General features: G+C 39.0%; 43 protein-coding genes. 22 read left to right on the top strand and 21 right to left on the bottom strand.

Annotation, left to right across the window (positions count from 1 at the left end; translation table 11 throughout):
- Nucleotides 1-913 precede the first annotated feature (913 nt).
- The 11 genes from ACFO3G_RS09345 to ACFO3G_RS09295 all read right to left on the bottom strand — a co-directional run bounded on the left by ACFO3G_RS09345 (nt 914) and on the right by ACFO3G_RS09295 (nt 14,583).
- Nucleotides 914-1,582 (bottom strand): methylated-DNA--[protein]-cysteine S-methyltransferase, encoded by a 669-nt coding sequence (locus tag ACFO3G_RS09345; RefSeq protein WP_380080211.1) that lies wholly within the window; start codon nt 1,580-1,582, stop codon nt 914-916.
- A gap of 42 nt (nt 1,583-1,624) precedes the next feature.
- Nucleotides 1,625-2,326 carry a MarR family winged helix-turn-helix transcriptional regulator gene (locus ACFO3G_RS09340; RefSeq protein WP_380080209.1) on the bottom strand — a complete coding sequence of 234 codons (702 nt, stop codon included), beginning with the start codon at nt 2,324-2,326 and terminating at the stop codon, nt 1,625-1,627.
- Between the two features lie 27 nt (nt 2,327-2,353).
- A complete protein-coding gene (gene pdxH / locus ACFO3G_RS09335) occupies nt 2,354-3,004 on the bottom strand; it encodes a pyridoxamine 5'-phosphate oxidase (RefSeq protein ID WP_380080207.1) in 651 nt (216 codons plus the stop codon).
- A 251-nt stretch (nt 3,005-3,255) separates the two neighbouring features.
- Entirely contained in the window at nt 3,256-4,122 is an 867-nt protein-coding gene (prmA, locus tag ACFO3G_RS09330) for a 50S ribosomal protein L11 methyltransferase (protein ID WP_380080205.1), read from the bottom strand.
- 151 nt (nt 4,123-4,273) lie between these two features.
- Complete coding sequence (rodA, locus tag ACFO3G_RS09325) at nt 4,274-5,725, bottom strand: rod shape-determining protein RodA (RefSeq protein WP_380080203.1); 1,452 nt, start codon at nt 5,723-5,725, stop codon at nt 4,274-4,276.
- A complete protein-coding gene (locus ACFO3G_RS09320; RefSeq protein ID WP_380080201.1) occupies nt 5,709-7,709 on the bottom strand; it encodes a penicillin-binding transpeptidase domain-containing protein in 2,001 nt (666 codons plus the stop codon). Before ACFO3G_RS09320 ends, rodA begins: the two co-directional genes overlap by 17 nt.
- Nucleotide 7,710: 1 nt before the next feature.
- Nucleotides 7,711-8,235 carry a rod shape-determining protein MreD gene (locus tag ACFO3G_RS09315; protein WP_380080199.1) on the bottom strand — a complete coding sequence of 175 codons (525 nt, stop codon included), beginning with the start codon at nt 8,233-8,235 and terminating at the stop codon, nt 7,711-7,713.
- Nucleotides 8,225-9,133, bottom strand: coding sequence for a rod shape-determining protein MreC (gene mreC, locus ACFO3G_RS09310; RefSeq protein WP_380080197.1), 909 nt, complete (start codon nt 9,131-9,133; stop codon nt 8,225-8,227). Before mreC ends, ACFO3G_RS09315 begins: the two co-directional genes overlap by 11 nt.
- A 464-nt stretch (nt 9,134-9,597) precedes the next feature.
- Nucleotides 9,598-10,617, bottom strand: coding sequence for a rod shape-determining protein (mreB, locus tag ACFO3G_RS09305; RefSeq protein ID WP_380080195.1), 1,020 nt, complete (start codon nt 10,615-10,617; stop codon nt 9,598-9,600).
- 189 nt (nt 10,618-10,806) lie between these two features.
- Nucleotides 10,807-12,324 (bottom strand): bifunctional phosphoribosylaminoimidazolecarboxamide formyltransferase/IMP cyclohydrolase, encoded by a 1,518-nt coding sequence (gene purH, locus ACFO3G_RS09300; protein WP_380080193.1) that lies wholly within the window; start codon nt 12,322-12,324, stop codon nt 10,807-10,809.
- Between the two features lie 294 nt (nt 12,325-12,618).
- The gene (locus tag ACFO3G_RS09295; protein WP_417390153.1) at nt 12,619-14,583 is read right to left on the bottom strand and encodes a heavy metal translocating P-type ATPase; all 1,965 of its coding nucleotides are present in this window, start codon (nt 14,581-14,583) and stop codon (nt 12,619-12,621) included.
- A gap of 191 nt (nt 14,584-14,774) precedes the next feature.
- On the opposite strand from ACFO3G_RS09295, the gene ACFO3G_RS09290 reads away from it, so the two are divergent.
- The 4 genes from ACFO3G_RS09290 to cobO all read left to right on the top strand — a co-directional run bounded on the left by ACFO3G_RS09290 (nt 14,775) and on the right by cobO (nt 17,932).
- Nucleotides 14,775-15,044 (top strand): hypothetical protein, encoded by a 270-nt coding sequence (locus tag ACFO3G_RS09290; protein WP_380080191.1) that lies wholly within the window; start codon nt 14,775-14,777, stop codon nt 15,042-15,044.
- 767 nt (nt 15,045-15,811) lie between these two features.
- Complete coding sequence (locus tag ACFO3G_RS09285; RefSeq protein WP_380080189.1) at nt 15,812-16,897, top strand: linear amide C-N hydrolase; 1,086 nt, start codon at nt 15,812-15,814, stop codon at nt 16,895-16,897.
- A 78-nt stretch (nt 16,898-16,975) separates the two neighbouring features.
- Nucleotides 16,976-17,410 (top strand): Fur family transcriptional regulator, encoded by a 435-nt coding sequence (locus ACFO3G_RS09280; protein ID WP_380080187.1) that lies wholly within the window; start codon nt 16,976-16,978, stop codon nt 17,408-17,410.
- Nucleotides 17,411-17,413: 3 nt separating this feature from the next.
- Nucleotides 17,414-17,932 carry a cob(I)yrinic acid a,c-diamide adenosyltransferase gene (gene cobO / locus ACFO3G_RS09275; RefSeq protein ID WP_380080185.1) on the top strand — a complete coding sequence of 173 codons (519 nt, stop codon included), beginning with the start codon at nt 17,414-17,416 and terminating at the stop codon, nt 17,930-17,932.
- A gap of 40 nt (nt 17,933-17,972) precedes the next feature.
- On the opposite strand, the gene ACFO3G_RS09270 is transcribed toward cobO, so the two are convergent.
- Together ACFO3G_RS09270 and ACFO3G_RS09265 are read right to left on the bottom strand one after the other, a co-directional pair.
- The gene (locus ACFO3G_RS09270; RefSeq protein ID WP_380080183.1) at nt 17,973-18,464 is read right to left on the bottom strand and encodes a pyridoxamine 5'-phosphate oxidase family protein; all 492 of its coding nucleotides are present in this window, start codon (nt 18,462-18,464) and stop codon (nt 17,973-17,975) included.
- Between the two features lie 129 nt (nt 18,465-18,593).
- Nucleotides 18,594-21,524, bottom strand: coding sequence for a M16 family metallopeptidase (locus ACFO3G_RS09265; protein WP_380080181.1), 2,931 nt, complete (start codon nt 21,522-21,524; stop codon nt 18,594-18,596).
- Nucleotides 21,525-21,846: 322 nt separating this feature from the next.
- Between ACFO3G_RS09265 and ACFO3G_RS09260 the strand changes: the two genes are divergently transcribed.
- The 15 genes from ACFO3G_RS09260 to ACFO3G_RS09190 all read left to right on the top strand — a co-directional run bounded on the left by ACFO3G_RS09260 (nt 21,847) and on the right by ACFO3G_RS09190 (nt 44,615).
- A complete protein-coding gene (locus tag ACFO3G_RS09260; RefSeq protein ID WP_380080179.1) occupies nt 21,847-22,308 on the top strand; it encodes a hypothetical protein in 462 nt (153 codons plus the stop codon).
- Between the two features lie 2 nt (nt 22,309-22,310).
- Nucleotides 22,311-23,819: an oligosaccharide flippase family protein gene (locus tag ACFO3G_RS09255; protein WP_380080177.1), complete on the top strand. Its 1,509-nt coding sequence runs from the start codon at nt 22,311-22,313 to the stop codon at nt 23,817-23,819.
- Between the two features lie 235 nt (nt 23,820-24,054).
- On the top strand, nt 24,055-25,266 hold the full coding sequence (locus ACFO3G_RS09250; RefSeq protein WP_380080175.1) for a lipoprotein N-acyltransferase Lnb domain-containing protein: 1,212 nt from the start codon (nt 24,055-24,057) through the stop codon (nt 25,264-25,266).
- The gene (locus ACFO3G_RS09245; protein ID WP_380080173.1) at nt 25,238-26,896 is read left to right on the top strand and encodes an alkaline phosphatase family protein; all 1,659 of its coding nucleotides are present in this window, start codon (nt 25,238-25,240) and stop codon (nt 26,894-26,896) included. Before ACFO3G_RS09250 ends, ACFO3G_RS09245 begins: the two co-directional genes overlap by 29 nt.
- Nucleotides 26,897-26,907: 11 nt before the next feature.
- Nucleotides 26,908-30,234, top strand: coding sequence for a preprotein translocase subunit SecA (gene secA, locus ACFO3G_RS09240; RefSeq protein ID WP_380080171.1), 3,327 nt, complete (start codon nt 26,908-26,910; stop codon nt 30,232-30,234).
- 345 nt (nt 30,235-30,579) lie between these two features.
- Nucleotides 30,580-31,470: a YicC/YloC family endoribonuclease gene (locus ACFO3G_RS09235; protein ID WP_380080169.1), complete on the top strand. Its 891-nt coding sequence runs from the start codon at nt 30,580-30,582 to the stop codon at nt 31,468-31,470.
- A gap of 409 nt (nt 31,471-31,879) precedes the next feature.
- Nucleotides 31,880-32,791 (top strand): dimethylarginine dimethylaminohydrolase family protein, encoded by a 912-nt coding sequence (locus ACFO3G_RS09230; protein WP_380080167.1) that lies wholly within the window; start codon nt 31,880-31,882, stop codon nt 32,789-32,791.
- A 72-nt stretch (nt 32,792-32,863) separates the two neighbouring features.
- Nucleotides 32,864-34,243: a DNA repair protein RadA gene (radA, locus tag ACFO3G_RS09225; protein ID WP_380080165.1), complete on the top strand. Its 1,380-nt coding sequence runs from the start codon at nt 32,864-32,866 to the stop codon at nt 34,241-34,243.
- A gap of 175 nt (nt 34,244-34,418) precedes the next feature.
- On the top strand, nt 34,419-38,045 hold the full coding sequence (locus ACFO3G_RS09220) for a C10 family peptidase (RefSeq protein ID WP_380080163.1): 3,627 nt from the start codon (nt 34,419-34,421) through the stop codon (nt 38,043-38,045).
- Between the two features lie 144 nt (nt 38,046-38,189).
- Entirely contained in the window at nt 38,190-38,459 is a 270-nt protein-coding gene (locus tag ACFO3G_RS09215; RefSeq protein ID WP_380080161.1) for a hypothetical protein, read from the top strand.
- Between the two features lie 696 nt (nt 38,460-39,155).
- On the top strand, nt 39,156-40,049 hold the full coding sequence (locus ACFO3G_RS09210; protein ID WP_380080159.1) for a M48 family metallopeptidase: 894 nt from the start codon (nt 39,156-39,158) through the stop codon (nt 40,047-40,049).
- Nucleotides 40,050-40,328: 279 nt separating this feature from the next.
- The gene (locus ACFO3G_RS09205; RefSeq protein WP_380080157.1) at nt 40,329-40,601 is read left to right on the top strand and encodes a YtxH domain-containing protein; all 273 of its coding nucleotides are present in this window, start codon (nt 40,329-40,331) and stop codon (nt 40,599-40,601) included.
- 243 nt (nt 40,602-40,844) lie between these two features.
- Nucleotides 40,845-41,276 carry a hypothetical protein gene (locus ACFO3G_RS09200; RefSeq protein ID WP_380080155.1) on the top strand — a complete coding sequence of 144 codons (432 nt, stop codon included), beginning with the start codon at nt 40,845-40,847 and terminating at the stop codon, nt 41,274-41,276.
- On the top strand, nt 41,273-41,623 hold the full coding sequence (locus ACFO3G_RS09195) for a hypothetical protein (RefSeq protein WP_380080153.1): 351 nt from the start codon (nt 41,273-41,275) through the stop codon (nt 41,621-41,623). The genes ACFO3G_RS09200 and ACFO3G_RS09195 overlap by 4 nt, the downstream gene beginning before the upstream one ends.
- Nucleotides 41,624-41,702: 79 nt before the next feature.
- A complete protein-coding gene (locus tag ACFO3G_RS09190) occupies nt 41,703-44,615 on the top strand; it encodes a putative LPS assembly protein LptD (RefSeq protein WP_380080151.1) in 2,913 nt (970 codons plus the stop codon).
- Nucleotides 44,616-44,785: 170 nt separating this feature from the next.
- On the opposite strand, the gene ACFO3G_RS09185 is transcribed toward ACFO3G_RS09190, so the two are convergent.
- The 6 genes from ACFO3G_RS09185 to ACFO3G_RS09160 are packed head-to-tail and all read right to left on the bottom strand — an operon-like array spanning nt 44,786 to nt 52,683.
- The gene (locus ACFO3G_RS09185; protein WP_380080149.1) at nt 44,786-45,877 is read right to left on the bottom strand and encodes a S41 family peptidase; all 1,092 of its coding nucleotides are present in this window, start codon (nt 45,875-45,877) and stop codon (nt 44,786-44,788) included.
- A complete protein-coding gene (locus tag ACFO3G_RS09180; RefSeq protein ID WP_380080147.1) occupies nt 45,874-46,815 on the bottom strand; it encodes a glycosyltransferase family 2 protein in 942 nt (313 codons plus the stop codon). The genes ACFO3G_RS09185 and ACFO3G_RS09180 overlap by 4 nt, the downstream gene beginning before the upstream one ends.
- Nucleotides 46,805-47,314, bottom strand: a complete 510-nt coding sequence (ispF, locus tag ACFO3G_RS09175; RefSeq protein WP_380080145.1) for a 2-C-methyl-D-erythritol 2,4-cyclodiphosphate synthase — start codon at nt 47,312-47,314, stop codon at nt 46,805-46,807. The genes ACFO3G_RS09180 and ispF overlap by 11 nt, the downstream gene beginning before the upstream one ends.
- Before the next feature lie 23 nt (nt 47,315-47,337).
- Entirely contained in the window at nt 47,338-48,501 is a 1,164-nt protein-coding gene (gene porV / locus ACFO3G_RS09170) for a type IX secretion system outer membrane channel protein PorV (RefSeq protein WP_380080143.1), read from the bottom strand.
- Nucleotides 48,502-48,559: 58 nt separating this feature from the next.
- A complete protein-coding gene (gene porU, locus ACFO3G_RS09165) occupies nt 48,560-52,030 on the bottom strand; it encodes a type IX secretion system sortase PorU (RefSeq protein WP_380080141.1) in 3,471 nt (1,156 codons plus the stop codon).
- Nucleotides 52,031-52,056: 26 nt separating this feature from the next.
- Nucleotides 52,057-52,683 carry a fumarylacetoacetate hydrolase family protein gene (locus tag ACFO3G_RS09160; RefSeq protein WP_380080139.1) on the bottom strand — a complete coding sequence of 209 codons (627 nt, stop codon included), beginning with the start codon at nt 52,681-52,683 and terminating at the stop codon, nt 52,057-52,059.
- Between the two features lie 241 nt (nt 52,684-52,924).
- Between ACFO3G_RS09160 and ACFO3G_RS09155 the strand changes: the two genes are divergently transcribed.
- On the top strand, nt 52,925-53,194 hold the full coding sequence (locus ACFO3G_RS09155; protein ID WP_380080137.1) for a hypothetical protein: 270 nt from the start codon (nt 52,925-52,927) through the stop codon (nt 53,192-53,194).
- 603 nt (nt 53,195-53,797) lie between these two features.
- Here the strand turns inward: ACFO3G_RS09155 and ACFO3G_RS09150 are convergent.
- The gene (locus ACFO3G_RS09150; protein ID WP_380080135.1) at nt 53,798-54,379 is read right to left on the bottom strand and encodes a superoxide dismutase; all 582 of its coding nucleotides are present in this window, start codon (nt 54,377-54,379) and stop codon (nt 53,798-53,800) included.
- 211 nt (nt 54,380-54,590) lie between these two features.
- Here ACFO3G_RS09150 and mnmL point away from each other — a divergent pair, with 211 nt between their 5' ends.
- Both mnmL and ACFO3G_RS09140 read left to right on the top strand, forming a co-directional pair.
- Entirely contained in the window at nt 54,591-55,493 is a 903-nt protein-coding gene (gene mnmL, locus ACFO3G_RS09145; protein ID WP_380080133.1) for a tRNA modification radical SAM protein MnmL/YtqA, read from the top strand.
- An 89-nt stretch (nt 55,494-55,582) separates the two neighbouring features.
- Complete coding sequence (locus ACFO3G_RS09140) at nt 55,583-57,043, top strand: DUF3078 domain-containing protein (protein ID WP_380080131.1); 1,461 nt, start codon at nt 55,583-55,585, stop codon at nt 57,041-57,043.
- A 28-nt stretch (nt 57,044-57,071) separates the two neighbouring features.
- On the opposite strand, the gene ACFO3G_RS09135 is transcribed toward ACFO3G_RS09140, so the two are convergent.
- A complete protein-coding gene (locus ACFO3G_RS09135) occupies nt 57,072-57,374 on the bottom strand; it encodes a DUF1294 domain-containing protein (protein WP_380080215.1) in 303 nt (100 codons plus the stop codon).
- Between the last annotated feature and the right edge of the window lie 297 nt (nt 57,375-57,671).

The raw sequence follows: 57,671 nt of genomic DNA, 5'->3' as shown, positions 1-57,671 counted from the left end.
TTCTATAATCATTACCTATGTCGGTGCAAGGTCTCATCTTTTTCATAGTAGTTTTTTATAGAGGTAGAACTCGACCTTAAGAGATTTTCGATTGTGGAAACTTGATATTGAAATGTTGTTGATTTTTAGTATCTTAGCCATATAATTGAATATAAACCATGGGAATACACATACTACTGACTATATTTTTGTTTTTAGTAAAGCTTGTCGGATCATACCTGCAAGAGGCACAAGTATGTTCCATGATTTTCGAACAAATTGCCATATCGGCAATCATTAAAAATAACCTTACCGATTATCCTTTTTGTTGCGCTGGGAAGCCTGCAACAAAGGATCTCTATTTGTTAAATATTATTGTTGTATCTAATTCTAAAAAAGAGCTTTTAATACCTCTTATTTATACTGAATTTCCTTCATTCCCGGGTTAGGAAACCCTGACCTTATACAGACTTTGCCCGTTTTTGTAGTACGAAACGGGCTTTTTTATGCGCTATTTTAACAAATAAGCTCGCGCGAGAAGCAATCTGTTCTCGCGCGACTATCGATCCGATCTCGCGCGACCTTGCCATGCGAAGTCGCGCTACTTCAAGTGCAACCTCGCGCGAGTATAGGTTCAAGGTAGCGCGAGAATGGATTGCAAGTCGCGCGACCTTACAAAAAAAGCAGCCTGAAGTGCAATTTTAAGCCTTCAACTCTTCAATAAAAAGCGCTATATACATTTATTAATACTCAGATAGGACGTAATCGTCCTATCGCTAATGACTCTCGTGAAGAATGAGCCTCCTTTTAGATTAAAAATGAACAGATATTTGTACTAAAAATGGCTTAATAAATTTACATTATTTATCTCATTTATCTGATTTAAGGTTATCTTTCTTGCTTTAATAAAGTGCCTTTATTGACGGATTCTTCGCTAATACTTTCTCTTAGTATTGCAAATTTCTAAGGTTAGAATCTTCGCTTTTTCGGTTTTTCCAAAAGCGTATCCGCCTATATCTCCATTACTTCTAATGACTCTATGGCAGGGAAGTATAGGAGCAAGAGGATTCTTGGATATTGCATTTGCTATTGCTCTTACGGCTTTTGGTCTGTGTACTAAAATCGCTATATCTGTGTAGCTTACCACTTTGCCATATGGTATCAGTTCAAGAGCTTTCCATGTCTCTATTTGTAGTGGTGTACCTGATAGTATTAGTTTGGGGTTTGTTTTTCTTTCTTTTTGGGCTTTAGCTGCTTGCAGAAATAGTATTGCTCCTTGACTCAGATCCTTTGTAAGATGGGGTGGTGTATCTATCTCTGTTATATTTTGGGTGTCGAGTCCTATACGATTGGGGTAGTTTCTGATGTACTCGATTTTTATAATTGCGTCTTCGTAGCTGTATACCTTCCATAGTGTTTGCAGGTATAACACAGTAGTAGTTTCTATACGTTTGTCCAAAAGAAGTTGAGAGTACTCTTTGGTGGATAGGATAATGTATTGGAAAGTGCTTTTTGCATAAAAAAGAGAGGTCATGGCATTTGATAGGACTTCTCTTAGTCCATCTCTCATCCATGACCTCTCATTGAAATCAATATTGTCCATATTGTTATGTGGCGGACCTTCGTGGATATATGCTACTTGTTGTTATCCTTCGTGGTGTGAACCTTCAGCGCTACCAGGATGTCCAAAGGGTTTATTACCGGTGTATTCAATACCAATAATTTCGCAAAGCTCTACCAGATTTAAGTCTTTGTATTGACTAAATAGATCTTTGTTGTGATTGCACAATGTAGTCTGCAAATCACATAAAATCTCTTTTTGTTCTTTGCTCAATCCCGCTGTAAGGATTGATGCGCATGCAAAGAGATGCGGAAGTACTTTTTTGAGTTCTTCTTTACCCTCTTTGGTGATAGACACATCCATAGACCTTCTATCCACCGGACTTTCCTTTTGTTCGACAAGTCCTGCTTTGTTTAGTCTCCTAATCACTTCAGCTCCGGATGTTTTTTCCATTGCATTTGCATTGTTGAGCTGAGTCTTGGTCATCACTTCCCCTCTATGCAGAGTCATAAGGTATGTACAATCTTCCAAGGTCTGAACTTTGGTGTTGATAAATGCTCTTTTGATGTAAGAGTGGATAAATCTGTATAGAAGACCCAGTGAAGAGGCAATTTTACTATTGAGCATATCATCGCTTGCTCTTTCTCCGGATTCATCTCTGGATCGCTTGCTGACATTGAGATATGCTGCGAAAGCTTGTGGACTAAGATATGCTCCACCTCCGACTATTGCATCGTAGGCGTCAACTTCTTCAACGAGAAGCTTAAGTAATTCAGTTTTATTCATATGATGATTGTTGATTATGTGTTGTTATCAAGGGGCAATTCGTTCGCAAGACCATTTGTTTTCATCTTCCTTTTGATACAAGAATCTGTCGTGTAGTCTACTCTCTCTTCCTTGCCAGAACTCAATCCTTACCGGTTTTACTGCAAATCCCCCCCAATTGTCAGGTCTTGGAACAGCCCTTCCCAAAAACTTGGCGGACTCTTTGACAAATTCTGCCATGATGTATGCTCTGTTGGGTATAGGGTGACTTTGTGGAGAGATGCGTGCGCCTACTCGGCTTTTGTATGGTCTTGTTTTGAAATATTCGTCACTTAGTTCGGGTTCAAGCTTTCTTACTTCTCCCTCAATGTGGATTTGTCTTTCGAGTTCGTGCCACAAGAATGTTAGGGATACATGCGGATTTTCTTTCATCTGCTGCCCCTTACGACTCTCATAATTGCTGTAAAAAATGAACTCTCCGTTAAGAAATTCCTTCAAGAGTACAGTTCTGGATGATGGATGTCCATCAGGAGTACTTGTACAGACAATGACTGCTGTAGGTTCCAATACCTTTGGATTGTTTGCCGCTTCTTGCAACCATTCTGTAACCTTCTCGAATGGGTTGTCCGGCATTTGAGAGCGTTTGAGTTGCTTACTCTCATACTCACGTCTTACGTTTTCGAAATGTAAATCTTTCATTGCTGTTATGACAAGCATTTTAGTTGTTTGACGCAAAATTACTATTTATTGATGAATTAACCTATAAGACGTAAATAAAGTGTATAAAAAAGGTAGTTTATATGTCTAATTTCGAGTTATACGGTTGAATTAAGAGTATAATAGATCTACAATCGTTATGATATAATACGTTTTGGCATTAAGTTGTATCTCAAGAAATCTCTGATTATAGGAGTCTTAAATGAGCTATAATTGGACTTGTCATAGGTGAGTTAACAACATTTTTGTACTACCACCATTGTCCAGCCTTGCGGCGTTGATTCTTGATATATCATCTTTAGTCCCAAGCTTTGTGCTTTTTGAGTGATGATCTCTGCATCTTGTTGATAAAACCCACTCATGATCAACTTACCCTCTTCTTTCAATACCTTTTCATACTTATCCATATCTTCCAGTAGGATATTTCTCATGATATTGGCCATGATAAGGTCGTATTGTTTGTTTGATGGGATAGCTGAGGCGTCTCCCTTTATGACATTACAATGTGATATGAGATTGAGTTCCAAATTTTTTATGGTGTTATCGACTGCGCTTTGATCTATATCGATAGCATCAGTTTCTTTAGCCTCAAAAAGGTTAGCTGCTATTGCCAATACACCTGTGCCACACCCCATATCTAAAACAATTTTTCCTTCCGGCTTATGGCTAATAAGGTAACGCATGATAAGCGCTGTCGTATCGTGGCTTCCGGTTCCAAAAGCCATTTTGGAATCGATGAGGATAGTGTATTTATAACTTTTATCTACTTCATGAAAAGGGGCTTTGATGATGCATTGGTCGTTTACGACAACTGGTTGGAAGTATTTGCTTTCCCACTCCTTATTCCAATCTTTGTTAGGTATGAGCTCCAATGAATAGTCCATCTTAACATTTTCGATTGGGAAAGATGATACAACGTTGTCGATCGATTCTTTATCCAAAAGCTCTTGCTGAATATAACCACAGCATCCTTCTTCTTGATATTCAAAGCTCTCGAATCCGATATCTGCCAGCATTTGTGATAAGATATCTGTAACAATTTCACTTGATAACTCACCGGGTAGATCTACATATTTTATTTCAACCTTGTAATGTGTCATATCTATGATAGCTTGTTTGTTATTGAGTAATGATGATTGTCCTTTCTTAGAAGTTGTTTCTTGCTTAATTGAAAGGTAAACTATATGAGTTGTGAATTGGACCTTCAAATGTTTTTAGAGCAATTTGGAGGTCAAGTTTATTCATTTAAGATCATTCAATCCTTCTTGCATCGAGAGAAATAAGAAGAAATAGTAATATTGAGAATCCCCATAAGGATGAGCCTCCATAGCTAAAGAAAGGTAATGGAATACCTATTACGGGTACAATACCTATGACCATACCGACATTGATGGTTACATGAAATAATAAGATCGATGCAACACAATAGGCATAGACTCGGGCATAGGTTGAGGATTGCCTTTCGGCAATGAATATGATTCTTAATATCATAAGTGCAAAAAGGATGAGTGTGATGCTCGATCCTACAAACCCTTGCTCTTCTCCAATGGTACAATATATAAAGTCTGTCGCTTGCTCAGGCACATATTTAAGTTTGGTCTGAGTTCCTTTGAGGAATCCTTTGCCACTAAGACCTCCCGATCCAATGGCTATCTTTGATTGATTGACATTGTATCCGCTTCCCTTGATATCATCTTCGATACCCAATGCCACTTTAATACGCATCTGTTGGTGAGGTTGCATGATTTCGTCAAATACATAGTCAACAGAATGGAAAAAGAGAAGCGATCCAAGCGAAAACATTGCTATGAATAGATATCCTTTTTTGAGTCTTACGATAGAACGTCTTAAAAGCCAACCTATGAGCCATAGCAAAAGAAGATAGTTGGCCCATATATACTCAATGGGGTACCAAAATCGAATAATGTATGTGGCTATATTTGCGAGAATGGTACCTCCAATTGTGATGAGCCAAAAATACTTTCCAACTTTCTTTGTGTAGACAGCGATACAGCACATGGTAGCAATGGCAATCATCATTGTAATTGACCAGACATCAGCCTGAGTATTGCCGAATATAAGACTGTCACTAAGCTTCATGGCTGTTACAAACAATACCACAGCAGTGCCGGCTAATCCCAGAAATACGCCATTGAATCCTTCACGATATAGTGCAAGAAAGAATGTGAAAAAGACCAAAGCCGATCCGGTTTCGTTCTGGAGGAGAATAAGTAGAATAGGTGCTCCAACGATGGCAAAAACCTGCAGATATGATTTTAGAGAATCTAATTTGTATTCGTATTGGTTAAACAAGAAGGCAAGCATCATAGCCGTGGATATCTTTGCAAATTCTGCGGGCTGCAGCCTCAGAGGTCCTATTACCAGCCACGAGTGAGACCCTTTGATATTGGGTGCCAACACAATGGTGGCGGCAAGGACTATCAGCATTGCAAAGTAGATGAAGGGGGAGGCTTGCTCGTATATTTTCTGGTCTATCGTAATGATGATAATACCAATGACAATCGCAAGACCAATCCACACTACCTGCTGCATGGGTCTGCTTCCCATTGAGAATAGGTCGTAAATATTGAAGTCGTATGTCGCTCCACAAATGGAAAACCAACCTGCAGTCACCATGATCAGATATAGAATGATCAAGAACCAGTCAATTCTCTTGATAAGAGGTTTATTCCTTCTGTCCATTTTCTGTTGGATTTATTTGTTTTGTGGATTCAGACTCTTCGGTCTCTTCCCTCTTTATGGTCTCCTTGTTGTTATGATTGTCCTGCTCTCTAACGGGAAGTTGTGAATCACTTTTTTTATTGATCTTGTAAATCTCATCTTTATAACCAATGTATAGGTGCTTCATCCGTTCGGCTATAGCCTCTGTTGCCGGACTCAGTTTGCCGTGACGCAGATAGTATTCTATGATACATCTTCCGATTGGTACGCCGATGGTTGCTCCAAATCCACCATTTTCAACATAGACACAGACTGCTATCTTTGGATGATCCTTTGGAGCAAATCCTATAAAGGCGGAATTATCTTTGCCATGAGGGTTCTGAGCTGTACCCGTTTTTCCACAGACCTCTATTTCGCCCGGAGCAAAATTGGCATTGCGACATGTTCCGTTTGTGACTGCTTTTGCCATCCCTTCTGCTATATATTCCCATATAGATGCTTTGATGTGACTATCTCTAAGAGTGGTGTAGGCTGTGTCCAACGGAAATCCTTCTATCTTTTTAACTACATGAGGAGTATAGAAAAAGCCTCTGTTGGCAATGATTGTTGCCAGATTGGCCATCTGCATGGGAGTTGCTGAGATTTCACCCTGGCCAATGGCTATAGAAATAATTGAACTGCTATTCCATCTTCCCTTATACAATTTGTCATATACTTTCGCATTAGGAATATATCCTCTTCTTTCGTTGGGGAGGTCGATACCTAATTTATATCCAAATCCCAATTGCACCATATGTTGTTTCCAATGCTCAAAAGCAACTTGGACATTGGGATAGTATTGCCTGTTGTCGAGCATGAAGCGAAGCCCCCAACAGAAATATGCGTTACAGGAGGTTGCAAGTGCTGGTACTAGACTTACCGGCGACGGATGCGAGTGACATTTGGGTCTTGAATGTAGTGGAGGAAATCCGTGATAACAGCTTAGGGCTGTAGAGGGTGATAAGACCCCTTCTTGAAGGAAAATAGCTCCTTGACTTGGCTTAAAAGTCGAGCCGGGAGGGTAGTATCCCATGATTGATCTGTCGTAGAGCGGTTTGCCCGGAATATTGGCGAGTTGTCTCAGATTGACTCCTTTCTCTTTTCCGGTCAATAGGGCCGGGTCATAAGATGGTGAGGATACCATACATAGTATTTCTCCCGAAGAGGGTTCTATGGCGACGATAGCTCCTCGTTTGCCCCGCATAAGCTCTTCTCCGAATGTTTGAAGATTGGCATCTATCCCTAACGTGAGGTCGTGTCCCAATACATAAGGTTTGTCATGTGCTCCATTTTGATATTTCCCCTTGATGCGACCTCTGGCATCTCTCAATAGTACTTCAACCCCCTTTTCTCCTCGAAGGTATTTTTCGTAGCTTTTCTCAATACCTGTTTTTCCAATGTAGTCTCCTGCTACAAGCGAACTGTCGTTTTCTAAGTCTCTTGGGTCTGCTTCAGACAGATAACCAAGGATGTTGGCTGCGCAATGGTATTCGTATTCTCTAAGCGTCCTTGATCGGATGGCAAATCCCGGAAACTTGTACAATTTCTCTTGAAAGCGTCCCGCTTCGGGGGCTTCTAATTGAGAAACTAAAATTTGTGGTACAAAAGGAGAATATCCCGGATTAAGCTTTCTGTCTTTTATTTTGTTGAGTCTTTCAACAAACAGCTTCGGTTCGATGTTTAAGGTTTTGCAAAGGTCTAATGTATCCAGCTGAGTCACCTCCCTCATTGTAATCATAAGGTCATAAGTTGCCTTATTATAAACCATGATGTTACCTTCGCGATCGCTTATAATCCCTCTTGCCGGGTATAAGGCTTTTTGATAAAAGGCATTGTTGTCTGCTTCAGCCTTATAGTTAGGATTAAGTATTTGAAGGTAAAACAGACGGATAATATATAGGCTTACTATCAATATGGTAAGCACAATAATCAGTATTCGGCGAGGATATAGCTTATTGCTATTCATTTCATATGTGGTGAACTACTCGTTTTTGACCAAAGATAAAGTAAAGCAACAGGTTGAGCAGGAAGGTGGCTATCCAACTTGCTACCGTATGAAGTAGGAAGTATGAAATGTTGAATAGTTGGAGCGAATCAAGCAAAAACAATGCAATGGTATGGATGCCGGTGAGCAGAAACAGGAAGATATAGAAATTGGCTCCCATGCTATAAATCCCCGGCTTTTCGTTGATCCTATTCTCTTCTGATTGCAAGAATGGTATGGCCAAATAGTTTCGAATCAATCCTACAAAAGTAAATGCCGCTGTATTTAGTCCGGGCGAACCTCCCAATATATCTACCAATACACCTGTAAGAAAGCACAATATCAGATTGGTAGAAGGTCCGGACCGGTTGGGTATCAAAAGAAGTATAAATGTATATACCAATGGTGTTGCATAGCCAAAGAGTGCCATAGGACTAAAGATCCACACTTGAGCAAATGCAAGTATGACAATTGATACGAGTATGATAATAATTTGTCTAAAGTCCATTGTTACTAATCGAATCTTGAAGCTTTTTGGCCCTAATATTGGGCTTTTTGGTTAGTACATATACATAAGACAATCGAGAAAAATCGGTTGCTAACATGATTGGCACGCTTGACAGGTTGGTTCCACTTGCCAGATTGATCTCTTTGCTCGAATTTTGTTTTTGAGTATTGCCCTTTATCTCTTTAGTGACATATCCAACAACAAGATTAGGGTAGTAAATATCAGAGTATCCACTTGTTACGATTGTGTCTCCCGGCTTTACAATGGCATGCTGAGGAAGGTCGGTTAGGTGGGCCAGTTGTGTATTGGATGGGTCATCCCAGACAAGTGAGCCTACAAATCCTTGGTTCTTCAGTCTGCAACTTAGTCTGAGTTTAGAGTTGATAATAGGCACAACGAGGGCTGTGTGATCCGATACATCAGTCACCGTTCCAACAACGCCGGTTGTGCTCATTACAGACATTTCTTTTTCGATGCCATCTTTTAACCCTTTGTCAATAGACAGGTAATTGTTTATTCGGTTGCTTGATGCATTTATAACGCGGGCTGTTATAAAAGAAACATCATTTGGAGTCGGTAGAATCGAGTCATTTGCAAAGACCAATGGATGTACAGTATCAGCAATAGCTGCCTGCATCTTGCGCTCAAGCACAAGATATCTTTGCTCAGCCGTGGCAAGCTGAGAAATAAGGTCTCTGTTCTCTTCGCTTAGGTGGAGATAGTGATCAAATTTGCTTAACCCTGAATTGATTGTACCAACTACTTTATTCGTTGCAATAAGCCCTAAGCTTCTATGATAAAGGCTTTGATTGAATAGAATAGTCAAAGCCACAATCTCCATGACTATGAAGAGAAACCAGTGTTTGTGCCTGGCACAAAAATCTACCAGTTTCTTCATATCTAAATCTTCGATCCAACCCTATTGGATCCCTTGTTGTTACATATTCTCTTTTACTTCTCTTTTGCTTTTAGTGAGTCATAGTGGAGCAGCGCAAGATGTGATTGTCCGAATGCTTTGTGCCAACTCCCTTAGGGTAGTGCATCGCATTTATATCACAAAAAGATATTTTGTGCGAAGCAATCCTCCCATTGCAGCTTCTCCCGAAGTATAAACTCTTTGGAAGTAGAAAGATTATCTTCTGATGATATTCTATCCTTTCTTTGCTACGCCCAAAAATATATCATTGTAAAATATGGATGTTGCTACGATATAAGATATGGTAGAATCTACCTTATCAAGTATGATCGGACGGCAAAGGATTTGCTGTAATCAAAAGATGTTCTCCTTATCCCTTTTGATATGGAGTATTTCTTAAGCCTATCATAGATCCAGAGATTGATGATAAGCTTAAGAACCTCTGATTATCTAATCAAAAACTTAAATGTATCTGTATGATTGAGGGCTATGCCGGTACCTTTGGCTACTGCATGTAATGGATCTTCCGCCACCTTAAATGGAATCTCGAAGCGAGCTGTGAGTCTTTCTGCCAAGCCTCTTAGCAAAGCTCCACCACCGATGAGGTTTACTCCATTTTCGACAATGTCGGCATACAGTGCGGGAGGAGTCTCTTCCAATGTTTTTAGGATAGCTGCCTCTATTTTTTGAATAGACTTTTCGAGACACAGTGCAATCTCTTGGTAGGTTACATTGATGCGTTGTGGCAATGTATCCTTCATGTCTGCTCCCCATATAGCGTATTCTTCGGGTGGGTTGGGTAAGTCTTGAAGCACAGATCCAACATTTATCTTGATCTGTTCGGCCATTCTTTCTCCAACCTTCACTCCGTGAGTACTTCTCATATGATCAACAATGTCTTGTGTAAACACATCACCTGCTACGCGAATAGACTGATCTTTGACAATACCACCAAGCGAAATTACGGCTATCTCAGTCGTACCTCCACCTATATCAACAATCATATTTCCTTCCGGGGCAAGTACATCAATGCCGATACCAATAGCCGCAGCCATTGGCTCGTGAATCAAATAGACGTCTCGTCCTCCGGCATGTTCACTGGAGTCCCTAACGGCTCTTATCTCAACCTCTGTACTTCCCGATGGAATGCAGACTACTATTTTAAGGGCAGAAGAAAACCAAGATCTCTTTTTTGAAATCATTTTGATCATCCCTCTGATCATTTGTTCTGCAGCATTGAAGTCTGCAATTACACCATCGTGCAAAGGTCTGACGGTGCGTATATTGGCATTGCCCTTTTCGTACATTTCGTTGGCTTGCTTTCCGATAGCCAAAATCTGATTTGATCTGACATCAAAAGATACCACCGATGGCTCGTCCAATACAACTTTGCCGTCTTTGATTATAATTGTGTTGGCAGTGCCCAAGTCTATTGCAAGTGACTGCCTAAAGTTGAATAATCCCATTTTGTTGAACTACTATTCTTAGCGTGGGTTAATTAAGAGTAAATATATTTAGTCCCAATGGACCTTGTCATACATGGAAGGAGTAATGTTTCTGCGAGTCGTACAAGCTCTATTATTAGCTTCGTTGCGGGGCTCACTTCCTACATACTCTAACTTCAGTATTATACAAAATAGTACTTGATATGAATGTTAATGCTTAAAATGTCTTACCCCTGTCAAGCACATGGATACCCCAAGCTCATTAGCTTTATCAATGCTCAGCTGATCCTTGATAGAGCCTCCCGGCTGTACAATGGCTGTAATACCTGCTTTGGCTGCTAACTCGACGCAATCGGGGAAGGGGAAAAACGCATCGCTTCCCATTGATGCTCCTTTGAGATCGAAGCCAAAGCCTTGTGCTTTTTCGATTGCTTGTTTAAGAGAGTCTACTCTTGATGTTTGTCCAACACCGGAAGCAATGAGCTGACTGTCTTTGACAAGTGTGATAGCATTGCTTTTGGAGTGCTTTACAACTTTATTGGCAAAAATCATATCATCGATCTCGTCTTCAGACGGGGTGGATTGGGTTACACATTGCATATCGGCTTTTGTTTCCGTCGCATTGTCGTACTCCTGCATTAGGACTCCATTGAGCACTGATTTGTATTGCCAATGCTGCTTGTCCTTATTCTTTCTTGTTAGGATAATACGGTTTTGCTTTCTTGTCAAATGCTTCAGAGCTTCTGTGTCGTAGTCCGGCGCAACAATAACTTCCAAGAATAGTTTGTCTATCTCTTTGGCTGTCTCTTCATCGATAGGCCTATTGCTTATCATCACACCTCCAAAAGCTGAGATGGGATCGCCTTCGAGAGCTTTGATATAAGCTTCAAGAATGGTTCCCCTTGAAGCAATACCACAAGCGTTGCCATGCTTTAGGATTGCAAATGTCGGTGCAGTAAACTCATCGATAAGATTGACACCGGCCTCAATGTCTTGAAGATTGTTGTAAGACAATTCTTTACCCTGTATCTTATCAAATACCTGGTTGAGATCACCAAAAAAGATTCCTCTCTGATGTGGATTTTCTCCATACCTCAAAGTCTTTTGTTCGTCAGCAGCAATTCTGAGGTGACTATGACTGTCTTCGTCAAAGTAATTGAATATTGCTGTGTCATAGGCAGACGAAACTGCAAAGGCCTCTTTAGCAAAGGTCCTTCTCTCTGCTTCTGATGTTGCGCAATTTTTAGCTTTGAGGAGTCCTATCAGAGAAGAGTATTGGTTTCTGGAAGCACAGATTAGTACATCTTTGTAGTTTTTGGCTGCAGCTCTGATAAGTGATATGCCGCCAATATCAATCTTTTCGATGATTTCTTCCGGTGTACCTCCATTGGCTACTGTCTCTTCGAATGGATAAAGGTCTACAATCACGAGATCAATAAGTGGAAGGGCTTGTTTCCTGACATCCTCTTGGTGCTTCTCGTTTTCTCTTATTGCTAAGATACCTCCAAACACTTTGGGGTGCAGGGTCTTGACTCTTCCATCCAACATCTCGGGAGATGATGTGATACTTTCGACTGATGTGCATGGATATCCTTGTGACTTGATATATTCCATTGTGCCACCTGTAGATACAAATTCTACAGAGGCATCGTTAAGGGTTTTTAGTATTTCTTGCAAACCCTCTTTGTGAAAGACTGAAATCAGTGCTCTTTTTATAACCTTATCCATAGATTGTTGCTGTTCCTAACAAATTAACTTTTAGCCATAGCAAGGATGAGACTAAAAAGTTTCAACCTCATATTAACTATTTATTGCCTTGCAAAGGTAATCAATTTAGTGTGCTATTTATAGGTGTTAGGCAAGAAGTTTCCTATCAAAGAGTTCTTTTTTGGGTAAAGTGTCCAACAAATATCCTCTTCGAAATCAAACTATTGTTTAAAATGCGATGAATAATTTTGGCTTCAATAGTCAAATTGTGGGGTGTTTTGCATGGTATTAGACTATTTCTCGGATAATCTGATTCTATTTGAAATATTTGAGTATTCTGATTGAATTAAGGATGGCAAGAAGTGCCACTCCAACATCGGCAAAGACTGCAGCCCAAAGAGAGGTTAATCCAAATATCCCGAGGAGTAGTATGGCTGTTTTGACCCCTATTGCCATGATGATGTTTTGCCAGACAATTGTCTTTGTGACTTTTCCTATGTGGATTGCTTTGGCAATCATGCTTGGATGATCATTTTGGATCACTACATCTGCAGTTTCTATTGCTGCATCGCTCCCAAGTCCACCCATTGCGATGCCGATGTTACTTATGGCTAAGACAGGAGCATCATTCATACCATCTCCGACAAAGGCAATGTCATATCCTTTTTGATGACGAAACTTTTCGATGTGTTTAACTTTATCCAGAGGCAACAATTCTCCATAAGCTTCATCTATTCCTGTTTGGGTGGCAATCTTATCGACAATTTCTTTTTTGTCACCGGATAGCATGACTATATGTTTGACTCCTTGTCCTTTCAATAGATCGACAGCTAATTTGCTATCCTCTTTTATTTGATCTTCGAGAAGAATATATCCGATATATTTGTCTTGCAGAGATGCAACGATAAGTGTTCCAACCTTCTTTTTTAAGGTTTCGGGATAAATGATATTCTTATTGTCCAGCAATCTTAAGTTACCCACAATCAGTTCTCTTCCTTCATAAGTGGCCGTAAGACCAAATCCGGCAATCTCATTAACTTGACTCAAACCCCTTGTATCAATATTTTTTTGTTGAGCGTATTTTAGGATTGCTTTGGATATGGGATGATTGCTCTTTGACTCGATGGAACTGATGAGGGAGAGGAATTTGTCTTCGGAATCCATCTCGGTGCTTAGTTCGCTTACTTCGAAAATACCTTTTGTGATGGTGCCTGTTTTGTCGAATGCCACTGCATCGATCTTTGTGATTGCATCCAAATAATTTCCCCCTTTGAAAAGTATACCATATTTAGAAGCTGCCCCAATGCCGCCAAAATATCCAAGTGGAATACTAATAACCAGAGCGCAAGGGCAGGATATGACAAGGAACACAAGTGCTCTATAAAGCCATGTGCTTATTTCAAAAGCAAATCCTGTGGCAAAAAGAGAATAAATAAAGGGTAGTACTATAATTAATATAGATAGACCAATCGCGACAGGAGTGTAGATACGGGCAAACTTGCGCATAAAAAGTTCGGCGGGAGCTTTTCGTGAGGAGGCCTCTTGTACAAGTTTGAGAATACGAGACAATGTACTTTCTTCATAAGGTTTGTCTATTTTAAGGCGGATGACCTTGTCCAACACAATCATCCCGGCAAGTACCTTACCACCCTTAAATATATTTCTTGGCACACTTTCTCCGGTCAATGCTGCGGTGTCAAAGGAGGCATGCTCCGAAAGCATTGTTCCATCTAAAGGAATTCTTTCCCCGGCTTTGAGTTCGATAGTTTCACCCACGACAACCTCTTTGGGTGATATTATTTGACTCTCGTTGTTTCTAATCACCGTAACTTTTTCGGGACGTTTGTCCAGAAGTTCTCCTATGTTCTTTTTGGCTCTTACAATTGCTTTCTCTTGAAAATATTCTCCTACAGTGTAAAAGAGCATGACAGCCACGCCTTCTGGATATTGCTTAATGGCAAAAGCGCCTATCGTAGCAATACTCATAAGTGTAAATTCACTGAAGAAATCTTTATGACTTGCAGCTTCAATCGCCTCTTTTAAGACCGGTAGCCCAACCGGAAGATATGCCAAAATAAACCAAATCAATTCAGCATAATTTGGAAGTCCAATGTTGCTATGTGTAGCAACAAGGCCTATTATTAGCATTACAAACGAAACGATAGGTCTCCAATACAAAGAGACAAAACTTTTTGATTTAACTTTTTCCTGATGACCACAATGGTTGCTTTCGTGATTGTGTTGGTCATTCATATTACATGTGTGGCAACTGCATCCCATAATAATTTTGTTTTTGTTTTTGGCAAAGGTATGGGTCTCCTCGTGCAACCAAGTTGCATTCTTTACTATGATATGTATCCTTCTAAATCTTTGTGTCAAAAAGTAATCAGACTATTTTGTTAGCGATCTTACCGGATTTTAGATTTAGGGGCCTTTTTAGTATCTTAGTCAATGAATTAATGATAGTATCCATGGAGATGAGCATATTACTTACCGTCTTTTTGATTCTCATTTTGCTTGAAGGATTATTCTTTCAAGAGGGTAAGATATGTCTTATCGGAGAGAAGCAAATCTTCGTCTTTTCAAGTATCAGTCCGCACTGCAAGAATGGTATTTCTGAATGGGCTGTGAAGCTCATTTTGAAAGGCTTTTGTTTGTTAAATGTTGTTATCTTGAATGGTGCCAAAAAAGCTACTCGAATTACACTCATTCAGCCACAAAATCTCAAATTAGAGGGTTAGGGTAACCTGACCTTTTTAAGGACCTTGCCCGTTTTTATAGTACGAAACGGGCTTTTTTTATGCTCTATTTTAACAAATAAGCTCGCGCGAGAAGCAATCTGTTCTCGCGCGACTTTAGATCCGATCTCGCGCGACCTTGACATGCAAAGTCGGCTACTTCAAGTGCAACCTCGCGCGAGTTTACTTTCAAAGTAGCGCGAGAATGGATTGTAAGTCGCGCGACCTTCAAAAAAAGGTGGCCTAAAAGCTATTTTTAAGTCTGCGAAAGTTAAATAGTAAAATGCTTATACGTAATTTAACATATTCCTCTGCTATTATAATCAACTTTCCTTCAGATTAGGCAAGGAAAAAGCTCTTTTTGGGGGTATGAATTGGCTATACTTGTATGAAAATGCACCTTAATTTATTTACATTATTTATTAAAGTAGTCTGTATTTTAATTTAAAAACATAGTTGGATAGATGCAAAATATCATATGAATGACAAATACATTATGAGGAAATCTTGTTGACAGTCTTTAGAAAAGAGGTAATGGTGTCAGTTAAGCTTGATTTATGTATCCTCGATTACAATCTTCCTTTTCGATTTCTTTCGAAGCCGGTGAAAAGAATCATTGTGGAAAAGAATATGAATAATCATGTTGCCTGCACTTTTCAATTGTGTTGCGGTTAAAAGTGGTTTCAGTAAAGTTTTTATTGTCGATTATGATTATTCTTGATAAATTGCCAACCACTTCTAAATTATTTCTAAGTTAATACTGTTATGATATGAGACGAATTGTTTGGGTTAAAACGTTTATTTTTTTGTTGTTAATGAGTATTGTCAATGTAGCGGATGCTTGCACAGGTATTACTCTCAAAACAAAAAGTGGTCAAACTATAGTTGCAAGAACTATAGAGTGGGCAGGAAGTGCTTTGAATAGCGAATATGTAGTTGTACCTCGTCGTTATAATCAGCAATCTTATCTACCGGGAATGAAACGGGAAGGTATGCAGTTTTGTTCTAAGTATGGTTATGTAGGTTTAAGTGTGGAGTCACATGAATTTGTTGTTGAGGGATTGAATGAAAAGGGCCTTTCGGTAGGATTGTTTTATTTTCCTCATTATGGATCTTATCCACAAGTTCTGGATAAGAATAAACCTTTCACTATATCTGATCTTCAGTTTGTTTCATGGCTATTAGGGCAATGTGCTGACGTTTCGGAAGTTAAAGAAGCACTCAAGGGTATCCATATCTGTGCCGTTGATCCCAGAGCATCAACTGTCCATTGGCGAGTGGCAGATAGAAATGGCAATCAGATTGTTATAGAGGTAGTTGATGGTAAAGTTTTTGTTTATGACAATCCTGTTGGAGTGCTAACCAACTCTCCCGGCTTTTCGTGGCATATGACAAATCTTGCTAACTATATCAATCTTAGTGCCGGCACAACACAAACTAAAACGATAAACGAAATGAAGGTCAATTCGATTGGGTCGGGGTCAAATATGCTTGGTTTGCCGGGAGATTTTACTCCTCCATCTCGATTCATTCGTGCAGCCTTGTTTGCTACGTCTGCTCCTGTATTGAGTGATAGTCATTCAACTATATTGGAGGCCTTTCATATTTTGAATAATTTTGATATTCCAATAGGGGCACAATTCGCCGATGCTTCTCAAATTCCTGATATTCCATCTGCTACTCAGTGGACCACTGCAACAGACTTATCCGGTTTGAAGATTTATTATCGCACCATGTACAATAGCCATATTCGTATGATTGATCTCAACAAAATTAATTTTAGTATAGTTCATTACAGATCTATTCCTTTGGATATAAAGAAGGTAGAGCCAATAGAAGAGATTCCTATCAAGTAATGTGACATGTGTTGCAACCATTAATATTCTTATCCGTTTGCATTAATGAGTATCTTTGTTCCATAATATTTACTTAAAATGAGTCCGGGTAATCAAGAATATGTAGATAAATTAAAAATGCGAGGTATTCGTCCGACCTCCAACCGTATTTTGGTGCTAAGGGCAATGATGGATCGAGACGAGGCATTGTCTATAATGGATATCGAGACTATTTTGGATACAGTGGACAAATCAACCATATTTAGGACTATCACCCTTTTTCATGCGCAACATCTTATTCATAGTATTGACGATGGGTCCGGGTCCTTGAAGTATGCTGTTTGTGACAATGATTGCACTTGTTCAGTCGAAGATCAGCATACTCATTTCCGTTGTGAGATTTGTCAGCGAACTTTTTGTTTTGATCATATTCATGTTCCAAAGGTTAAACTTCCTGATGGATTTGTGTTGGATAGTATCAACTATGTCATGAAAGGTATTTGCCCTGATTGTGTCAAAAAAAAGAAGAGGTAGTTTATGGATAAGCAAGGACAGATACATATATATACCGGTAATGGTAAGGGCAAAACAACTGCGGCATTTGGTTTGGCTGTCAGAGCACTCTGTAGTGGCAAACGTGTTTTTATAGGTCAGTTTGTCAAGAGCATGAAATATAATGAGACAAAGATTGAGACTCTATTTGATCATGTTACTATCAAACAATATGGCAGAGGTTGTTTTATATCCAAGGATCCGGAAAAAGAAGATATTGAAGAGGCTCAAAAGGGGTGGCGAGATGCAGTAGCAGCACTTCAAAATCCTGATAATGACGTCGTTATATTGGATGAACTTACGATAGCTATTTACTTTAGATTGCTTTCTGTAGAGGATATTCTAAAGGGATTGAAGTCGAAAGAACCACATATAGAGGTCGTTATTACAGGGCGTTATGCCCCTAAAGAGTTGATTGATTTTGCAGATCTTGTAACCGAGATGGTTGAGGTGAAGCATTACTATACCAAGGGCATTTTGTCAAGAGATGGTATAGATAAATAGACTTTCGGATGAGTTGCTGAAAAAGTTATAGGGTGGGGGATTACTTCACCCTTTTTGCCTTGCCACTTATCTCTATGATATCCAATCTGACAATTTCTGTACGGAAGAAAGATTTCGTTGCCATTTTACGCCCGGTTACGATGTCATTGGGGCAGTATTTGCGCATGAAGATCTCTAAAGCATAGAGCTTTTCTTCTTTAGGTAGGTGGCGATATGCATGACATTTTATGACAATGCTTTCGTATGCCGTTGTAAATTTGTTGGGCTTTACCTTCGTCTTGCCAACCACTGTAAAGGAGACATTGGGATTGCAATCAATAGCTTGTAGTTTCTCTCCAACAGGGGCGCAATGAATATAGATACTTCGATCTTTGTCCCACACATAATTGATAGGAATGCCATAAGCACCTTTTGCATCGGGTGTTTGCATGCTCAAAACTCCGTACTCTCCCTCTTGAAGAAGAGTGATTGCCTCTTCCGGTCCAATCAGGCGATCTTGCCTCCTGACTCTACTATTATTGAATAGCTCCATAACAAATAACAGTGCTTCTAAATTGTGCTCTGCAAATATATAAAGCTTGTAGGGATTTTGGTCTGTGTGACAATGAAAAAAGGGTGTGTCCTTTACGAACACACCCTTTTGTAATGATTAACTTGAGGCTTACTTTTCGTTGAAAAGGAAGTTTGGTGTAAGCTTCTTCACTTCACCATATTTCTTCATGTAATCCAAAGGAAGATCTTTTTCGTTTCCAATCAATACATAAGTATAGTTGTTGCCTTTGATCTCTTTGTTGAAGAACGTTACAAGATCTTTGAGAGTCATCTTTTGAACTTCGTCATATACTTGCTTTTCGAGATTGTAGTCAATGCCTAATCTCTGATATGATTCCCAAGTCCAGAAGATGTTGTCACGGTTGATACGTTCGGCTTCGATATCTTTTAGAACAGATATTTTGGCTGTTTCGAAGCTTTTCTCTGCCTCCGGCATATTGGTAACCAAAGCCTCCATTGCAGCAAATGCTTCAGGAAGTTTGTTTACTTGAGTGCCGATGAATGTCACTACATATTGGTAGTCCCCCTTCTTTCGCGCACCGCCATAGTAAGCATATGCTGAGTATGCCAAACTTTTAAGTTCGCGAATATCTTGGAATACGATAGAAGACATGCCTCCACCAAAATAAGCATTGAATAGTCTTGACGCTGCAGCAAGTTTTGGATCGTATTTGTTAACGCGACGAATCATACTCATCTGAGCTTGAACCATATCATAAGTAGCGTAATAGACTTTTCCGCCGGTTGGTATTTGTTCATATTTGACAGCTGTCGGATAATCTTTTGTACCAAGACGATGGTTTTTGGCAATGGCCTGTTTTGCAGCTTTGACCTCATTACCATAGTAGAAAATCTTTTGCTTGTAGTTGCAAAGGTCGTTGATTACCTTGATAAGGTCTTCAGCTTTAAGAGATTTGAGTTGTTCATTGTTCATCTCATCTCTCAAACTTGAATGTTCACCATATTTAGCATAAGTGTTGAGGGCTCCAAAGATGGCATTTTTGTCAGTCAAACGGTCTGTTCTGCTCTTGATGATTTGAGCAACCATAGTGTTGAGAGCTTCTTGGTTTGGCTGTACATTATTTAGAATGTTTTCTACGAGAGCGATGCCTTTGGCCATGCTTTTCTTTATTCCTGTAATGGTGATAGTTGTACGATCTGATCCAACATTGATATTCCAGTTGAGTCCAAGTTTAAAGAACTCTTGATTGATTTGCTCAGGAGTCATGTCTTTAGTACCCAGGTAGTCAATATAGTCGGATGCAAGGTTGAGCAACTTATTGTTGTTTGTACCCATATCAAAGATATAGGAGATATAGAACAAGTCGTTATCCTTGTTGATGATATATTGGAAATCCGTTCCCTTTACCTTACCGGTCTTAATGTCTTTCTTAAAATCAACGAACATAGGTTTGATTTCGGGAGTCTTTTCCTCAAGGATCTTCTTGCCAAAATCAGAAACCGCATTCCTATCTATCTCAAGAGGTGTGATACCCGGATTTTCAACTCGGATTAGATCTTTGTTTTCACCTAACTTCTTGAATACGATAACATAGTTGTTGTTGAAGTTCTTTTGTGCAAACTCCATGATATCCTTCTTGGTGATCTTGCGAAGTTCATCAAGTTCTGCCACTTTGTGTGACCAAGGTCTGTGAGCAATGTAGGTCTCATACATAGCTGTAGCCACATTTGTGATGTTTAGAATACCTTGAGTCTGCTCAAGCTCCATGTTGTTGATAATAGCTTCCATAAGCCAATCGGGGAATTCACCTTTCTTGACTTTTTCTATTTCTTGAAGAGCAAGATCTCTTACCTCTTCCAACGTTTGTCCATCTTTTGGGAAACCGTAAAACTGGAATATGGTATAATTGTTTATGCTCATATCATAACATCCCAAAGCTCTGGCTTTTTGTGTCAGGTTGATGTCCAAGTCAATCAGACCTGCTTTCCCGTTAGATAGGATGCCTTGCATCATCTTGGCTAATAATGCCGTCTTGGTGTCAGCACCTCCATTGAGTCTGTAAGCCATCATGAAAAATTCAGCGTCTTTACTGTATACTGTTTTTTCTACCGGCTTTATGATTGGCTTTTCTGTGGGCCAAGAGATCTGTTTAACATCTTTGGCTTTTTTACTTCCAAAATACTTATCTACGAGTTGGATCGTTTTGTCATAGTCCAAATCTCCAACAAGTACGATGGCGTAGTTATTGGGTACATAGTATTTGTCCCAATACTTATGAATAGCCACCATGGAAGGCGATTTGAGGTGCTCTGAAGTACCTATGGTAGTCTGTGTGCCAAATGGAGTAGTTGGGAAAAGAGACTCCATCATCTCTTTGTTGACCTCTCTGTTGACATTGTCCTGACCCATGTTAAACTCTTCGTATACAGCTTCCAACTCGGTGTGGAAAAGTCTCAAAACAAGTTCATCGAAACGTTCACTTTCAATTTGAAGCCAGCGTTCGAGCTGGTTAGAGGGGATATTATTCTTGTAGACAGTCTCTTCCAACCAGGTATGGGCATTTGTTCCTTGTGCGCCAATTGATGTGGTAAGTCGGTCATATTCATTGGCGGCTACATATTTGGCAGCAATTTGACTGATAGAGTCGATCTGGTGATAAAGTTGCTTGCGAAGTGCCGGATCCTTGGTTGCTTTATGCTTCTCATAAAGATCTGATATTTTCTGAAGTTCGACTTTTTCTTTGTCCCAGTTAAGAGCACCCATTTTGGATGTTCCTTTAAACATCATGTGCTCGAGGTAGTGAGCTAAACCTGTATTGTCGGCCGGGTCATTGGCAGAACCGGTACGAACCGGGATGAATGTTTCAATACGAGGCTCGTCAGTATTTCTACTTAGGTAGACGGTCAGCCCATTTTTCAACGTATACACTCTTGTATGCGTTGGGTCATTTGTTACAGTTTCATAGCGATAGCCATGGTCATCCGTCTTTGTTTCGGTCTTATACTTTTGTGCCGACAGTGTCGGTATAGACAAAAGAAAAGCGAAACCAAGAATAAGATGTGAATACTTAATTTTCATAGTGATTTCCTTTTGTGTATTACAATCAGTGCAAATGTAACGTTTATCTTCGGTACATCAGTGATAATAATATAGATTTAGAGACTGTTTTGATGTTTTTCAAAATGTTTATTTATTAAGGGTAAATAGCATGTTTTTCTTGCTGAGAGGGTACTGCTCTTTGTTCTACCCATACTAAGTAGAGGATTATGCAATCCCTATGTATTACAATAACCCTATCCTTATGAAATGTATTTGCTGTATCTTTTTATAAAGAATATCAGTATAATGAAGGCATATTCTTACCTTTGTAAGATGGATGCGTACAAAAGTTCAAATGAAAATGAAACAGAAGTTTAGTTTGCCACTAAAGGCAAAGATTAAAACCATAGTTATATCTATGATGGTATTGGTTTTGCCATTTGTGTGTCTGTATATTATTTTTGGACGAGAGCTTTTTACCGGTAATCGACCATGGTTGTTGGTCTTGTTCTTAGCCAACTATTCTTTTTTACGAAGTGTCTTTCTGATGCCTGTTTATACGGAACTCTTAGATGACCGTATAGAGGTGAAACTCCTTCTGACAAAGCTGGTTTTCTATTTGCCTCAATGTAAAGTGACAAAGATAGACAAGGATTTTTACAATCATATGACCAAAACATTTAATTCTAAAGGCCTTTTTGGTTATACCTGCAATTTGAGAAGCGAAGATGAGGGGTTTGTTCGTATGTATTGTAGGAATGAAGAAGATTTGGCCCTTGTGGAGACACCTCAAGGCAAGAAGTATATAATTAATTTGATCTAATAATGCCGGGTTCGATAAAATCATTGGTCAAAGACACCGCAGTCTATGGTTTGTCAAGCATTGCCGGGAGATTTCTCAATTGGTTGCTTGTCCCGATGTATACAAATGTCCTTGTGCATACGAGTGACTATGGGATAGTGACCAATCTATATGCTTGGACAGCTCTTTTGATAATTATTCTTACCTATGGTATGGAAACGGGCTTTTTCCGTTTTATCAATAAGGATAGTGATCCACGTTCCGTTTATTCGACCACATTGTGGAGCCTTGGAAGTACTTCGGTGCTTTTTGTCGTTTTGGGGCTTACCTTTCTTACCCCTATTAGTGAACTTCTCAATTATCCCGAGCAACGAGACTGTATAGGCATGCTTATCGTGGTGGTTGCAATGGATGCGTTTATGGCGATTCCGTTTGCTTATCTTCGGTATGCGCAGAGGCCATGGCGATTTGCTATATTGAAGTTTCTCTTCATCTTCTTAAATATTAGCCTCAATCTATTCTTCCTTATCCTGTGTCCATGGCTCATGAAAGTCGCTCCATCTACTGTAGAATGGTTTTATCGTCCGGAAGACCAGGTCAAGTATATTTTCCTTTCTAACCTGTTGGCAGATATCATTTTATTTATTTGCATTCTTCCATATTGTCGTACAGGATTTAAGTTTAGAGGCGATTTGCTGAAGAAGATGCTCAATTATTCGTATCCTATCCTTATCTTAGGAATTGCGGGTAACTTCAATAAGGTGGCAGACAAGATTCTTTTCCCATTGGTTTATCCTAATGCTCATGAAGCTGCCAGTGAACTTGGTATTTATGGAGCTTGCTTCAAAATAGCAGTCGTTATGGTGATGTTTACGCAAGCATTTAGATATGCTTATGAACCTTTCATTTTTAATAAGAAAAAGGGGGAAGATGCCAATGACCGGATGGTCTATGCTGCCGCCATGAAATATTATATCATCTTCGGTTTCTTTATATTCTTGGGCGTGATGGGATATATTGATATCATTAAGTTTTTTGCGGGGAAGGCTTATCATGGTGCTTTAGTGGTAGTACCTTGGGTGATGATGGGTGAATTTATGTTTGGTATTTATTTTAATATTTCTCTTTGGTATAAACTGACCGATCGAACTTATTGGGGTGCTGTTTTTTCTATTATGGGATGTGTCATGACTGTTGTCATTATTATTTTGGGCGTGCCTAAGTATAGCTATATGGCATGTGCATGGGCTTCGGCCATCAGTAATGGCGTTATGATGATAACCTCATATTTACTTGGAAAGAAATATTACAAGGTTCCGTATGATCTGAAGAATGCATTTTTCTACCTTGTACTTGCTGCCCTTTGCTTCGGCATGATTTTGGGTGTTAAGCAGTTCCTTCCTCATAGGCCGGTGCTTGGTATGGTTATTAATACAGTGCCAATTTTTATCTATCTCTTTGTTTTTATCAAAAAAGATCTGGATAAAGCTATGATTCCATCTAAGGTCAGAAGCTTATTAAGAATAAAGTAACATTGGTTTGATATAAAATGTCATTTAACTTTTTTTGATTGGAGATAAAAATCAGACATAATGTCTTTACAGATGCAATCTTCTATACAAGAGAGCATTTATATATAGTAGGTTGTTTGCCATAATTTTGGCGTAAAAACACTTGTTTAGTAAATATTGAATGGAATCATATATCTTTGTTTCCCGCTAATATGGTAAAATAATGAGTAAATTATACCGTTGTAGAAGCGTTTCAATGCTACTTTTAATAGTGCTTGCAATAGTTTCTTCCTTTAACATTTATGCACTTCCAAGGGTAAGCCTTATTGTGGCTTCTCCTATTCCGGAAGAGCCCTATACTCTTTATGGGCATGCCGGTCTTAGGATTCTTGATGCGCAATCCGGAAGAGATGAGGTATATAATTGGGGCGTATTTGATTTTGATAAGCCTGGTTTTGCATGGAATTTTATGATGGGGTATACCGATTATCAAATCGGCAAGTTGCCATCCGACTTTTATATTACCGATTATCTCAAGAGAGGAAGCAATTTGGATGAGATAGTCTTAAATCTTAATGCTGATGAGGTGAGTAGATTAGATAGCCTTCTCAGTATCAATATGCTTCCACAAAACAGAGTTTATAGATACAATTTCTTTTATAACAACTGTGCAACGAAACCACTGGAGATCCTTCAGAAAGCCATGAAAGCAAAACTGGTTTTCCCAAGAATAAAGCGTATTACATATAGAGATCTTATCAATGAAGCCGAATACTCGATGCCATGGTTGATTTTTGGTACAGATTTGGCTGTGGGATCTCCTGCCGATCGTCCTATTTCTGCTGAGCAGGCAATGTTTTTTCCAAAGATGCTGAGCACCTATTTGCCGAAGAGTAAAATTGTATATGACAATGGCTATGCCAAGCCATTTGTTTTAAGCAGACAAACGTTATATTCCCCAATAGGAGAAGAGGCGCAAGAGCAGCTGCACGCCAATCGGATGAATACTCCGGTCGTGTTACTTTTTGCTGTGGCTCTTTTGGGAATGTTGATAGTTTGGAATGTTAGATCGGTGGGTGAGCAAAGTTTTTGGCATAAGTTTGCTCGTCTCTATTCTATAGTTGTGATGGTTGTGGCAGGTTTGACCGGATGTGTTTTGTTTTTCTTGGCTTTTATGTCTGAGCATCCGTGTATGTGGCCTAATGCAAACCTCCTTATCTATCATCCTTTTTATCTATTGATTGCTTTGCCTTTGCTTTTGTGGAAAAAAAGAGGCTCCTTAATTGATAGATGCTTTCATTTCATTATTTTTGTAGCATTGATTGCTTATTTTGCGGTATCAATAGTCTTACTGCAACATATAAGTATTGCCAATTTTGGCAGCGTTTTTGCAATTGCTTCAGTAGCATTGTATAGAATAAGAATAAGTAAATATAAAGATGACAAAACAGGAGAAAAGACGTTCTAAAGCAATCCTTTCGTCGCTTGTGGCTGTATTGGCTGTGGCAGTGAATATGTCACAGACAGTATTGGCGAATGAGCCTCCTAAGCTTGTTGTATGTATTAATGTAGATCAGCTTAGAACAGATCATTTGCTCAACTTTAGGGCTTTGTATGGCGATCAGGGATTTAGGCGACTCCTATCAAATGGTATTGTATATCCATCTGTCGATTTTAACCTTAATCCAATCAATGAATCTTCAGCAATAACCTCTATATATACGGGAACTTATCCGAGTACACATGGGATAACTTCGGATAAAATCTATGACAAAGACTCTCATCAGTACAAGTCTGTCCTATTTGATAAAAGCTATCTGGGCAATTATACTTCGGAGAGATATTCGCCGAAGTCGTTGTTGGTGTCTACCATTGGAGATCAGCTTAAGGATGCATCTTCCGGATTGGCATCGGTCTATTCGATAGCCCCTGATGCCGAGGCAGCAATGCTTAGTGCCGGATCGGAGGCTGATGGTGCATTTTGGATTGACAATACAAGAGGAAAGTGGGCAACTTCTACCTATTACAGCAAGCCGATACCTTGGTTTGTTGACAAACTGAACAACAATCCTTCAGAGAGTTTGTCCGGTAGGATTGGGTCTATCGTATGGAAGCCACTAAAAAAGATTAATGATAAGCTTAGTCCTTATGCGAGGACTCAATCACAGTTTAGCTATCGTATAGGAGGTAATGTTGATCGATATAAGAAAACTCCTCTAATAAATGAGGAGGTCACCCGTCTTGCAAAAGACTTTGTGGAGTACAATGGCTATGAAGTTTCCAATAGACCCAATTTGCTTCTTATTACCTATTCGGCAGCACCTTCGAGTATAGCTGCGGATGATGGTAGTGGAGCAGAGCTACAGGATACATACGTTCGGTTGGATGAACAGGTGGGGCAGTTGTTGAATTCGATTGATCATAAGGTTGGTATCAACAATTGTGTAGTGATGCTTTGTGGTACCGGATATGTTAGAGAGAAAGCACCTAACAGTATCTCCTTAAATGGAACAAAGAAGCGAAGAGTTTTTAGTCCCGAGAGATGCAGAGCTTTGCTCAATATGTATCTTATGGCTGTTTATGGTCAAGGCAATTGGGTCACTTCTTATAGAGATGGCCTTATAACGCTTAATCGTAAGTTGATTGAGGATAAGAAGCTGGATATAGCTGAGGTGCAGCGAAAAGCAGCCAGTTTTGTTTCTGAGATGTCCGGGGTAGACGAATGTATACCCACTTATTTGTTTCACGGAGAAGGAAAGGTTGATTTTGCTGATAATCTGTTGGCTCATTCACTTCACAGCTCGACACAAGCGGATCTTGCGATTACCATTCTGCCGGGATGGCACATAGAAGAGGCGGGGAATGACAACCGAACCGAATATAATCAGAGTCGTTGGTACAACGCTCCATGCGAATCTCCTTTGATTTTTTATGGGGGAAACATAAAGTCTAACAAAGAGTTTAATGCACGAACCTCTGTCCTTAATATTGCACCTACATTAGGTTATATCTTTAGGATCAGACCACCGTGCAATCGTGGTAAGATATTAAATGAAATACTACAACAACAAACTCAAGTTACACAAATAAGAAAATAAAGAATTTATATATGGGATTTAATGAATTTTTATCCAAGTTATTTGGAAATAAATCGCAAAGAGACCTTAAAGAGATAAAGCCTCTTGTTGCAAAAATAAAAGCTGTATTTCCGGAGATTGATGCCTTGTCTGACGATGAACTTCGTGCAAAGACACAGGAACTTCGTAAGCGTATTGACGAATATGTGGCGGAAGACAGGAAAGAGATAGAGGCTATCAAGGCTTCTGTGGAGGGAAAAGATCTTATTGATAGAGAAGAAGACTGGAAAAAGGTTGATAAGCTTGAGGACGAAGTAATGGATAAGCTTGAGGAGGTACTCAATGATGTGATGCCTGAAGCTTTTTCTATTATGAAGAGTACAGCAAGACGCTTTACTGAAAATAGTGAGATCAGAGTCAAAGCAACCCAATTGGATAAGGATCTTGCAGTTGACCATGATTTTGTTACCATCGATGGAGATTACGCTATATACAAGAATCACTGGATGGCGGGAGGTAATGAGATAACCTGGGATATGGTTCATTACGATGTTCAGCTTTTTGGTGGTGTTGTTCTTCACAAAGGAAAAGTTGCAGAGATGGCTACCGGTGAAGGAAAGACTCTTGTCGCTACTTTGCCGGTATTCCTTAATGCCTTGACCGGCAATGGAGTACATGTAGTGACTGTCAATGACTATTTGTCTAAGCGTGACTCGGAATGGATGGGTCCGTTGTATATGTTCCATGGTCTGACTGTCGATTGTATTGATAAGCATCAACCTAACTCAGAAGACAGACGCCGGGCATATAATGCGGATATTACTTTTGGTACCAACAATGAGTTTGGTTTCGACTATCTGCGTGACAACATGGCTATGAGTGCAAAAGATTTGGTTCAACGCAAGCATAACTATGCTATTGTCGACGAGGTGGACTCTGTCCTTATTGATGATGCTCGTACTCCGCTTATTATTTCGGGACCTACTCCTAAAGGGGAAGATCAGCTGTTCGAAGATTACCTTCCCAATGTTGAAAAGGTCGTTGAAGCTCAGAGAAAACTTTGTCAGCAACTTCTTATCGATGCCAAGGCAAAGATGGCGAGCGATGACAAAGAGACTCAAGAAGAGGGATCATTGCTTTTGTATCGCTCTTTCAAGGGGCTTCCAAAGAATAAGCAGCTTATCAAATATCTCAGTGAGCAGGGTATCAAGTCATCTATGCTGAAGACAGAGGAGCTTTATATGGCTGAAAATATGCGTAATATGCATATTGTAACAGACCCTCTTTACTTTATTATAGACGAAAAAAATAATAGTGTTGAGCTTACTGATAAAGGTATTGACCTTCTGACAGCAGGTACAGATGACCCTAAGTTTTTTGTTCTTCCGGATATTGCATCGGAGCTTTCGGATTTGGAAAACAAGGGATATGATCCTCAAACACTTGAAGAGAAAAGAGATGAGGCTCTTGCAAATTACTCGATCAAGAGTGAGCGTGTCCATACAGTAAATCAATTATTGAAAGCTTACGCTCTTTTTGAAAAAGACGATCAATATGTCGTGATGGACAATAAGGTCCTCATTGTGGACGAGCAGACAGGACGTATTATGGATGGTCGCCGTTATTCAGATGGTTTGCATCAAGCTCTTGAGGCCAAAGAGCGTGTGAAGGTAGAGGCGGCTACGCAAACTTTTGCCACTATTACACTTCAGAATTACTTCCGTATGTATCACAAGCTTTCGGGTATGACCGGTACTGCTGAAACAGAAGCAGGTGAGCTATGGGATATATATAAATTGGATGTTGTAGTCATTCCGACCAATAAGCCCATTGCTCGTCATGACATGAATGACCGTATCTATAAGACTGCACGTGAAAAGTATGCTGCTGTAATAGATGAGATTCAAGAACTTATCGATGCCGGAAGACCGGTATTGGTAGGTACAACCAATGTTGAAACGTCAGAGTTGCTTTCGAGAATGCTTCGTCTTAGAGGTATTCAGCACAATGTCCTAAACGCTAAACTGCACCAAAAAGAGGCTGAGATTGTTGCTTTGGCAGGTCAGACCGGTACTGTGACTATCGCTACGAATATGGCAGGTCGTGGTACGGACATTAAGCTTTCTCCGGAAGTGAAGGCTGCCGGAGGTTTGGCTATTATTGGTACTGAGCGACATGAGTCTCGTCGTGTAGACCGTCAGTTGAGAGGTCGTGCCGGTCGTCAGGGAGACCCGGGCTCTTCTGTATTCTTTATTTCGCTTGAAGACCATTTGATGCGTTTGTTTGCTACAGAACGAATCGCATCTATGATGGATAAACTTGGATTTAAAGAGGGTGATGTCCTTGAAAACAAGATGCTTTCAAGATCAGTTGAGAAGGCCCAGAAGAAGGTTGAGGAAAACAACTTTGGTATTCGTAAGCATCTATTGGAATATGATGACGTGATGAATAAACAGCGTGAGGTTGTTTATATCAAGCGTCGCCATGCTTTGATGGGTGAGCGTATCGGTTTGGATGTCTTGAATACCTTGTATGATATGTCCAAATGGATAGGAGATAATTTTGCTGGAACAGATGATTTTCAAGCATTCAAAACAGAGATGATGATTGTCTTTGCAATCGAATCACCCATCTCTGAAGATGAGTTCCGAAAAATTAAGCCCGATGATCTTACCAATAAGATTTTTGATGCTGTTTATCAGGCATTTACTCGTAAGATGAATCTTATTGCAGAGATAGCTTACCCGGTACTTCACAAGGTATACGAAGAGCAGGGTAACAACTACGAACGTATTGTTATTCCAATTACTGATGGTAAGAGGGTGTACAATATTCCATGTAATCTCAAAGAGGCTGACGAAACTCAAGGTAAGGTTATTACCAAAGAATTTCAAAAGATGATTGTCTTATTCTGTATAGATGAGGCATGGAAGGAGCACTTAAGGGAAATGGACGAATTGAGACATTCCGTACAGAATGCTTCTTACGAAAATAAAGATCCACTTCTTATTTATAAGCTTGAGTCTTTTGAACTTTTCAGAGACATGGTAGAGCAGATGAATCGAAAGATGGTTTCTATCTTCATGAGAGCTCGTATTCCTATGCCGGAGAGACAGGATAATGACAGTCGGCGTGTTGAGGTTAAGGAAGCTCAAGCCGAAAGGCGTCAGAGTTCACCCCGTTACAAAGAAACCAAGGATGAGATTCAGCAAAATGCCGATGCCAATAGGCAGGCAATGCAACAGGCTCCGCAACAACCGACACAGCCTATCCATGCCGGCGAGAAGATTGGTCGTAATGATCTTTGTCCTTGTGGAAGTGGTAAGAAGTACAAAAATTGTCACGGAAAGAATCTGTAATGTCTATATATAGAAGGGCTTAACTCTTTCTTTGGACAAGTTGAATAGTATAAGTTGTCATAGGGCATATCTCTACTAATGGTTGAGAAAAGCCTTATGACTTCTTTTATCCCGGATATATCTTTTAGAAGAGATTGAATTTATGAGTTTGTCTTTAGTTGATTTTGTTTCTAACCGAGGAAAAATAGTACGGCTATGAGACAGTTGTTGGAAACTAAATGACACAAATAGCTTGTAAAGATCATTCTTAACTAATGGCATTCGGTAGTTTATCCATACTTTAGTTTGTCAGTGAAATTGATAGGAGTATGGTATCATAATGAGCACATATAAATCTAAATTAAGATGATATTATCAATGACCGGCTTTGGAAAAGCCACGGGTGTTGTAGGGCAAAATAAGGTGACTGTCACAATCAAGTCACTTAACAGTAAGCAAATGGACATCAGCACCAGGATTGCTCCAAAATATAGATCGAAAGAGATTGAACTTCGTTCGATTATAACTAAGAAACTTAAGAGAGGAAAGGTTGAGTTTAACATTCAATTGGATCCTTTGGCTGATGCTGTGGTGGAAGAGCCTTTTAAATCCTCTGTGATACTCCAATATGCCGGCTATATTAAGCATCTTTGTGAGCAACTCAATCAACCTCTTCCATCCAATTTGGTAGAAATTTTGTTGTCGATGCCGGGTACGTATAAGACAAAAGATGATGATCAGAATGATGAGATACCCGAAGAAGAATGGTCTGCATTGTGTCAATTGGTTGAGTCTGCACTTGATGAGGTGGTTGCATTTAGGACGCAGGAGGGTAAAATGCTTGAGAATGTGTTCATGACAAGCATTACTACAATTACTAAGGTTTTGAATGAGGTTGAGAAAATTGAACCGAGTCGTATCGATGCAATTCGTAAGCAATTAGACGATCGCCTCAATCAAATTAATTTGGAAGGTTCTTACGATCAAGGTCGTTTTGAGCAAGAGATTATCTATTATATAGAGAAACTGGATGTCAATGAGGAGAGAAATAGGTTGAGAAACCATTTGGATTACTTTATCGAGACACTTGAAAAAGAGAAAGAGCAAGGGAAGAAATTGGGATTTATTGCACAAGAGATTGGACGAGAGATCAATACACTCGGTTCCAAAAGCAATGATGTGCAAATGCAGCAGCTTGTTGTTCAAATGAAGGATGAGTTAGAGCAAATCAAAGAGCAGGTACTCAATACATTATAAGCCAATAAAGACATCATAATAGAGAGTTGGTAGGGCGTCACCTTAAAATGATATTTAAGAGGTGACGCCTTAATTTTTGCTTAAAATACAATGTCACAAAACATTTTGTAAAACATTGATTCAATGACTTTATTTAGTCAATCTCACTGATCATTTATTTCTTCAAGTCTATGTATTTTCGTTTTTTGCCATTAACTTAGTAGCCGTTATTGGCAAATGTTGGTAGATGGTCTGTCGATTCCGATGGATGTTTGGGTGACACACTGCCACATATGCGAGGTCTTTAAGAGATCTTGAGAAACTGTTTTGGCCAAATAACAACTGTAAAGTCGTTTTCGAAGATTTCTCAAACAAGATCAAAACAGATTCTAAGTAAGTTCATATTTAACAAACACAAAATAATATATCTATGATTAATCCTCACGTTTCTAATGAGACTGCGAAGATAAAAACTGTTGTTTTTGGATTGCCCAATAGAGGTCCTGTTCCATCACTGGAAGAGGCATACGATGCAAAAAGTTATGAGGCTGTGCAAAAGGGAAATTATCCAAGTGAACAGGCTGTAATAGATGAGATGTCAGCGGTCTTGAATGTTTTCAAAAAGTACAATATCGAAGTTTTGAGGCCCAAACAATTGGACCATTACAATCAAATCTTTGCCAGAGATGTTTCATTCGTAATTGACGACACATTATTTGTTGCCAATCTGATTTCTGATAGAGGACTTGAGACAGGAGCTTTTGAAGATATTTTTAAATCTGTAGGTGATTCACTTGAATTGATGGAGGCTCCTATTCGTGCTGAAGGTGGTGATATTATTTTATACAATGATATCCTGTTTGTGGGAACATGCAAAAAGGAAAACTTTGGCAAGTTTAAGACAACTCGAACCAACTACGAAGCTGTTGAGTATTTGAAGTCGAGGTTTCCACATAAACATGTAATACCTATCGAACTAAAAAAATGCGATACTAATCCTACCAAAGGAATTTTACACTTGGATTGTGCTTTCCAACCTGTGGGCAAAGATAAGGCCATAATCTACACCGAAGGTTTTGAAAATAAGAGTGATGCCGGCCTTATGCAGGAGATTTTTGGTAAGAATAATCTTTTTGAGATTACACCTGAAGAGGACTATTATATGAATACCAATATATTCTCTCTTAGTCCGGATTTGGTGATAAGTGAAAGAAACTTCAAGAGACTCAATACACATCTTACCAAAGAGTGGGGGATTGCTGTTGAAGAGGTCCCTTATGCAGAGATTTCTAAGATGGGTGGACTTTTGAGATGCTCAACAATGCCTCTTGTAAGAGAATAATAACTCTTGATTTATTGAATTGTGAATCAGAGGTTCTACATTCCTCTATATGATATATAACTAAGGTTACAAATGGCAAAGACTAAGACTTCTTTTGTTTGCGAAAACTGTGGTGCCGGTTATTCCAAATGGGTTGGCAAATGCTCTGTTTGTGGTGAGTGGAATACAGTTAAGGAAGAGACTCCAATGGTGGAAGATAAGGAGACACCATGGTTGGATCCAAACGAATCGATGTTGAGTGCCAAGCCTCAGTGTCTTAGTGATATATCATATGAGGAAGAGCCTCGAATTGACATGATTGATCCGGAACTTAATCGTGTCTTAGGAGGTGGATTGGTAAGGGGTACTTTTGTACTTTTGGCTGGAGAACCCGGTATTGGTAAGAGCACACTTGTATTGCAGACTATTTTGAATGCTCCACATCTAAAAGCTTTATATGTTTCCGGCGAAGAGAGTGCAAGGCAGTTGAAGTTGCGAGCAGACCGTCTCAGTAATAATCAACAACATTGTCAGGTATTGACGGAGACATGTGTAGAGCATATTTTGGTTGAGTCAAAAAAGATCAACCCTTCATTGCTTGTCATCGATTCTATCCAAACAGTCTACTCTTCTAATAGCGAAAGCTCTCCTGGTTCGGTAGGGCAGATAAGGGAGGTGGCTTCTATTTTATTGAGATATTCCAAAACGACCGGTATTCCTATCATGTTGATTGGACATATTACCAAAGAGGGTAGTATCGCAGGGCCTAAGGTACTGGAGCATATTGTGGATGTAGTCCTTCAGTTTGAAGGAGATAAGCAACATATGTATAGACTGCTGAGGGCTGCAAAAAATAGATTTGGAAGCACAGCAGAGATAGGAATTTATGAGATGATGGGTAAGGGATTGCGCCCTGTGGAGAATCCTTCTGAGCAACTTATCAATAAGAGAAGTTTGGGATTGAGTGGTATTTCTGTAGCCTGTACGATGGAGGGAGCGAGGTCGCTTCTTATCGAGTCTCAAGCTTTAGTCTCAAGTGCTATCTACACCAATCCACAGAGATCGGCTACCGGCTTTGATCTTAGGAGACTCAATATGCTATTGGCTGTATTAGAAAAAAGAAGTGGATTTAGGTTGGTAGAGAAAGATGTATTCTTAAACATTGCCGGAGGAATCAAAACGAATGATCCGGCAGCAGACCTCGCTGTCATCACATCCGTTTTATCTTCAAGTTTGGATATTGCGATAAATCCGGGAGTTTGTCTATGTGGAGAGGTGGGACTTGCGGGAGAAATTCGTGCTGTCAGTCGAATTAGACAGCGAGTCTCAGAAGCCGAAAGATTGGGCTTTGAAACAATTCTTTGTCCTCAAGGCAATGTAGATACTGAAGATTTGTCATTTGCTACAGCAATAAAGGTTATTGGAGTTTCCAAGGTGGAAGATGCTTTTAGGTATCTGTTTACTCAATCTTGATATAAATTATTCTAAATATATTGAGATCGTCTTCTTAATTAAGGGAATGGTGTGCGAAATGTCATTCTCATAGATTTACAAGCATAGTCTTTTTTATGTTTCGCTTTGTATGGATATAAGGTGAGGCAGATCTATTTCGTTACCTTTGGCAAAATTTAATATCAAAATTGATTTTATGACTAGACGATTACCTTTATTCTTATCACTATTTTTGTTTTATGTAGGAGTGGTATTTGCAGCTCCAATATCGTTCGAAAAAGCGAGTGAGAAGGCGTTAGAGTTTTTTGCAAAACAAGGTCTTTACACAAAGTCTTTGCGACAGAATCCTGTAACACTTAAGCTTTATCAGGCTGTTCCGCTTTATAAGACCTCTATGAGAGCCGGGACAGTACAATTGGAAGACCAAATGTCTGCCGAGAAAGCCTTCTATATTTTCAACAATGAAACTGAAGGTGGGTATGTTTTTGTGGCCGGTGATGACGAATTGTATCCTTATATTGCTTATAGCAATGAGGGACGTTTTACATTTGACAATATGCCGACTTATATTCGAGGCTTTATGGATAAATTGCAGGTTGCAGTATCTGTTTTGCTTGCAAATCCACAAAACAAAACAAAGAGCTATCCATGTTCTAAGAGATTGAATGCAAATCATAAAAGCCATGTAGATCCTCTTCTTGGAAAGATTGTTTGGGATCAAGGAGATCCTTGGAACAGACGAACCCCAATAGAAAATGGAAAACATACTCCTGTAGGTTGCGTTGCTACTGCTACAGCTCAGATAATGAAATACCATGAATGGCCGGAAAGTGGGTCCGGTATCGTTGATTACCAAGAAACAAATGGTAGAAAACACAGGGTTAGTTTGAGTTCAAAATATAATTGGAAAATTATGCCCGACAGCATTGGAGAGGATGAAAAAGTTTCTAATGAAGTGGCAGAGACGCTTTCAACACTTTGCTTTCATGTGGGTGTTGCAGAGCATATGAATTATTCATCTCGTGGAAGTGGCACCATAAGTCAATACGTTACAGCTGCATTGCGTAAGTATTTTAAGTACGATAAAAGTGTGCGACAGGTCTTTCGTGAAATGGTTACTCAAGAGCAATGGGAAGAGATGATTCGTACTGAATTGTCCAATGATAGGCCTGTTTACTATGGTGGTTCGGGTTCCGGAGGTGGACACGCCTTTGTCTGTGATGGTTATGATGAGAGAGGTCTCTATCATATCAATTGGGGATGGAGAGGGGTTTCTAATGCCTATTTTAATCTGAATCTTCTTGATCCCGAAAACTTAGGTACAGGTGGCGGCACAGGTGGCGGATTTAGTGAAGGACAAGAAATTATCATCGGCATTCAACCGGACAAAGATGGAACATCAAAAGAACATCTTCCGGAGCTTGTATCAAATCATTTCGAAATCAATGGAGAATCATCAGAGGAAATGGGTGTGAAAATATTTTTATCCACCGGTGCAGAAGAATCTTTTGATGGTCAGTTGACAATAGCAATGAAGAAGGTTAATTCGGATAAGATTGTATACTCGGACAAATGTCTGAATAACTTGCATTTGGGAGTATATACCTTTAAGAAGATTGACATTAAAAAAGCCAAGTTGTTTGATAATGTGGAAGATGGCAAATATGTCGTTTATCCGGTGACCAAGGTTGCTAATTCTGATTGGTATAGACTCTTAACTCCTGTTGGAAAAATAGGAGAGGTTCAGGTCGAATTTTCTGACAATGGGCAATCTATGACTGTTTTAACAACTAAAGTACAACGGCCCAATCTTAGTTATGTAGAGCATTCAACTATAGAAGATCTCAATAGCTATAGTAAGAGTATGATTTCTTTCACATTAAAGAATGATGGCGACTTGGAATTTTATAACAATGTTGTATTGAAAGCTATTAGAGGTTCTCAGGAAACCGATCTGTATTCAGAAAGAATACTTGTAAAGTCGGGTGAGTCTAAACAGATCACTTTGAATATTGATCAACTTCCTATAGCTGAAGGTGAAGTGGCTTTGTCTTTGCAGTACAAAGAAGATGACTACGATCGTACATTCGGCGCTTCTCCAAGTCGAAAGAAAATTAATATTCCATTGGGTTACAAGTTTTATGAAGTTAAGAAGTCTAACCATATTCCGGTTGGCTTTAAATTATCTTTAGGTGGTGATGTTGATCCTCTGTCAGACACATTTATAATGAATCGTAAAGATATTAAGTTGCCCAAAGTCCTTGTTAAGAATATCGGAACCGAAAACAGTTCAAAGATCTGTCTCGGTTTTAACATCATTTATTTTAATAAAGATCGTACAAGTGGCTATATTACGGACAATAAAAATGTTAATCTTGACATGATTGCTGCCGGTGAGATTGTAGAATTGCAGCCTTTCGAAAATAATCTTCCTGCTTTGGAAAAACTTAAGTCGGATGATGTAGATCGCTTTTATCTGACTGTCACAGGTTATTATAGATATGGTGAATACAATGACATTGTTTTTGTGGGTAATAATTCATTCACTTTTAAAATGTCTGACATGGATTACAGCGCCGGCTATAATTATTTTACACTTAGAACAAATAAAGCTATTGGGGACAAGATCTCTATAGCAGCTTCTGATGCCGGCCAATCTTTGTCGTGGATAGATTTAAATAACAATGGCTCATTTGATCCGGGAGAAGAGCTTGATGTAACAGGGCGAAAGACAACATACACTATTGGTTCTCAGGATTTGAAAATCTATACTGAGGCAAAAGTTTTAGATGTAAGTGGCAATCAACTTACAAGACTCAATCTGGGAAACTATTACCTCACAGTGTTGGATTGTAGCAATAATGAATTAGAGAAGATAGATGCTCTATATACCAATGATAAGCTAAATACATTGATTTGCTATGGCAATAAAATTGGTAATAGAATGGATAGGATGGTAAAAGACTTGAATTCGTCAGATATGATGAAGTCTTTTGTTCCCTTTGATGATAGAACTCAAAATGAAGAGAACAAGCTCTCAGAAGAGGCCTATCAGAAAGCATTAGGTAAGCATTGGGGAGTCTTTAAGATTAATGCCAATGGATCTAAAGAGGTATATGTACACGAGAGTATAAAGACGTTTAAAGTGACTTTGTTGCCTGCAGAAAATGGTAGGCTGGCAGTTACAGATCTTGTCAATCTCTCTTCTGTACCTGAAGAAAGTACAATATATATTCAGGCGATACCTGATAAGGGGTACGAATTGGTTTCATTGACTGCCAATGGAGAAGATATTCTAAAAACTAAAGAGGTGAAAGTAACTTCGGATATCGAGATTAAAGCCATATTCAAAAAGCAGGTGTTTAAGGTTGAGCTACAGTCTAATGAACATGGTACGATTGAGGTTTCTGGCGAACAAGATTTGTCTTCTGTACTATACGGAACCAAATTAAAGATCATGGCAAAACCGAATGAAGACTGCAAACTGACTTCTCTTACTGCAAATGATAATGACATATTAGAATCCATGGAAGTTGTCATAGAAGAAAATACCATTATAAAGGCTGTATTTTCATTCTTTGAATCTTTCCAGAATGTAGAATTGGATCAAGTGAAGGTATATCCCAACCCAACAAAGGATTATGTTTATGTATCAAATCTTAAAGCTGGAGAACATATTTATTTGTTTGATATGAACGGAAGACTCATTAAAGCAATCGAAATAGTTGCTGATGGTGTAGCAAAAGTAGATGTTTCAATGCTGTCTACCGGATCTTATTTGATCAAAACTAACAAGTCAATCGTTAGATTTGATATTAGATAAGTCGTTGTCTTTAAGAAGTAGATCCTAAATCTATATGGGCTATGCAATGATATTGATGTTGCATAGCCCATTTTTAATCAACCATGTATAATTGCCAAAGATGATTCTTTTTAGTACCTTAGTCATTGATTAATAATACAAACCATGGAGATAAGCATATTACTTACCATACTTTTGATAGTCATTTCGCTTGGCGGATTATTCCTCCAAGGGGGTAAGATATATCTTATCAACAAGGAACATATCGATGACTCGTTAAGCATCAATTATGATCTCAATAATGCTTCTTCACGATTGGCTGTGAAGCTCGTCTTAAGAGGGCTTTATTTGTTAAATAATGTTATCTCAAATGGTGCTCAAAAAGCTACCAAAACAGCACTAATCCAACTTCAAAATTATAAATTCGAGGGTTAGGATCACCTGACCTTCTTCGCTACTTTGTCCGTTTTATAGTACGAAATAGGCTTTCTTTATGCGCTATTTTAACAAATAAGCTCGCGCGAGAAGCAATCTAATCTCGCGCGACTTTCGATCCGTTGTCGCGCGACCTTGACATGCGAAGTCGCGCTACTTCAAATGCAACCTCGCGCGAGTTCACTTTCAAAGTAGCGCGAGGATAGATTGCAAGTCGCGCGATCTTCCAAAAAAGGCGGCCTGAAAGCTATTTTTAAGTGAGCGAAATGGTAGATTAAGAATGCTGTATATATAATTTAACAAATAACGATGCTAATTAATTGGTCTTATTTAGCTCTTTGAAGGGAAATGACTACTTTTTGAGGTTAAAAATGGCTTGTTTTTATGATGTACAGCGGATGTATATGTTTTACATTATTTATCTAATTAAATGCAATTTTTAAAGAAAAGGTGCAAATGTATTTATTGCAAAAGTGGCCAGTTTATCCATATACTTCGATCTATCCTGTGAATATATTTTGTGAATATATTTATGGTTTTATGTAAGTCATAGTTATAATTCAAAATATTACTTTTGTCTGTTGAGAGAAGGTTGAACCTCTTAAGCTCAGATATTTTCTAAGCAATAAAATCAAAATAGGCTCTGAGTTTAGACTTCACATCTTATAGTTGTTATTTAGAAATAAGTAATTGTATATGAATAAAATAGGTAGAATATTAGTCTCTTTGGCTTTAGGCGGTCTCTTTCTTACCTCCTGTAGCGTTGTGCCAATAACCGGAAGAAGGCAATTAAGCTTGGTTCCCGATACAGAAATCATGCAGAGCAGCTTGGCTCAATACCGGAGTTTTGTCAATCAAGCTCCTCGTTCGCGCAACACAACATATAATGCGATGGTTGATCGTGTGGGGAGGAAAGTTGCGGCTGCTACTGATGCCTTCCTTAGAAAGAATAATATGGCTTCGATGGCTAATCAAATGCAGTGGGAGTTTAACACAATCGAGAGTAATCAGATCAATGCTTTCTGTATGCCGGGCGGTAAGATTGTAGTGTATACAGGACTTCTGAAACTTGTTAATTCGGATGACGAATTGGCTTGTGTCATTGGTCATGAAGTTAGTCATGCCGTGGCAAAACATTCGAATGAGAGACTTAGCCAGGAGGTGCTAAGACAGCTTGGTGGTCAAGTACTTGGTGTTGCTGTCTCTAATAAAAATGCTGCTCTTCAACAGGTAATAGGTCAAGCTTATGGATTGGGAACGCAATTGTTTGTTGCTTTGCCTTATGGAAGAAAGCAAGAATATGAAGCCGATAAGATGGGCTTGGTTTTTATGACTATGGCAGGATATAATCCTAATGCAGCCATCAATTTTTGGAAAAAGATGAGTGCCAAGTCTGGCGGAAATCAAAATGAGTTGTTAAGTACTCACCCCAGTGATGCTCATAGGATTGCTGAACTGCAAAAATATATGCCTGAAGCATTGAAGTATGCTCCTCAAGGAGGTCCATCTAAGATTCAGCAGAACTCAGTCAATTCAAATAAGGGCGGCTCCGGCAAAAAGTCTAAAACAAGTGATAAGTGGCATTTCTAAAAGTAATTGCTTCAGTAGTTTTGTTATTAAGTCTCAAAATGGGAGCTGTTTGAAGGTGAAACATATAAGTTTGAACTGTGCAGAAGGTTGTTCCTAACATTATTGATTATCAAATAGGTAAAGGAATATTTTTTATTATTTGATGCTACATTTTCAAAAAGTTGCATTATCTTTACGCTATATAGCTCTGATGAGTATTGTGGCTATAGAATATGCTGAGGATGTCAGCGCTTTCAAAATGAGAAATATAAATGTTTAATTATAATTTGGAGGATTTGTATGGCAAATAGAAATGGTGGTAAATTTACCCTTGGACTAATCATAGGTGCGGCTGCCGGAGCAGCAATTGCATATTTCATGGATCAGGAGAAACGCGAACATTTTGTTGAAGGTGTTTCGTATACAGCTGAGAAGATGAAAGATGGCATTGTTGAAGGTTATTATGATGCCAAAGAGCGTTATATTAAATACAAAAACAAACTTACTCGCAGTACAGAAGATCTCATCTCTAAGATAGAAGATGCTGATCCGGATGAAGACATAGATGCTTAATTAGTCCTCTGTGCTCATAGATAATAGAATTGCACTACATAGGGGCTGTCTTACTTCGGAAGACAGTCCCTATCATATTATAAGAAGGGTTATCTTGAAATGTCCTATATTGCAACTTCAAGAAGTTGTTTTTGATGTGATTGGGTGGAATTGATTCAATTAGATCAATCCGGACTGAATCTATTCTTTTTAATATTCTTATGTACAACTATCCTTATTGAAGGAGGTAAAAAATATACACTTATGAATGACAATAAAACATATAAACCCAAATACTTAGATAGTATTAAACGATATGTCTCTTCCTATGTCGATAGCGCATTGTACAGTTTGGGAGATCTTTTGGTCAAATTTAATCTTACCACTACTCGGTTAGTTGTTATTATCCTATTCGTTGTCAGTATACTTTTGTTTTTGGGTATAGGCTTTTCATTTGCAATATCAGAGTGGTTTGCTTTGCCTACATATGCCGGTTTCTTTATTATGGCTGCATGTTTGGCTGTATTACTTGTGGTTATATTGTTTTTGCTTAGAGGAAAGAAGGACAAACTTGGCAATTTCTTTGCCAATATCATTCTAAACGGGATCGAACAGATTAGAAGTTCTATCCACGATATCAACGATTCGAAGGTAATATCTATTGAGAATAAACCCAAAGAGGAGGAGAAGAAATGAATTATACTTATCAAGAACTTCTAAGACGAAAGGAAGAAGCAATCAAAAGGCGTCAGTTGGCTTCCAAAGAGATTAGTAGAGGGGTGCAATACATCAATGACAATTTGGGTAATATTGTTGCTGATGGCATTGACAGTCGGTTCCCGGACAATATAATTGCAAAAATCTTCTCAAATAGTTTACGGAACAATCGAAAAGAGAATGAGGATGCTTGCAATTATCCCCCAAAAACTAATAAGTTTGTTTCGCTTTTACAGCAAGGGTTGACTTGGTCTTCTCCTTACTTATTGTCTTTTGGTCTGGGCTTTATCAAAAGACGTATCAGAAGAAAGTTTAGAAGGAAATAAGGTTATAATGCTTATCCTTCGATAAAAGAGATTACCTTTGCTAGTCCGCATGGGATGACTTGTGCTGGCAGGTAGATTAGTGATTAAGATTAATTTGAGATTGACTGTGCATACATTATTTGGATCAAGGATAACAAAGTTGGGGGCATTGATTATGCTCACCCTTGTTTGCTCTCTAATCCTAACAGCTTGTGTCAATCGCAAACTAAAGAATAACAATGCATTAAAAGATAATCTTCCTCCCAAAATAGAATCACAAGACTCTTCTTCCATCCTTTCAAAAGTTGATACTGCAGTTATCAATACGGTCGACTCGACTTCTGACAAATCGATAAAAAACTTAAGTGACAGTACCTCTATTGTTCGTAAGGATTCATCCAAGACTTTAGGGCCAAGAATGATCGAAGATCCTCAATTTAAGGAGATTATAGATTATTCCGCTCAAGATTCGATGGTGCTGATAAAGAATAAAGAGGCCTTTTTTTATGGTCCAAGTAAAGTGGTGTACCAGGACAAGGAGATGGGGGCCAACTTTATGAAGATGGACATGGATAGTTCTCTTGTTTATGCCAGGTATACGGTTGATCAGAACGGTGATCCTGAAAATTTCCCCACATTTAAAGATGGAGGTACAGAATACCAGGCAAAAACAATGAACTATAACTTCGATACTCAGAAAGGGTATATCGAGGGAGTTGTTACTCAGCAGGGCGAAGGATACGTCACGGCAGCAGCCACAAAGAAGATGCCTGATAATATCATGTATATGTGTGATGGTAAGTACACTACATGTGATCATGTTGAGCATCCACACTTCTATATTGCTCTTACCAAGGCAAAAGTTCGTCCAAATAAGAATATTGTTGCGGGACCGGCTTATCTTGTCATCGCAGATGTCCCAATCTATCTGTTGGGTTTGCCATTTGGCTTTTTCCCATTTACCAATAAAAACTCGTCCGGTATTATTCCTCCCAGCTATGGAGAGGAAAGTCAAAGAGGTTTCTATTTGAGAAACGGTGGTTATTACTTTGCATTCAATGATTATATTGATTTGACTGTAACCGGAGATATCTATTCAAAGGGATCATGGGCATTAAATACACAAAGTCAATATCGCAAACGCTATAAGTTTAGTGGAAGTATTGATGCCGGTTATTTGGTTACGGTTAACGGTTATACCTTCGAGAAGGATGTTTATTCCAAAGCCAAAGACTTCCATATCAATTGGACTCATACTCAAGATCCCAAGGCAAATCCTAATAGTAACTTCTCGGCCGGGGTAAATTTCTCCACCAGTACTTATGATAGAAACTCTATTAATGGCATCTTTGGTCCGGGGCAGTCTTATGCGCAAAATACGAAGAGTTCGAACATCAACTATAGACATACATTTGCAGGTACCCCTTGGAGTATTTCTACCTCCTTTAATATCACTCAACGTACCAGTGACAATACAATTGCCGTGACATTGCCGGATATGAATATCGCAATGAATTCCATTTATCCGTTTAAGAGAAAAAAACGAGTTGGTGCCGAGAGATGGTATGAAAAGATCAGACTATCTTACAATGGACAACTTACCAATACAATTACAACTAAGGAAAATAAGCTCTTTAAGTCCAGTTTGCTCAAAGATTGGGACAACGGAATGACCCATAGAATACCTATTGATGCAACCTTTACATTGTTTAATTATCTCAATGTGACGCCGTCGATCAATTATAATGAGCGATGGTATTCTAAGAAGGAAAATAGAGCATATAATCCAAGTACCAATAGAATTGAGGTTGTGGATACAAGCTATGGCTTTTATAGAACGTGGGATTTTAGTACGGCGATGAGCTTATCTACGACATTGTATGGCTTTTATAAACCTTGGAAATTCTTGTTTGGAGATAAGGTTTCTGTAATTAGACACAGAGTCTCTCCCTCCGTTTCGTTTTCATATTCACCGGACTTTTCGGATCCATTCTTCAAAGCTTATAAAGAGATTACTTATAAGGACAAAGATGGAAATATCCATCATGAAAAATATTCTCCTTTCCAGAATCAACGGATTGGTTATCCCGGAATGGGTAAGCAGGCCAATATCAGTTATTCTTTTTCTAACAATATAGAGGCAAAGGTGAGAAGTGATCAAGATTCGACGGGATTCAAAAAGATTAGTATTATAGATGACTTTACTTGGAGCCAATCCTATAATGCTGCGGCCGATTCATTGAAGTTTAGCAATATCAATGCCTCTCTTAGATTGAAATTGCCCGGCAACTTCAACCTGTCGCTAAGTGGAACTTTTGACCCATATGTTTATAAGACCTATAAAGGTGCCGATGGAAACAAAGGATACTATAAGTCAAACAAACTTATGCTTTTTGCCGGTAAGGGCATTGGATCTTTGATCTCTACCGGAACCTCCTTTAGCTATACCTTTAGCAATGATAAGTTTTCTGAATGGTTTGGTAAGAAGGATAAGTCAAAAGGAAAGAAAAAGAATCAAAAAACAGAGTCTGATGAAGATACGGATACAGAAGACGAATCTACCGATAAATCTGAGAGCAAAAGCTTAGGAGATCTATTGGGAAATAAGGACAAAGATACCGGTGATTATGATGCCGATGGATATCTTAAGAATCAGTTTAGATGGAGCCTTACTTTCAACTATTCTGTAAACTATGGAAGAAGTGACTTTAATTTTGATAAGGAGCGATTTAACTATAAACTGACCCACAATCTGAGTTTTAACAGCAGTATCAATCCGACAAAGAATTGGAGTATCAATATGAATGGTAACTATAACTTCGATCTTAAGAAGATTACAAACTTGCAGTTTGGAATCACGAGAGATATGCACTGTTGGGCAATTACAGCCGGATTTATCCCTATTGGCTTCTATAAATCTTACAATATCATGATATCAGTCAAGAGTAGCTTGCTACAAGATCTTAAGTGGCAGGAAACTAGTGCACCTAAGTACGGTAACGATTGGTACTGATACAAATGCAAAGAAAACAAAGTGGCTGACAAGATATGAAAGTGTGAGAAGCCCTTTCCTAATGACAGCCCTTTCCAAATAAAGCAATCGCTATCATTGAGACTTACTCTTTGATAGCGATTGTTCTTTACAAATGATTGTGTGAGTCTAATTTAGATCAATCACACTTCTTATTTAAACCAAAATCCTGTCCGTTTGAGCTCTTCGTATTTATTATTGATGTAGGATATTGCCTCTTCTATTACATTATCAATATCCTTTTGTTCATCCTCTTTATTTAGCATGACCGTGTAATGTGGTGCAATTCCAAACTCAACATCTCTCATTTTAGCATCAAATGACCTTGATGAGGAGTATCTTACTCCCCATCCATTAGGTAATTCTGTAGACATAGGCAGTCCTGCTCCTCCTCCTGTATGATCACCAATTATGGTAACCAGAGGAAGGTCTTTCATCCTCATGGCAAAGTCGTTGGCAGCAGAAAAAACACCTCTATCAGTTAGTAAGACTACCGGTCTAAGCCATCTTACTCCCTTTTCCACAGGGTTGATGTACATGGGGTAGGGTTTTGAAAATTGATCGTGTTTAGGTCCTGTCTTATGACTGATATATCCAACCAGTGTTTTTTTGTTGATGAAGTGTGAAGCAAGCTTGTCTGCATAATTCATGTTGCCGCCTCCATTATCTCTAATGTCCAATATAATAGCCTTGCAATCTATCAATCTACTAAGCATACCATTGATATTCCCCTCTCCTATAGGAGATGAGAAACTATTGTAAACAACAAGAGCTATGCTGTCTTTGGCATGATTGTTATACTTTATCTTTTTGTATTTGAATCCTGCTGCAATTGAATAGTCATGCCCAAGGTATTTATCTCTGACATAAATGTTTAGATTTCTTGGATAATCGTCTTTCCAGTTCCAATATCTTCCATTGTTAAACGGAGTGATCAGGTTGACATGCCCATCTTTGAGTTCTCTGATTAGCATGGTCATGACTCTAAAAAGAGAGTCTGTAGACATCTTTGGACGCAGACTATCTACATATTTGTCATACATATCTCTCCATGTCGAATCTTTGGGCAGCTTGATATCAAAGTAGCAGTACCCTTTGTCCAACTCGCTCCAAAGAGCATCAAAATTTTCTTTTGGATTAGATGTATAACGATCCTCTGTGTCGCATGAAGATAAATAACCGGATAGAGATAGTATCACTACTATGCAGCTAAAAAGAGATAGGATAGGTTTTCGCCTGTTCATGTTTGTTTATTTTGTGTAATAGTAGGTTTTTCTACACGATGTAGGCTACTAATGTACAACAATTTATATGCTGAAAAAACCGTCATAGAAGGTTTCCTTCCACATAGATGTCTCTCCATGGAACTGTGAAATAGCTTCCATCCTACTCTTAAGATTGGAGTTATTCTCATCCTCTTCATCTTATTAAAAGTGTCGAGAAGTTTTATCTCACTGGATTTTAGTGTCACTCTATGACGATAAAGGTTGTCTACGTACCTGCGCGTTGTGGCTAAAAATTGCTCACTTGTCTCTTTTAGTTGATGTATGACCGGATTGTCTATGTGTATGATGGGGACTTCTGCCAATTTTAAGATATGACCAAACCTTGCATCTTCGTATCCCATTCCCATTTCGGGTGGGTAGCAAACGACATCAAACACCTGTCTTGTCGTCAGCATAGACATGGCAATGAATGACTTGTAAGGATCTTTGGCTCTCTCTTGAGCACTTTGAGATTCTATTCTGATACCATACTCATATCTTAGCAATCTGTCAGGAGTGACATCATTGGGATTATATACAAATCCGCCACAGACGACTGCGTTAGGCTCAAGGGAAGAGAGGTAATCTTTGATAAAGGAGTCGGACTGAGGCAAGACATCAGAGTCAAGTAGTAAGATCGTGTCCCACTTGGCCTGTTCTACGAGTCTGTTTCTCATTTTGCCGGCACCCAAATTTTCATGGGAATGGTATATCAATAGGTTTGCAATCTCCTTAGTCCACTTATCATATATCTCTTTCCAGTCTTTGCCTGAGCAATCATCTCCCAGTATAATCTCGTAAGGTATATTTAGTTCCCGAGCCTCTTTTGATAAAGTTTCGACAAGTTGTCTGCAGTTGTATCGAAAGACCGGAATAAGAATCGATAGTGTCGGAGTTGTGGAGGGATTAGTCTTCATTTGCTTTGTAGATTAAGACTATTGCAGAAGCCGAGATGCCCTCTTCTCTTCCCGTAAAACCAAGTTTTTCGGTCGTTGTAGCTTTGATTGAAATTTGATCGATCAAACAATCCATAATATTGCTGAGGCACTCTCTCATATTATCAATATGGGGGAGCAGTTTGGGCTTCTCAGCTGCAATGGTAAGGTCGGCATTTCCAATCTTGTAGCCTTCTTGGTGGATCATCATAATCACCTCTTTAAGAAGAATCTTACTATCTATCCCTTTATATTTTTCGTCCGAAGGGGGAAAATGCTTCCCTATATCACCGAGAGCACAAGCACCGAGGATTGCATCACATAGTGCATGAATGGCAACATCAGCATCACTATGTCCTTTTAATCCGTGGGTATGAGTTATTTTGATTCCTCCCAACCAAAGAGGAAGCCCCTCTTCTAATTGGTGTACGTCATATCCGTATCCAATTCGAAAGGGGCATTCAGAAAAATGTTTAGACATTATATCTTCTCGAAATATATGTATTACTTAAATAGATTAGCGATACCGTCCATATCAAAAGCCAGAGTAAATCTTAACGTTTGATCAAGAGGGTTGTTTTGAACAGTAGAGATCAAATATGAAGCATCCACGCGAAATACATTCATTTTGAATCCGGCACCACAAGTGAAGTATGAAAGATTACACTTTTCCGGACTTTGATAGTGATATCCGGCTCTTAAGAAGAATCTATTGTCATAGCTATATTCAGCACCCAAAGCCCAATTGATTTCCTTAAACTCTTCGGAGAATCCACCTTTGGCATCACCAAAACTTTTGAAAATACCGGATATAGAACTGGTGTTTTCGTACTTATCAATTTCTTTTTGATACTCTTCGTCCGATTCGTAATCCTCTTTGAACGGAGGGGTAGGGACTAAGAGTTTGGATGCCTCAACATTGAATGAAATAGCATTGTATTCGTCAATAGGGTAGAGGAGCCCGGTACCAATGTTTAGAGATGTGGGGATAAAACTGCTTCTCGAGTTGTCTCCAAATGATATCTTGGTACCTATATTCTTGATATTAAAACCAAAGGTCCATAAGCTTTCGGCGTCTCCAAGCATTACATATTTATTGAGGAAGCCGGCTACGTCTGCTGCAAATGCATTTCCTTTGCTGTCCCCGTCATACGAACTCTTATCCGAGTGGATATAACGCAGAGCTACACCCATAGAGAAGTTTTCGGATAGTTGTCGAGAATATCCCAGATCAATGGCAAACTCATTGGGGTGAGCTTCACCCATAGACTGGCCCATATTATCGAACATGGTCAATTTGCCCATGGTGAAATATCTTACTGAAGCACTAATTGCCTGATTATTGTCACTCCCTATTTGATAATATCCGGATGCTTGAATTAGTGCAATGTCATTGACCAATTTGGATAACCATGGAGTATAAGACAATCCAAAACCGGCTTTGCTTCCCATAAATGAGTATTTGGCAAGATTCCAAAATTGAGAGTAAGGGTCCGGAGTGGTTGAGGTTCCTTGGTCTCCCAAGCCGGCTGCTCTGGCATCTGGTGAAATCTGAAGAGAAGGAACTGCTGTAGAAACTACCCTTAGCTTTTGGGCTTTCGCTTTTCCGTTCAACAGCAACATAGATGCTGCTATTATCAAGATTGTCTTAGCTTTCTTTGTATTCATTTTGATTTGTTTATCTGATTTCTGTGATAATGTCCTACAAACGTACTAAAAAGGCTTTTTATTGTCGTTGAATAATAAGTTTACCTTGAGTTGTAGCCATCTTGTTTGTATCGTTTCCTAAGAATATTCTGTATACATATAGACCATCGGGGATTGCCGGATCAACTTCTACATTGAGGCTTGCTTCAGAGTCTGCCTCTGCTTTGACAAGCTCTTTCGGGCTTCTAAGAACAACTCTTCCGGTGAAGTCGTAAAGCTCAACGTAGCAATCCAGGTTAGTGCCCGGTTGGTTGGTCAGAAGTTTGAACGTAACATGGCTATCCCTGACAGGGTTTGGATTGATAGATTTAACCTCAACAGAAGGTTTGCAGTCTGATACAACCCTAAAGTCTATCGATTGGGTCTCTTCTTTGTTGTAAATATTCCAAACCGTAAATGTGGCTATATGGTCTCCTTCCGGGAGTTTGGGCAATACTACTGCTACTTTTCCTTTGCCGGCTTCTGTTTTAGAAGGAGTGTAATAATCATTCAAATTATAGGTCATGCCTGCTTTATTATCAATGGATAAGGTTATGCTGTGACCTGTCCCCAGTCCGGAATAGCTAATACCATATTTGTCGAAAAGATTAGCTACAAAGAGTGGCGTTTCATTAACGACCCCTCCTTGTTTGAAGTTTTCATCCCCAAAGTACATGCTTTCAATTGTGGGAGGAGGTACATCTTTGTCCTCCTCGGCCGTACCATGAACAATGGTGAAGTCTTTGCTTTGTCCCACAGCCTCTATCTTTTGTTTTGAGTCGTATGCAAAGAGCGAAATTCTACCTTCTGTACCATTGTAAATCAAATCCTTGGGAACAATGAATTCGGTTGTAAATTTACCCTCCTTGACATCAACAATACCAGCATAGATAATACTGGGATAGTCTTCAAAACTTCTGACTATAGGATTGCCATCGGAGTCATAGATAGGGATTGTCTCCATCGTTTGTCTACTATCATACACAGTGATGAAAAGCTGTCCACTAAAAGAATGGTCTTCATTGCCATCATGGTCTGTAATCACTCCCTCTAATTGGACATTTTGAAGCGCTTGAAGGGGAATTAGCTTCCCTTCACTTGCCGGACAGCTTTGACCATTGATACTTTTGAGTACCACATTGCGAGTTGGAAGTTTGATTCTTATCGCCGGATCTCCAAGTAGGGTGAAACTTAAGCTGTTGATTGTGTCTCTACCACTATAACTGGATGAGAGATTGTTTTTTGCTTCTGATAGAATGGTGCCCAAGAATCTTGTTTTGCCATTGGATACTTTGCCAAACATCTGTTTCATCATTGACTCATTGAGATCTCTGTTGGGGATGTCCATCACCACTCTGGTGGTTGTATATAAGACAGCTGCTCCACCTTTTTTATTCAAGAAGGCCTCTTCTCCTGCAGAGGTGGCAAAGTTGTCAAAGTTGGCAAAATCACAAGTCGCAGTAATCCAAATTGGAAGGTTCTTGTAATTCATAGACTTAACGGAGTTCATGGTAATGATTTGCTCATCACCCCAACCTTGTGGACCACCATGTCCATTATAATTAAGTAGGAGTATTCCCTTGTTGAGTGCATCGTGAAGCTTTTGTTTTGCTACCGGTACGGTTGTTTGTCCATTGACATTAATTCTTTCGAACATATCCATTGGAAGCCTTTCGATGATCATCGATGGGCATAGCTTCTGCAAGGCGTTTGCAATACTTCCACTTTGTGTGAAGTGGCTAAATCCATCACCATTGTCTGCCATAAAAACAGCTCTGTTTTTCCATGGACCCGGTTGTCTGTCTTCTGCGTAAGATATTGTTTTTGTAACGCAAGCTCTTGCTTGATCAAGGGTGCGAACAGGCATTCTTCCTATTCCAATTTGATAGTCTTGTGCTCCTATTTGTCTTGCTGATTGCTTTTCGTCCAGAGCTCCAAAGTAAGAGTCTGCAATATATGTATAGACATCAAGTGAATTGCAACTTTGGTAAGTAAGAAGAAACTCAATATCTCTCACTGCAGGCTGCTTCCACTCATTGGTGAGTTTCCTATTGTCATAAGCACCATCGCCAAAAAGAAGCAGTTGAATAGGGCAGATAGCCTGATTGTCGGAGTTATTGGATTTCCATCTGTCGTAAAATGTCTTTGCAAAGATTCTGTAAGCTGTGGCATCTGCAACTCCACCGGTATACTCATTAAACACTTCACTTTGAGTCGTTACGAGTACCTTCATCCCGTCAGCTTCTTCATGATATTTTGCTAGTCGTTTAGCTTCAGGAAGAAGAGCATTTGTAGATATGATAAGTAGATCTGGATTTTCAAATCCTTTTAGATCTTGGTTGCTGATCTCTCCAACTATGTCGGGTGTATAAGCATCCGAAAGTTTTGCTGCAAGATAAATGGCTCCATGATTTCCCGGAGCATCATCCGTAAAGCTTCCATCAGATTGTGTTGGGCATAGTTGCGGCTCTCCAACAACAGAAACCTTGATTACTTTGAGATTTTTGTCTGCATTTTTGACCATGTATTTGACAGCATCACCATGCCCATTCATGTCTTGTGGACTATAGAAGAGGGTTAGTTGGTTGCCGGGAGTGTAGGTTGTATTGCATAGAACATTAAGCTCATAATAATCCAGATAGCTTATCAGTCCCTTTTGAGAATAATTTAGACCAATCTGAAGTTGCCCGGGGCTGACTTTAATGCCCGGTGAATTGTAGCTGATCAAATCGTAGCCTTTGATGTAGTTTCCAAAGATCTCCCCCCCATGTGGAGTTTGATTGTATTGGATTGCTTTTTGTCCGTTGACATTTAGCTGTAAACTGACATTTTGCCCTGTCTTCTCTCTTCTTGCAACATATCTGAGGCATACTTTATTTACCTCGTATGCCCCCTGCGGAACTTTCTCATCGAAAGTATAATTTGTTTGGTATGTCAAAGGCTCTCCAAACAGCTGCCTCCCGGAATATGCAAGTGATACATTGTCTTTTTCGTGAACAACGACAGCCCTGCTTACAGCCTGTGTCGTGGAAGAAGCTTTTGAGGCAATTTGCTTCATCATTAGAGGTGCTTCTGCATCCGATAGAAGCATATAAACATCGTTGGAATAGATATTTGTGGTATGGGAGAAAATGTCTTTATCGCTGTTGTAATACCAAGTTATAAGACCGGGTGCATAGAAATACAATGTGTTGTTTTCTTGTAAAACAGGTACCTGTGGAATGTCGGTAGCTCTAAAGCGATTTAGATTTTCGGGTAATAATGCCCCTCCATATCCATATACACCTACGGATTGAGGATTGTCAAATCCGATTTTTTTGAGCTCGTCAAAGGTAATCTTATATAGTCCTCCCGTAGGTTTAAGTTTTATCTTAACCCATTTGCCGCTCTTCATTACTGAAGATTCTTTTTGTCTTGGAAAGCCTTCAGAAGAAGCCTTAGGAAAAGATTGTCCCTTTATGTTGAAGATGCATAAGGCAAATAGAAGAGGTAAATATCTTAGATATCTCATTTTATGTCAATATTAATTGGCGTTATTTACTTAACGCTAAAGGTGAACGCTTTATTGTTTGCGATATAACCTTCGATTTGTTGACCTATCTTGATCGGACCCACGCCGGAAGGAGTGCCACAATATATGAGGTCTCCCATTCTGAGCGGAAAGATTCGACTGGCCTCGGCTATCAGTCGGTCAATACTAAAGATCATATCCTTAGTATTCCCCTTTTGTACCACTTTACCGTCAATGTTTAGGTGAAAATCAATATTATTGACGTCCAAAAACATCTCTTTAGGAAACCATTTCCCTACAATGGCAGAGTCTTCGAATGCTTTGGAAGTCATCCATGGAAGACCCTTTGCTTTTGCTTCTCTTTGAAGGTCTCTGGCCGTTAGATCAAGTCCAACCGTTATTTCGCTATAATAGCGATGAGCAAATTTTTCGTCAATATATTTCCCTATTCGATCAATTTTGACGACAATCTCAGTTTCGTACTCAATCTCATTACTAAGATCAGGATAGAAAAAAGGAAACCCATCACGATGTACGGCATCTCCTTTGAGAAAAAATATGGGAGATGTTGGAACATCTTTTGAAGTGTCCAACTTTTGGGACATTTCATCTATATGCTTTATATAATTTTTGGCTACAGCTAATATTTTCATAGAACACAAATTTATGTATTTTGGACAAACAAACCTCACGGATTTGAAAGCTCTTTGTTGAGATGTTCAATAAACGCTCATTATGAATGAACCGAAAAGAATTTTCATTGCTTCAAGGTATAAATCAAAATGTGATAAACAAAGGATTGTCTTATCTGTATTTTCAACCTGGTCTATCTGGAGAGTCGTTGCTAAAGTAATTACTTTTGAGTATCTTAGCTATTCGTAAAGTATAAATTCCATGGAGATAAGCATACTACTAACCATACTTTTGATTTCTATTACGCTTGGAGGAATACTCCTTCGAAGGGGTGAGGTATGTCTTATCGAGATGGAACAAATCTGTGCCCTTTCAAACATCAAATACAATCCCAAAAATACTTTTTGTCAAGGAGCTGTGAAGTTCGTAATGAAAGAGGTTTATTTGTTAAATATTATTACTGCCCATGATGCTCCAAAAGGGGCTCAAGCAACTCCTATTTATATCGATTTTCACACCTATTGGGGTTAGGGGAATCTGACCCTGTACGCACTTTGCCCGTTTTATTAGTACGAAACGGGCTTTTTTATGCGCTATTTTAACAAATAAGCTCGCGCGAGAAGCAATCTATTCTCGCGCGACTTTCGATCTGATCTCGCGCGACCTTGACATGCGAAGTCGCGCTACTTCAGGTGCAACCTCGCGCGAGTTTAGGTTCAATGTAGCGCGAGAATGGATTGCAAGTCGCGCGACCTTCCAAAAAAGGCGGCCTAAAAGCAATTTTTAAGTGGGCGAATGATAAATTAAAAACTCTGTTTACATAATTTAATATATTACGGCTCCTATATATTCTCCTTCTGTCTGTTATTATAGGGAAAATACCCTCCTTTAAGGTCAAAAATGGGCTGTTTTTATTCGAAAATAGACCTTGATATATTTACATTATTTATCTAATTATATGTGGTTTAGTGGAAATACATCATCTTGTTTTTGCTTCATAGAGCATCAAATTGGGTCAAATAATAGCCTAAAAATAGTAAGGGCTGCACCAAATGATTTTGGCACAGCCCTTTTATTGCGAGTGAAAAATCAATGTTTTTCACCTCAAGTTATCATCTTGCTTTAAGAAAACAATTAGTATCTCTTAGCCACTTCATCCCAGTTGATGATTGACCAAAGCTCTCCAATCTGAGCAGCTCTTCTATTTTGGAAGTCAAGATAGTAAGCGTGTTCCCAAACATCAAAACCAAGGATTGGCTTCATGCCATTTTTGAGAGGGTTGCTACCATTAGCCTCTTTGGTGATAACCAATTTGCCGTTTTTGTCGGCAGCAAGCCATGCCCATCCTGAACCGAATAGAGTAACAGCTGCGTTAGTCATTTCTTCCTTAAACTTCTCAAAGCTGCCGAAAGCATCTTCAATCGCTTTGAGCAATTTGCCTTCAGGCTTTGCCTTTGCTTGGCTTTGTGGGCAGAACTGAAGGAAATAAAGATTGTGGTTTACAATCTGTCCGGCATTATTGAAAATACCGCCTTCAGCCTTAGCAACAATTTCTTCTACCGGCATATTCTCATATTCTGTGCCGGCAATTAGCTTATTGAGATTGTCTACATAGGTTTGTAGGTGCTTACCGTGATGAAACTCTACTGTTTCTTTTGAGATTACAGGAGCAAGTGCATCATTGGCATACGGCAGTGTGATTAGTTTGTGTGTCATAATTCTATCTTATTTTTAGTGATAAACAATGTTATTGCTTACATAATAATTATCTTAGAAGATGGTAGGTGTAAGCATCTCCTCCCATGCATCTATCAACTACTCCAAAGGTATATATAGTTTATTAAATAACCTTTTCATATCATCTATAATGTAATAGTTTTTATTGATACAGTGTGAATAAAAAGCTAATCAACTTATCTTTGTCCTTATGAAAGAGAATATGCTTTATAGAGACTTTGCATCTTTTATGTCAGAGTATTTTCCGGGTAAGAAGGTGCAAAAGATATCTTTGGACTTGATTCACAACTGCCCCACACGAGATGGAAGCTTAGGACGAGGTGGATGTACGTATTGCAACAACAAGAGTTTTAGTCCGGCTTATGCTTTGTCTCATAAGTCTGTGACAGAGCAATTGCAAGAGGGGATTAGTTTTTTCTCTCATAAGTATCCGTCTATGGAATATCTGGCCTACTTCCAGGCTTATACATCCACTTATGGCGAGGTCGAAAAACTCAAAGAGATGTACTTAGAAGCATTGTCTTACCCCGGTGTTGTTGGTCTTGTCATTGGGACCAGGCCGGATTGTATGCCGGATAGTCTTTTGTCTTTTCTCAGTCAGCTTTCTAAAGAGTATTTTGTCTTAATAGAATATGGTGTTGAGTCTACAATTGATCGAACACTTGAACTCGTACAGCGAGGGCATACGTTTGAATGTAGCAAAGAAACTATTTTGCGTACACATGATTCGGGGTTGCTGTGTGGAGCTCATCTGATCCTTGGTCTTCCTGGAGAATCAAGAGAAGATATGCTCAGTCATGCACAGCGTTTAAACGATTTACCTATTTCAACGTTAAAACTTCACCAGTTGCAGATTATTAAGGGGACTTTGATGGCACGGGATTTTGTGCTTCATCCCGATCGCTATCATTTGTTTACTGAAGATGAATACGTCGATCTTTGTGTAGATTTTCTTCGTCAACTTCGCCCGGATATTGTAGTTGAGCGATTTGTTTCATCCTCTCCTAAGGATATGATATTGGCTCCGAAGTGGGGAAAAAAGAACTATCAGTTTGTTGAGTTGATTAAGAAACGCTTATTAACCTCCAAATAGTTTATTGATAGAATCTATCTTTATGTTTTGCAATAGCTTCAAAGGAGCATCTTAAAGTGTTTCTTACCTTTGTCTAAAATAATTGATTTATGAAACGAGAAATATACATATTGTTCTGTGTGCTAATTATGTCTTTGGCAAGTTATATCCATATGAATGGACAGGTTGTCGATATAATTACTTTGGCCGACACCTCTGTTATCAACAGTTCGTATTATGTGCCAATTATTGATTCGGATTCGGTAAATGATAGGATTCATTCAGATTCGGTACATAATGCATTGAAAAAGCACAAAGTAGCCGATCCCATCAAAGAAAAATTGAATTATTATTTGAATGGTGGATGGCCAAATCCGAGTGCTCGTACTGTAGCTACTCGTCTTTTTACAGAACGCTTGAAGCTTCCCCTTGTCGTTTTTCCAATGGATAAGAAACTCGAGAAACCACAACTTCCCACTCATTTGAATTTTGCAACAAACCATTCGTCAGAAGATTTTTTCCACAATCAACCCATCGGACTTGATCAGATGGAGATACAAGATAGGATCTTGAATGATATGTTTAAAAATAATATGTGGGATTTTGCATACACCAAATCTTATCTTGATAATTATAAGTACGAAATCAAACAGGTTGAACCGGAGAAGGTCAAACTTTTTAGTGAAGAAGAGTATGCTAATACAGACAAGGCCGATAATCCTCTTTCAAATATGGAAGATGCTTTCAATAAGCGAAGATATTGGAGTACAGTCTATGAAAGTACGTTGCAATTTTCTCAAAATTATGTCTCTTCCAACTGGTATAAAGGAGGATCCAGCAACTTAAATCTCTTTAGTAGAAACTATTTTACTTTTGAGTACAATAGAGAAAAAGTAAAGTGGTTTAATGAGTTGGAATATAAACTTAGTGTATATAATTCTCAAGGAGATACCGTAAGAAAGTATAGAGTGGCAGATGACTTGCTGAGATTTCATACCAACTATGGTTATAAAGCTTATTCCAATTGGTATTATTCGGCCGATGCTGAAGTTAGGACGCAGCTGTTTAATGCAAACAAAGAGAATTCGCATGATTTGCAGGCAGCTCTTTTCTCTCCTATTACACTCGACTTTGGTCTTGGTATGAAATATGAACTGGCAAAAAAAAGTGAAAAGGTTTATGGTCGCAAACTTAAATTGTCGCTCAATATAGCTCCCTTTGCGTACAATATGAAGTGGAGTGCTCGTAAGAATATAGATCTCGCTCGTCACGGATTTAAAGATGATAAGAATTATCTGTATCAATTTATTTCAAGTTTCAAAGCAGAGATGCGTTGGGACTTTAATATGAATTTGAGCTATATATCGCGATTGTATTATACCACTTCCTATCATGATGCAAGGGTAGAGTGGGAGAATACCATCAATTGTGCTTTGACGAAATACCTTTCAACAAGATTCTATTTCTATTTGAGATATGATGATACAACCAATCCGAGTACCAATTGGGGAAGGTACTTGCAAATAAATGAATTGGTAAGTATTGGTCTAAATTATAGGATTGGAAAGTAGTGATCACAATGAATAGAGTTACTTTGATTTAGTAAACTCGGTAAACTCTAAAATACAAGGCAGCTGCAATCTGCAACAGCATAATAAGTGGAATCCCGTATCTAAACTTTTTGTGCAGTGTCTTGTGCCTAAATATATACATACCTGTAAGTGCTCCAATGGAGCCACCTAAGACAGCCATCATAAGAAGTGTGGATTCTTTGATTCTCCACCTTCTTTTGATGGCTCTTCTTTTGTCTATGAAGAAAAGCCAAAAGGATAGCAGATTGATGACCATTAGGTAAGATCCTAAGATTAGTTCTGATACCGAAAGATGATATAGATTGTACATTTGTTCCAAATAGAAATGTCTTTTTAATTCAAAATGTCTTTAGAGCATTGGGTCGGAAAATATGATCAAACACTTAAAAGATCGCATTATGAATTGTTGTGGAGACTTTATTGTGTGCCAAAAATAAGCAAAAGCAGTCACTAAAGAGCAGTAAAAAGGGGACTCATCCTTGATATGAACCCCAAAAGTTAGACTCAAAACTTTTGGGGTTTATTTATGGAATCAAACAAAAAGAAAAGACGAAAGCATAGTTATTATGATCGTCTCCGTTACATGCATATGTTGGAGGAAGGATAT

Origin of the sequence: Falsiporphyromonas endometrii, from assembly GCF_042654485.1 — a bacterium.
Classification (GTDB): Bacteria; Bacteroidota; Bacteroidia; order Bacteroidales; family Porphyromonadaceae; genus Porphyromonas; species Porphyromonas endometrii.
This window is presented reverse-complemented; position numbering and strand designations above follow the sequence as displayed.

Coding starts and splice junctions, on each gene's coding strand:
- ACFO3G_RS09195 (WP_380080153.1), top strand. CDS start 41,273: ATGAATTATACTTATCAAGAACTTCTAAGACGAAAGGAAGAAGCAATC.
- ACFO3G_RS09230 (WP_380080167.1), top strand. CDS start 31,880: ATGATTAATCCTCACGTTTCTAATGAGACTGCGAAGATAAAAACTGTT.
- ACFO3G_RS09270 (WP_380080183.1), bottom strand. CDS start 18,464: ATGGAGCTATTCAATAATAGTAGAGTCAGGAGGCAAGATCGCCTGATT.
- ACFO3G_RS09135 (WP_380080215.1), bottom strand. CDS start 57,374: ATGTACAATCTATATCATCTTTCGGTATCAGAACTAATCTTAGGATCT.
- radA (WP_380080165.1), top strand. CDS start 32,864: ATGGCAAAGACTAAGACTTCTTTTGTTTGCGAAAACTGTGGTGCCGGT.
- ACFO3G_RS09140 (WP_380080131.1), top strand. CDS start 55,583: ATGAAACGAGAAATATACATATTGTTCTGTGTGCTAATTATGTCTTTG.
- ACFO3G_RS09320 (WP_380080201.1), bottom strand. CDS start 7,709: ATGAATAGCAATAAGCTATATCCTCGCCGAATACTGATTATTGTGCTT.
- ACFO3G_RS09200 (WP_380080155.1), top strand. CDS start 40,845: ATGAATGACAATAAAACATATAAACCCAAATACTTAGATAGTATTAAA.
- mreC (WP_380080197.1), bottom strand. CDS start 9,133: ATGAAGAAACTGGTAGATTTTTGTGCCAGGCACAAACACTGGTTTCTC.
- ACFO3G_RS09340 (WP_380080209.1), bottom strand. CDS start 2,326: ATGAATAAAACTGAATTACTTAAGCTTCTCGTTGAAGAAGTTGACGCC.
- ACFO3G_RS09205 (WP_380080157.1), top strand. CDS start 40,329: ATGGCAAATAGAAATGGTGGTAAATTTACCCTTGGACTAATCATAGGT.
- cobO (WP_380080185.1), top strand. CDS start 17,414: ATGGATAAGCAAGGACAGATACATATATATACCGGTAATGGTAAGGGC.
- mnmL (WP_380080133.1), top strand. CDS start 54,591: ATGAAAGAGAATATGCTTTATAGAGACTTTGCATCTTTTATGTCAGAG.
- ACFO3G_RS09315 (WP_380080199.1), bottom strand. CDS start 8,235: ATGGACTTTAGACAAATTATTATCATACTCGTATCAATTGTCATACTT.
- mreB (WP_380080195.1), bottom strand. CDS start 10,617: ATGGGATTATTCAACTTTAGGCAGTCACTTGCAATAGACTTGGGCACT.
- ACFO3G_RS09235 (WP_380080169.1), top strand. CDS start 30,580: ATGATATTATCAATGACCGGCTTTGGAAAAGCCACGGGTGTTGTAGGG.
- porV (WP_380080143.1), bottom strand. CDS start 48,501: ATGAATACAAAGAAAGCTAAGACAATCTTGATAATAGCAGCATCTATG.
- ACFO3G_RS09255 (WP_380080177.1), top strand. CDS start 22,311: ATGCCGGGTTCGATAAAATCATTGGTCAAAGACACCGCAGTCTATGGT.
- ACFO3G_RS09215 (WP_380080161.1), top strand. CDS start 38,190: ATGGAGATAAGCATATTACTTACCATACTTTTGATAGTCATTTCGCTT.
- ACFO3G_RS09180 (WP_380080147.1), bottom strand. CDS start 46,815: ATGAAGACTAATCCCTCCACAACTCCGACACTATCGATTCTTATTCCG.
- ACFO3G_RS09290 (WP_380080191.1), top strand. CDS start 14,775: ATGGAGATGAGCATATTACTTACCGTCTTTTTGATTCTCATTTTGCTT.
- porU (WP_380080141.1), bottom strand. CDS start 52,030: ATGAGATATCTAAGATATTTACCTCTTCTATTTGCCTTATGCATCTTC.
- ACFO3G_RS09185 (WP_380080149.1), bottom strand. CDS start 45,877: ATGAACAGGCGAAAACCTATCCTATCTCTTTTTAGCTGCATAGTAGTG.
- ACFO3G_RS09155 (WP_380080137.1), top strand. CDS start 52,925: ATGGAGATAAGCATACTACTAACCATACTTTTGATTTCTATTACGCTT.
- rodA (WP_380080203.1), bottom strand. CDS start 5,725: ATGGACAGAAGGAATAAACCTCTTATCAAGAGAATTGACTGGTTCTTG.
- ACFO3G_RS09220 (WP_380080163.1), top strand. CDS start 34,419: ATGACTAGACGATTACCTTTATTCTTATCACTATTTTTGTTTTATGTA.
- ACFO3G_RS09160 (WP_380080139.1), bottom strand. CDS start 52,683: ATGAAAATATTAGCTGTAGCCAAAAATTATATAAAGCATATAGATGAA.
- pdxH (WP_380080207.1), bottom strand. CDS start 3,004: ATGAAAGATTTACATTTCGAAAACGTAAGACGTGAGTATGAGAGTAAG.
- ACFO3G_RS09280 (WP_380080187.1), top strand. CDS start 16,976: ATGAGTCCGGGTAATCAAGAATATGTAGATAAATTAAAAATGCGAGGT.
- ACFO3G_RS09260 (WP_380080179.1), top strand. CDS start 21,847: ATGAAACAGAAGTTTAGTTTGCCACTAAAGGCAAAGATTAAAACCATA.
- ACFO3G_RS09345 (WP_380080211.1), bottom strand. CDS start 1,582: ATGGACAATATTGATTTCAATGAGAGGTCATGGATGAGAGATGGACTA.
- ispF (WP_380080145.1), bottom strand. CDS start 47,314: ATGTCTAAACATTTTTCTGAATGCCCCTTTCGAATTGGATACGGATAT.
- ACFO3G_RS09150 (WP_380080135.1), bottom strand. CDS start 54,379: ATGACACACAAACTAATCACACTGCCGTATGCCAATGATGCACTTGCT.
- prmA (WP_380080205.1), bottom strand. CDS start 4,122: ATGACACATTACAAGGTTGAAATAAAATATGTAGATCTACCCGGTGAG.
- ACFO3G_RS09265 (WP_380080181.1), bottom strand. CDS start 21,524: ATGAAAATTAAGTATTCACATCTTATTCTTGGTTTCGCTTTTCTTTTG.
- secA (WP_380080171.1), top strand. CDS start 26,908: ATGGGATTTAATGAATTTTTATCCAAGTTATTTGGAAATAAATCGCAA.
- ACFO3G_RS09285 (WP_380080189.1), top strand. CDS start 15,812: ATGAGACGAATTGTTTGGGTTAAAACGTTTATTTTTTTGTTGTTAATG.
- ACFO3G_RS09250 (WP_380080175.1), top strand. CDS start 24,055: ATGCTACTTTTAATAGTGCTTGCAATAGTTTCTTCCTTTAACATTTAT.
- ACFO3G_RS09295 (WP_417390153.1), bottom strand. CDS start 14,583: ATGGGATGCAGTTGCCACACATGTAATATGAATGACCAACACAATCAC.
- ACFO3G_RS09210 (WP_380080159.1), top strand. CDS start 39,156: ATGAATAAAATAGGTAGAATATTAGTCTCTTTGGCTTTAGGCGGTCTC.
- purH (WP_380080193.1), bottom strand. CDS start 12,324: ATGGATAAGGTTATAAAAAGAGCACTGATTTCAGTCTTTCACAAAGAG.
- ACFO3G_RS09245 (WP_380080173.1), top strand. CDS start 25,238: ATGACAAAACAGGAGAAAAGACGTTCTAAAGCAATCCTTTCGTCGCTT.